This window comes from Metapseudomonas resinovorans, from assembly GCF_002003485.1.
In the GTDB taxonomy this organism is placed as follows: Bacteria; Pseudomonadota; Gammaproteobacteria; order Pseudomonadales; family Pseudomonadaceae; genus Metapseudomonas; species Metapseudomonas resinovorans_D.
Window position 1 is genome coordinate 1 of the sequence record NZ_BDMA01000074.1, and the last position, 56,429, is coordinate 56,429.

Here is a 56,429-nt window from a genome sequence, read left to right on the forward strand (position 1 = left end):
CGCATGGCCTACGGCTATCGGGACAGCGACTTCTTTTTCATGAAAATCAAAGCCGCCTTCCCCGGTAATCCGTGAAGAACCATAAAAAAGCGCCCCTCGGGGCGCTTTTTTCTATTCGTCAGGCGGGCACGCCGCTATGGAAGCGGAATTCCTCGTCGGGTGACTCGATCAGCTCCTGCTCGGCCACTCGAACCTTCTCAATGCAGTGATCCACATCCCGCGCCTCGCCGTACTGATAGGCCAGCTTGAGGTAGCCCTGATAGTGGCGAGACTCGCTTTTCAGCAATCCGCCGTAGAACTTCGCCAGCTCTTCATCCAGATGCGGCACCAGTGCCTCGAAACGCTCGCACGAGCGAGCTTCGATGTAAGCCCCCACCACCAGCGTATCCACCAGTTTCTGCGGCTCATGGGCGCGCACGATCTTGCGCAGGCCAGACGCGTAGCGCGATGCCGAAACGGGTTTCAGGTCGATCTTGCGGCGCTTCATGATGCGCAGCACCTGCTCGTGATGCACCAGCTCCTCACGAGCCAGGCGGGACATGAAGTTGATCAGGTCCAGCCGGGTCGAGTACTTGGCCATTAACGCCATGGCTGTGGACGCTGCCTTGTACTCGTTGTTCTTGTGGTCGATCAGCAGGGTTTCCTGATCGGCCAATGCCGCCGCCACCCAGGCATCGGGGGTACGACAAGCAAGGAAGTCATGGATCTCGGGCAGGTTCACAAGCGGCTCTCATCATGCTGGGGGCCACGCTGGCCGGGCTCCCGAAGGCGGAGCATTATACGAATGCAGGAAGCGACGACCAGCCTGGGCCGCTTGATATATGTCAAGAACGACAAAGCGAAATCGGGACTACATTTGTTTTGGCTATAAGCCATCGACAGGGAGATGAGGACCATGCAAGCCATTCGCAGCATTCTGGTGGTATTGGAGCCGGACCGGCCGGAGGGCCTCGCCCTGAAACGGGCAAAACTGATCGCCGGAGTGACTCAGTCGCACCTGCACCTGCTGATCTGCGACCGCAAGGGCGACCATGCCGACTATCTCAGCGACCTTGCCGAATCGCTCAAGGCTGAAGGTTATAGCGCCAGCACTCAGCAAAGCTGGCTGGAGAACCAGCACCACACCATCATCGCTGCGCAACAGGCCGAAGGTTGCGGCCTGGTCATCAAGCAGCACGTTCCCGATAACCCGCTGAAAAAGGCCCTGCTCACACCGGACGACTGGAAGCTCCTGCGCTTCTGCCCAGGGCCGGTACTGATGGTCAAGACTGACAGGCCCTGGACCGGCGGCAACATCCTCGCGGCAGTGGACGTTGGCAACAGCGACGGCGAGCACCGCACCCTGCACGCCACTATCGTCAGCCACGGCTACGACATTGCCAGCCTGGCCCACGGCACCCTGCACGTGATCAGTGCCCACCCGTCGCCCATGCTCTCGGCGGCGGACCCCACCTTCCAGCTCAAGGAAACCATCGAGGCCCGCTACCGCGACGAATGCCGCGCCTTCCAGGCTGAATACGATGTCAGCGACGAACGGCTGCATATCGAAGAAGGACCGGCTGACGTACTGATCCCCCACGTCGCCCACAAGCTCGGAGCCGCCGTCACCGTGATAGGCACCGTCGCGCGCTCCGGCCTGTCCGGTGCGCTGATCGGCAATACTGCCGAAGTGGTGCTGGATACCCTGGAAAGCGACGTCCTGGTCCTCAAACCCGATGCGATCATCGCCCACCTGGAGGAACTGGTCGCCCAGCGCTAATCCCCCGCCCCAATGAAAAAGCCGCCTGATGGCGGCTTTTTTTTGGCTTCAGACGCGACTCTCGACGCCCTCCCGCAGGAAGCGCGGAGCGATATAGCGCTCGTAGTGAGCCTCGGACAGCAGGAAAAATTCCCGATCAATGGCTTCTCGCAACTCCGGGAGTGCCCAGTCGCGGAACTCAGGGAGCAGCGACACGCCATAGGCATCGATGCGATTGATCATTCGCGAGCCCCGCGCGATCAATTGGTAGGCCCAGCAGTATGGGGACTGTTCAGGCACGAAACGCACCTGGCGCTGCTCCAGCTGGTGCCTCAGGCGTTGCGGATCGAACACCTCCAGCTTGGCCTCCATCACCTGCACCAGCAGGATTTCCAGGCGCCGCCAGACCGCACGCTTCTCCTCCTCGTTGTAGAGGTTCCAGTTCACCACCTCATGATGGAAGCGCTTGCAGCCGCGGCACACGTGATCGCCATAGACGGTTGAACAGAGGCCGACGCAAGGCGTCTTGATGCGCTGGTTGGACATGTGGAGGCGAATTCAGCAGGTAAAACAGGCCGGCCATCTTAGCCCTTTGTCTAATCAGGGTCACGCTCAGGGAAATAGGGATTCCGTCTTAACTTTGTCGAGCCTTTCCTTTAGAATCGGCCCGCCATTTTAGGCGCCGATATCCGTTGGAAGCTGTTTTCAAAGCGTCACGAGCACAGTCGATCCGGCAGGAAATAATGGCGCCGGGCATCCCGCCCGGGATGTCCGCCGCCAGCCCTCATCAGGCCTTCCTTCCGGCGTAAAACTTTGAAAACAGCTTCTCGATGGAGGCCGCCGAAACCTTGGCCAGACAGCCCAAAAAGCTGTGCGGCGCATGCGTTCGGCGGATTCCTGGATGAGCGCCCTGGACGATTCCAGGGCCACTGATGAGGGTAAAACTGTGCTTGAAGCCTATCGCAAACACGTAGAAGAGCGTGCCGCCCAAGGGGTCGTACCCCAGCCGCTGAACGCCGAACAAACTGCAGGCCTGGTCGAGCTGCTGAAGAATCCCCCGGCTGGCGAAGAGGCCGTCCTCCTCGACCTGATCACCAATCGTGTTCCGCCGGGTGTCGATGAAGCTGCCTACGTCAAAGCAGGTTTCCTCTCCGCTATCGCCAAGGGCGAAGCCAATTCCCCGCTGATCGACAAGGCTCGCGCCACCGAACTGCTGGGCACCATGCAGGGCGGCTACAACATCGCCACTCTGGTCGAGCTGCTGGACGATGCCGCACTGGCCACCGTCGCCGCCGAGCAACTGAAGCACACCCTGCTGATGTTCGACGCCTTCCACGACGTTGCCGAGCGCGCCAAGAAGGGCAACGCTTCCGCCAAGGCTGTTCTGCAGGCCTGGGCCGAAGGCGAGTGGTTCACCGCCCGTCCGGCCATCGCCGACAAGTACACCCTGACCGTGTTCAAGGTGCCCGGCGAAACCAACACCGACGACCTGTCCCCTGCCCCTGACGCCTGGTCCCGCCCTGACATCCCGCTGCACGCCCTGGCCATGCTGAAAATGGCCCGCGACGGCATCGAGCCGATCCAGCCGGGCACCGTTGGTCCGCTGACCCAGATCGAAGCCGTGAAGGCCAAGGGCTTCCCGGTTGCCTACGTCGGTGACGTTGTTGGTACCGGATCCTCCCGCAAGTCCGCCACCAACTCGGTGCTGTGGTTCTTCGGCGACGACATCCCGTACGTACCGAACAAGCGCGCTGGTGGCTTCTGCTTCGGCACCAAGATCGCCCCGATCTTCTACAACACCATGGAAGACGCCGGCGCCCTGCCGATCGAATTCGACTGCACCAACCTGGCCATGGGCGACGTCATCGACGTATACCCCTATGAAGGCAAGGTCGTTCGCCACGACAGCGGCGAAGTGATCACCACCTTCGAACTGAAGACCCCGGTACTGCTGGACGAAGTCCGCGCCGGCGGCCGTATCCCGCTGATCATCGGCCGCGGCCTGACCGAGAAGGCCCGCGCCGAGCTGGGTCTGGGTGCTTCCGACCTGTTCAAGAAGCCGGAATCCCCGGCTGACAGCGGCAAGGGCTTCACCCTGGCCCAGAAGATGGTTGGCCGTGCCTGCGGTCTGGCCGAAGGCCAAGGCGTCCGTCCGGGCACTTACTGCGAGCCGAAGATGACCACCGTCGGTTCCCAGGACACCACTGGCCCGATGACCCGCGACGAGCTGAAAGACCTCGCCTGCCTCGGCTTCTCCGCCGACCTGGTGATGCAGTCCTTCTGCCACACCGCTGCTTATCCGAAGCCCATCGACGTCAACACCCACCACACCCTGCCGGACTTCATCAAGACCCGCGGCGGCGTGTCCCTGCGTCCGGGTGACGGCATCATCCACAGCTGGCTGAACCGCATGCTGCTGCCTGACACCGTCGGCACCGGTGGCGACTCTCACACCCGCTTCCCGATCGGCATCTCCTTCCCGGCCGGTTCCGGCCTGGTAGCCTTCGCTGCCGCCACTGGCGTAATGCCGCTGGACATGCCGGAATCCGTTCTGGTGCGCTTCAAGGGCAAGATGCAGCCCGGTATCACCCTGCGTGACCTGGTGCATGCCATCCCCTACTACGCCATCCAGGCCGGCCTGCTGACCGTCGAGAAGAAAGGCAAGAAGAACATCTTCTCCGGCCGCATCCTCGAGATCGAAGGCCTGAACGACCTGACCGTCGAGCAAGCCTTCGAGCTGTCCGACGCCTCGGCCGAACGTTCCGCTGCTGGTTGCACCATCAAGCTGCCGGAAGACGCCATCGCCGAATACCTGAAGTCCAACATCACCCTGCTGCGCTGGATGATCGGTGAAGGCTACGGCGACGCCCGTACCCTGGAGCGCCGCGCCCAGGCGATGGAAGCCTGGCTGGCCAAGCCGCAACTGCTGGAAGCAGACAAGGACGCCGAATACGCCGCCGTCATCGAAATCGACCTGGCCGAAGTGAAAGAGCCTGTGCTCTGCGCACCGAACGATCCGGACGATGCCCGCCTGCTGTCCACCGTGGCCGGCGACAAGATCGACGAAGTGTTCATCGGCTCCTGCATGACCAACATCGGCCACTTCCGCGCTGCCGGTAAGCTGCTCGACAAGGTCAAGGGCGGCATCCCGACCCGTCTGTGGCTGGCTCCGCCGACCAAGATGGACCAGCACCAGCTGACCGAAGAAGGCTACTACGGCATCTACGGCAAAGCCGGCGCGCGCATGGAAATGCCGGGCTGCTCCCTGTGCATGGGCAACCAGGCCCGCGTACAGACCGGTGCCACTGTGGTGTCCACCTCCACCCGTAACTTCCCGAACCGCCTGGGCGACGCCACCAACGTCTACCTGGCCTCCGCCGAACTGGCGGCCGTTGCCTCCATCATTGGCAAACTGCCGACCGTCGAGGAGTACATGGAATACGCGAAGAACATCGACAGCATGGCTGCCGATATCTATCGCTACCTGTCCTTCGACCAGATCGCCGAGTACAAGGAAGCCGCTGCAAACGCCAAGATCCCGGTGGTCCAGGCCTAAGGCCTCATCGGTATCTCGGTAATGAGAAAGCCCCGCCTCGTGCGGGGCTTTTTCTTTTCCGGAGCCTGCCGACGCCGTTCGCCGTCAGCCCGACTTGCAGCCACCCTGCCAGCAGCTATGTTCCAAGTATCAGCCCCTACGACGTTGGACGCCGCCATGAAAACTTGGTCCCTGATCCTCATCTGCGCCCTTGGCCTGGCCGGCTGCTCCAGCGAATACCTGATCGCCACGACCGACGGCCAACTCATCGCCACCGACGAGAAGCCCGAACTGGATAAAGATACCGGCATGATCGAGTTCGAGGACCACGAAGGTCGCACCCAGCAGATTCCGCAGAGCCAGGTGAAGCAGATCATCGAACGTTGAGGTAGCTCCGACGTACGACCCTGGCCCCGCACTCGCGGGGCTATTTTTTGCGCCGCTGGCATATCGCTTGCTTCAGCTGCTTCAACGAAGCCCGCTCCAACGACGGAACGAGCTGCTGACGATGGCGTCGATTCCGGCCGGCCCCGGCTGCTCCGGATCGGCGCCATTTTGCTGATAGGTGGCCACCACAATGACGGACAAGCAAAACACCACGCGCTCGGACAACCTCGCCTGGGTCGCGGGCAGCGATGCACCGGAGAAGTGCATGCTCAGCCTGGGCTTCATGCCCCTGACCGACTCGGCATCCCTGATAGTCGCGGCCACCCAGGGATTCGCCCAGCCCTACGGCCTGACGCTCGAATTGCAGCGCCAATCGTCCTGGGCCACCCTGCGAGACAAGCTGCTGTCCGGAGAACTGGACGCAGCGCAGGCCCTCTACGGGCAGATCTATGGGATCGAACTCGGTATTGGTGGGCCCTGCGCCGAGATGGCCATCCTCATTGGGCTCTGCCAGAACGGGCAGGCAATCAACCTCTCCGAACCACTCAAGCGCATCGGCGTGACCAGTTCCGATGCACTGGCCCGTCACGTGCACCAGGGCGGCGCACGTCTGACCTTCGCCCAGACCTTTCCCACTGGCACCCACGCCATGTGGTTGAACTACTGGCTCGCCGCCCAAGGCATCCACCCCCTGCAAGACGTCGACACCGTCGTGGTACCGCCTTCGCAGATGGTCGCCCACCTCAAGGCCGCCCGGATCGACGGATTCTGCGCAGGCGGCCCCTGGGGCGCGCTGGCAGTCGACCAGGGCCAGGGGTTCACCCTCGCCACCAGCCAGATGATCTGGCCGGACCATCCGGAGAAGGTCCTCGGTGTAACCCGCGAATTCGCCGAGCAGTACCCCAACACCGCCCGCGCACTGACCATGGCGGTGCTGGAAGCCAGCCGTTTCATCGATGCCAGCCTGGAAAACCGCCGCAGCACGGCCCAGCTGATCAGCGGTAGCGACTACGTGGACGTCCCCCTCTCGGCCGTGGAGCCGCGCTTCCTCGGCCATTACCAGGACGGTATCGGCAACGCCTGGGAGGACGAGCACCCGCTGCGCTTCCATGCGGACGGCAAGGTGAACATGCCCTACCTCTCCGATGGCATCTGGTTCATGACCCAGTTCCGCCGCTGGGGTCTGCTGCGGAACGACCCGGATTACCTGGCCATCGCCCAGCGCGTGCAACGCCTGGACATCTACCGCGAGGCGGCTGAAGCCCTCGGTGTCCCGCTTCCCGGCCTGATGCGCAGCACCACCCTGATCGACGGTCGCATATGGGACGGCAGCGACCCCGCCGCCTACGCCCGCAGTTTCCCGATCCACTCCCTGGCCGGCACTGCCCGCGCCATTGCCCTGTAGCCGCTAGGGAAGACCGCCACCATGCTACGCATCCTGCTGATCAACGACACCGCGAAGAAAGTCGGCCGACTCAAGGCCGCCCTGATCGAAGCCGGCTTCGAGGTCATCGACGAATCCGGCCTGACCATCGATCTGCCGGGACGCGTCGAGGCCATCCGTCCGGACGTGGTCCTGATCGACACCGAATCCCCCGGCCGCGACGTGATGGAACAGGTGGTACTGGTCAGCCGTGACCAGCCCCGTCCCATCGTCATGTTCACGGACGAACACGACCCGAAAGTCATGCGCCAGGCCATCCAGGCCGGTGTCAGCGCGTACATCGTCGAAGGCATCCAGGTTGACCGCCTGCAGCCCATCCTCGATGTCGCCATGGCGCGCTTCGAAAGCGACCAGGCCCTGCGCGCGCAGCTCAACGCCCGCGACCTGCAACTGGCCGAACGCAAGCGGATCGAACTGGCGAAGGGATTACTGATGAAGATGAAGAACTGCAACGAGGAAGAGGCGTATACCCTGATGCGCCGTCAGGCCATGAGCCGCCAGCAGAAGCTGATCCAGGTGGCCGAACAGATCATTGCGATGCACGACATGCTCGGTCATTGAAGCCCTCGACTGGAACAACTGTATGCCGTCAGGTGTATCTGCTGGTGATCGCGCGGTGCCGTTAAGGTAGGGCGCACCCTCTCCTGCCAGCGAGACCGCCATGGACAATGAACGCCAGATTCTCGAAGACGCCGACCGCCGGGCCCTGGCCTACGTGGATGGCATACCGGATCGCCGGGTCTTCCCCTCCCCGGAAGCCGTCCAGGCGCTGGCAGCCTTCAACGGGCCATTGCCCGAGCAGGGCCGCCCGGCCGCAGAGGTGCTGCGTCAACTCGACGAACTGGGTTCCCCGGCCACGACCGCTTCCAATGGCGGACGCTATTTCGGCTTCGTTATCGGTGCGACCCTCCCAGCCGCTGCGGCTGCCGAGCGCCTGGCGCTGGCCTGGGACCAGTGCGCATCCTCCTTCGACAATTCCCCGACCGCCGACCGCATCGAAAAGGTAGCCGCACGCTGGGTCCTGGAAAGCCTTGGCCTGCCCGCCGGTAGCGCCGTCGGCTTCGGCACCAGCGCCACCGCCTGTACCCTCGCCAGCCTGTCTGCGGCTCGTCGCGCACTCCTGGCGCGCAAGGGCTGGGATTTCGACGGCGACGGTCTGATCGGTGCACCGGAGGTGCGCGTGGTGGTTTCCGCCAACGTCCACATCACCGTGAAGAAAGCCCTGCGCATACTTGGATTCGGCATGAACCGCCTGCTGGTGGCACCAACCGACGAATTCGGCCGCATCGATCCGGCGTCCCTGCCGCCACTGGATGACATGACCGTCCTTTGCCTCCAGGCCGGAGAGGTCAACACCGGCGAATTCGATCCTTTCTCCGAGCTGATCCCCCGCGCAAGGGCCGCCGGCGCCTGGGTCCATGTCGATGGTGCCTTCGGCCTATGGGTCCGCGCCTCATCCCATGCCCATCTGGCGTCCGGCGTGGAGCAGGCCGACAGCTGGACCTGCGATAGCCACAAATGGCTGAACACCCCCTACGACGGTGCCATGGCCATCTGCCGCGACGCCGAAGCACTGAGCATCGCGATGAACAGCGATGCCGCCTATGCCAGCGCCTCGCGGGATGCGCAGAAGAACCTGACCCTGGAGTTCTCCCGCCGCGCCCGGGGCATACCTGTCTGGGCCGCCCTCGCCTCCCTTGGTCGCGACGGCCTGGCCAGCATGATCGATCGCCACATGCGCCAGGCCGAGCATCTTGCCGGGCGCCTGCGCGCAGCTGGCTACCAGGTACTCAACCGCGTGGTGCTGAACCAGGTACTGGTACGCGCTGACAGCGATGAAGAAACCATCGCCATCCGCAGCGCAGCCCAGGCTTCGGGCGAAGTCTGGTTCGGCCCCACTCTTTGGCAGGGCCGTCCGGCGTTCCGCCTCAGCGTTTCATCCTGGCGCACCACCGATGCCGACATCGAACACCTGGCCACCCTGCTCGCAGGCCTTAAAGGCACTGCCTGCTGACGGCTCACCCCAGCCGCCTCCCTCCGGGTTGCGGGGGGCTGCGGTTGCCCGCGCGAAACTCCCCTCGACAAGGCCCCCGCCAAGCCCTTATCTTCGCCGCCAGGCCACCACAGTGGCCGACGTCGCTCGGACGGTTCCGGGCGCTTACGTATCCGAGGAAAGCATGGCTGACCAGCGTTCACCGCGCCGTTTTGCGCGCATCGATCGTCTCCCCCCCTACGTTTTCAACATCACCGCCGAACTCAAGATGGCTGCACGCCGTCGCGGCGAAGACATCATCGACCTCTCCATGGGCAACCCCGACGGCGCCACCCCGCCGCATATCGTGGAAAAGCTCGTGCAGGTCGCCCAGCGTGAAGACACCCACGGATACTCCACTTCCCGCGGTATTCCCCGCCTGCGCCGAGCCATTTCGCGCTGGTACAAGGACCGTTACGACGTGGAGATCGATCCTGAAACTGAAGCCATCGTCACCATCGGCTCCAAGGAAGGCCTGGCACACCTGATGCTCGCCACCCTCGACCATGGCGACACGGTACTGGTGCCCAACCCCAGCTACCCGATCCACATTTACGGCGCAGTGATCGCCGGCGCCCAGGTGCGCTCGGTTCCCCTGGTACCCGGCGTGGACTTCTTCGCCGAGTTGGAGCGGGCCATCCGCGAAAGTATTCCGAAGCCGAAGATGATGATCCTCGGCTTCCCTTCCAACCCCACCGCCCAGTGCGTGGAACTGGACTTCTTCGAGCGCGTGGTCGCCCTGGCCAAGCAATACGAAGTACTGGTGATCCATGACCTGGCCTATGCCGACATCGTCTACGACGGCTGGAAGGCGCCTTCGATCATGCAGGTGCCCGGCGCCAAGGACATTGCGGTGGAGTTCTTCACTCTGTCCAAGAGCTACAACATGGCGGGCTGGCGGATCGGCTTCATGGTCGGCAACCCGGAACTGGTCAGCGCCCTGGCACGGATCAAGAGTTACCACGACTACGGCACCTTCACGCCCCTGCAAGTGGCCGCCATCGCCGCGCTGGAAGGCGATCAGCAGTGCGTGCGGGATATCGCCGAGCAGTACCGCCAGCGCCGTAATGTGCTGGTGAAAGGGCTGCACGAAATCGGCTGGATGGTGGAGAACCCCAAGGCCTCGATGTATGTCTGGGCCAAGATTCCCGAGCCCTATGCCGCCATGGGTTCGCTGGAGTTCTCCAAGAAGCTCCTGGCTGACGCCAAGGTCTGCGTATCGCCCGGGCTGGGCTTTGGCGACTACGGCGACGACCACGTGCGCTTCGCCCTAATCGAGAACCAGGACCGGATTCGCCAGGCCGTGCGCGGCATCAAGGGCATGTTCCGCAACGACGGGCACCTTGAACCTTCGGCACCGCCCAAGCCACGGAAGGCCAGCAAGGCCTGACGTACGATAGCGTCCCCGGGTCACAGGGGACGCTCCCTCCACTGAACTTTCCCGAAAAGCCCGCCTGGCAAGGTTTCCTTGCCTTTTCAAACGCTTGGCGCACTTCGGCGAACACCACCGTTCGTCGGCTTTCAGATCACTTTTTGAACAAAATCAGGGTTCTACCACTCTGATGAAAGCCTAAGTGCATCGCGCCACTTTTGAGCCATGGTTGGTCGTCGGCGCGCGTGTCTTTTTCCCCTTGAGTCCGGAGCGATTCCAAATGCACAAGTTCACGTGCAGGAGGTTTCTCTGTCTCAAAAAAGGAGGAATGCCTATGAAGACATGAATAAAACTAGAGATGCATGAACAACCTGACCAACGACTCAAAGTCCAGAGAGACTAACGAGTAAATACACAATATATCGGTGCCCTTACTGCATCAGCACACCAACTTACTTTGTAAAACAAGAGGTCAACCATGGAGCTGTATCATCTCATTACTTCCCTGTTCAAACAGGAAGCAACCATGGAATTAATGCGCATGGGTGTTGTTTATGCCCACCTGATCGCCTGCTGCGTGGCAATCGGCCTGGTCCTGACCAGCGATTACGCCATGATCAAGCAGATGATCACCGGCGAAGACGACGCTACCCATAGCGACAAAACCCATCTTGATACTTTGAAGAAAACTGTACTGCTTGCACTTGCGGCACTCTGGGTAACAGGGATAGGTATCGTACTGCTGGACTACTCTGTCAAAGGCGCGGTGTACTTCCTCAACCCCAAACTCCAGGCCAAGATCCTGGTCGTAACCTTGTTGACCGTAAACGGCTTCCTGCTGCACAGCGCAGTCCTGCCTGCTATCAAGAAGGCTGGCACGCTGGTCAGGATGGAAACCAACGCCCGTACCCTCGCGGTGTTCTCGGGCGTCGTCTCCGGAGTCTCCTGGTTCTACGGAGCCATGCTGGGCATTGCTCGTCCGCTCAGCTGGAAGTACTCCCTTGGCGAAATCATGTTCGCTTACCCGCTGTTCATTTGCCTTGGCTTCGTCGCGATGACGCTGCTGGTGAAGTGGGCAAGCAAACGAGATGAAAATCTCGCTCCTTCCGGAGTGAAATCTGCACTCGCCTAGCTGTAAGAGATGACTGGGCAGGGATGCCCAGTTTCAAATCAAAGTTCGCCAACTTAAAACTTGCGCAACATCCCACTTCAACTTCCCCCAACCACCTCAAGAATCCCGCCTCATCTTCCGCTGCCCATCCCCAACAGGCACTAAAGTCCAAACTTCCGACTTTATCGGGCCGCTCAGGAACTTTTTCTCCTTTCACAGGTACGAACTGCTGACCCTAAGTGATCTGCAGTAAGGACGTACAGTGATCGACCTCAGCACCTGGAACCTGACGGTCCCAGCCACCACCTCCAATACCCTCATCACCACCGACCGCCTCAATAATGGCTATGAAAGCCAGTACTTCCGGCGCAACTCCGACGGCAGCATCAGTTTCTGGGTACCGGTGAACGGTTCCCGTACCGACGACGCCAGGTACCCGCGTACAGAGCTGCGTGAAACCCAGGCGGACGGCACCCTGAGCTACTGGTATCAGGCCAGCGCCGACAATTACCTGAGTGCAGTGCTTTCCGTGGACCAGGTACCGAGCCAGAACAAGGTCGTCATCGGCCAGATTCATAGCAAGGACGAGCCCGGCAGCCAGAATGATCCGCTGCTGAAAATCCAGTACCACTACCTGCGCGGTAACGGCCGGATCGAGGCACTGTTGCGCAAACGCCCCGGCGACGATGAGGTGGAAAACATCGTCCTGGCTGAAAACGTCGACCTGGGCGAACGCTTCGGATACGACCTGCGCCTCACCCCCAGCGGCAGGCTGGGTATCGTCGTCACCAGCAAGGGCGACGACGGCAACCTGTACCGCCAGCTCAGCGCCTACTGGAGCAAGCAGCAGCTCTATTTCAAGGCGGGTGCCTATATCCAGGACAACTACGGCGCGACCAACGAAGGCGGTCGCGTGACCTTCTACTGGCTGAACGGGCTGCACCGCTGACATTCAACCGGAGAATGACGGCTCATCCGTCCACACGGGCGTAGAATCGGCGCCCCGCCGCTTCTACGCCTGAGGTTCCCATGGCCCGCCTGTCCCTGCACTTTCCTGAAGACCAGTATTGCTACTCGACCCATCTGACCGTGCGCGTCACCGACATAAACGGCGCAAACCATCTGGGAAACGACTCGATGATCTCCATGATCTCCGAAGCCCGGGCACGGTTCCTGTTCGAGTTCGGCATCACCGAGACCGCTGAGGATGGCGTCGGGATCATCGTCACCGATCTGGCGACCACCTACCGGGCCGAAGCCCACGCACGCGATCAGTTGCTGTTCGAGGTCGGCGTCATGGACTTCAATCGCTACGGCGGCGATATCACCTTCCGCATCACTCGCCCGGCGGACGGCACACTGGTGGCCATGGCCAAGTCCGGCTTCGTCTTCTTCAACTACCGGGAATCCCGCGTAGTACCCATGCCGGAGAACTTCCGCATCACCTTCCCGAAGGTGAACTGGGTCGACTGATCCATTCCAGCTTCAACTCGGTGCACTCGCGATCCCATCGCCCTGTTTTGAATCAGCCCGGAAATCCGCCAGACGGCGAAATAGCCCTCTAGAGCGGTACTTTTCGAGATTGGCCCGGCTCTTGCTCTGCTACTCACAGAGGTAGCCAACGGCGGTTGCCCTACTACACGACAAAGGCGTCGCGTCACTCCGCAGCAATGCGGGCAGTGGTGCGACGCCTTTTTCGTTCCGGCCCCAGCGATGGGGCGGTGGACGGGCCGGGATCCGGACGTTCGCTTGCAGCTCACTCAATCCCGCTGCGGCCCCGGCCGCAGGACGACGCGCCACAAGCGCGACGTTTTACCGGGAGGTGCGACCGCCGTGCCCACGATCATGGCGAGCGCGCCTCCCGGCCCCTAACTGCAGATGAGGTGTTCGATGACAACGAGTTTCTGGAAAGCCGGCCACACGCCCACCCTATTCTCCGCCTTCCTCTACTTCGACCTGAGCTTCATGGTCTGGTACGTCCTTGGCCCGCTGGGCGTGCAGATCGCAGCCGACCTCCAGCTCAGCACCCAGCAGCGCGCGATGATGGTGGCCACGCCCATCCTGGCCGGTGCGGTGCTGCGATTCCTGATGGGGATGCTGGCCGACCGTACCTCGCCAAAGGCCGCGGGCCTGCTCGGCCAGGTGGTGGTCATCGTCGCGCTGTTCGTCGCCTGGCAGACTGGCATTCACAGCTATGAGCAAGCGTTGCTCCTCGGCCTCTTCCTCGGCTTCGCCGGCGCCTCCTTCGCCGTGGCACTGCCGCTGGCCTCCCAGTGGTACCCGCCGCAGCACCAGGGCAAGGCCCTTGGGATTGCCGGCGCGGGCAACTCGGGTACTGTGCTGGCCGCCCTCTTCGCCCCCGGCCTCGCGGCCCTCTATGGCTGGAACAACGTATTCGGCCTGGCGCTGATCCCGCTGGTGCTCACCCTGGCGATCTTCGCCCTGGCGGCCCGCAACGCCCCCAACCGCCCCGCTCCCAAATCGATGGGCGACTACCTCAAGGCCCTGGGTGACCGCGACAGCTGGTGGTTCATGCTGTTCTACAGCGTGACCTTCGGCGGCTTCCTCGGCCTTGCCAGCACCCTGCCCGGCTACTTCCACGACCAGTACGGCCTGGCCCCGGTTACCGCTGGCTACTACACAGCCGCCTGCGTCTTCGCCGGCAGCCTGATGCGCCCGCTCGGAGGCGCCTTTGCCGACCGCATCGGCGGCATCCGCACCCTGCTGGTCGTCTATACCGTGGCCTCGGTATGCATCGCCGCAGTGGGCTTCCACATTGAAAGTTCCGCTGCCGCCCTGTCGCTGTTCGTGGTCGCCATGCTGAGCCTGGGTGCAGGTAACGGCGCGGTGTTCCAACTGGTACCGCAGCGCTTCCACAAGGAAATCGGCGTGATGACCGGCCTGATCGGCATGGCCGGCGGAATCGGCGGCTTCTGCCTGACCGCAGGCCTTGGCGCCATCAAGCAACACACCGGCGACTACCAACTGGGCCTGTGGCTGTTCGCCAGTCTCGGCGTAGTGGCCTGGTTCGGTCTTTACGGTGTGAAGCAACGCTGGCGCACCACCTGGGGCTCCGCTGCCGTCACCGCGGCCCGTGTCTGACCTCGAACCCGATCCGGCACCCTTGGGGTGCCGGAGCAGATCCGACAAAGGAGCGCTCGCGCTCCTTTCGCCATACAGGACGGACCGCTGATGACGCTGCAACTCAGCTTTGGCGAAGCCAGCTCCACGGGGCCGCGCACGGAGAACCAGGACGCCGTTCGGGTGGTCACCCCGGCGCCCGCCCTGGCCGCCAGCAAGGGATATCTCTTCGCCCTCGCCGACGGGGTCAGTCAGTGCGCCGACGGCGGACTTGCCGCACGCGCCACGCTGCAGGCCCTGGCGCTGGATTATTACTCGACGCCGGAAACCTGGGCCGTGGCCCAGTCGCTTGACCGGCTGCTGGTGGCCCACAACCGCTGGCTCCAGGCCAATGGTGGCGGCCAGCCGCTGCTCACCACCCTGACCGCCATGGTCCTGCGCGGACGCCGCTTCACCCTGGCCCATGTCGGCGACTGTCGCGCCTACCGCTGGAACGGCCAGCAACTTTCCCGACTCAGCGAAGACCACGTCTGGGAGCAGCCCGGCATGCAGCACGTGCTCAAGCGTGCGCTCGGCCTGGACCAGCACCTGGTAGTGGACTACCTGGACGGCGAGTTGGCGGAGCGCGAGGGTTTCGTGCTGGTCAGCGATGGTGTCTGGGCCGTGCTCGGCGACCACGGTATCCAGCGCATCCTGCAGGATGAACAGGACCTCCCCGCAGCGGCGCAGGCGCTGGTCAGCGCTGCGCACCTGGCGGGCGGCCAGGACAACGCCAGCGCGCTGCTGATCCGCGTCGACAACCTGCCCCAGGCGGGCCTGGCGGATACCCTGGCGCAGCTCGACCACTGGCCGCTGCCGCCGCGCTTGCAGGAAGGCCAATCCTTCGAGGGCTGGCAGGTGGAGCGCCTGGTAGCCGAGTCGCGTCAGTCCATGGTCTATCGGGTACGCGACAGCCAGGACCGACGCTGGCTACTCAAGACGCTGCCCGCCAGCCGTCATGACGAACCCGCAGCCGGGCCGGCCCTGATGCTGGAAGAGTGGTTCCTGCGCCGGGTCGCCGGACGCCATTTTCCGGAAGCCCATCCGCTGCCCCAGCGCCAGCATCTGTATTACGTGCAGCGCGAATACGCCGGGCAGACTCTCGCCGAGCACCTGCGCCTCGGCGGTCCGATGCCGCTGCCGGAATGGCTGGATATCGCCCCACGGTTGCTCAAGGCCCTCGGCCAATTGCATCGACGCAACATCCTGCATCGCGATATCAAGCCAGAAAACCTGCTGTGGGGGGACGACGGCGAACTGCGCCTTCTGGATTTCGGTCTGGCGTACTGCCCTGGCCTGTCCCAGGACGAGGCGCACAGCCTCCCTGGGACACCCAGCTACATCGCACCGGAAGCATTCGCCGGCGCGGCGCCTTCCCCAAAGCAGGATCTCTACGCGGCAGGCGTCACCCTGTACCACCTGTTGACCGGCCACTATCCCCATGGCGAGATCGAAGCGTTCCAGCATCCTCGCTTCGGAGCGTCCACGCCGGCCAGCCGCTACCGGCCGGATCTGCCCGCCTGGCTGGATGAATGCCTGGCTCGCGCTGTATCCGCCGATCCGGCCGCACGCTACGAAACGATGGAGGAATGGCTGCTGGCCCTGGAACAAGGCGAACGCCGCGCCCTGACGGCCAAGCCCCGACCGCTGCTGGAGCGCGAGCCCCTGAAGGTCTGGCGCGGCATGGCGCTCTTGTCACTGCTGATGAACCTCTTGCTGCTGCTCCTGATCCTGCACGGGTAACGCACCAGACTGGAGCACAGCGCCCCACACGAGCGCGCAGCGACCACCGGGTCACCGCGCCGCCCCCCGGAATACGGTGCTTTCGGGGTTGGCACGAGGGCTGCAATACCTCCTTCGACAATCTACAAAAAGCGCCCGCCTCAACGACGAGACGGCACTTTCCCGATAGAACGGGACTTGGACAAAGGCGTCCTGCTGGCAACAGCGGGACGCCTTTTTTGTTTGCTCGACGTTTGTGCAGGAGTGTCCTGGCATGAAGACATCCAAGCTGGTGGTTATCGGAAACGGCATGGCCGGAGTGCGTACTCTCGAAGAACTGCTGAGGCTGGCGCCGGAGCGATACCAAATCACCGTGTTCGGCGCCGAACCCCATCCGAACTACAACCGCACCCTGCTCTCTCCGGTACTGGCCGGCGAGCAGTCCTTCGAGGACATCATCCTCAACGACCTCGCCTGGTACGCGGATAACGGCATTGAACTGCTACTGAATCGCAAGGTGGTGAAGATCGATCGCCAGCGACGCCAGGTGATTGCCGAAGATGGCAGCCGTGCCGACTACGACCGTCTTGTCATCGCCACCGGCTCCACGCCGAGTCGCCTGTCCATACCCGGCAATCGCCTGCAAGGCGTGATCGGCTACCGCGATATAGCCGGGGCGCGCGCGATGATCGAAACAACTCGTACTCATAGCCATGCTGTGGTGATCGGCGGCGGCCTGCTGGGTCTGGAAGCCGCCAATGGCCTCAAGCAACGCGGCATGGACGTTACCGTCGTGCATCTGGCGGATTGGTTGCTCGAAAAACAACTCGACCAGCCGGCTGGCGACAAGTTGCTGCGCGCCTTGCAGGCTCGCGGCATCCGTTTCCGCCTGGGCACCGCCACCGAGGAACTGATCGACAACGGCGATGGCCGGGTCTGCGCCGTGCAGCTAGCGGGCGGCGAGATCATTACTGCCGACCTTGTGGTCATGGCTGCCGGTATCACCCCCAACACCGAACTGGCCGAGCAGGCCGGCCTGCCCTGCAATCACGGCATTCTGGTCGACGACACCCTGCAGACATACGACCCACGCATCTATGCCATCGGCGAGTGCGCCAACCACCGGGGAATCTCCTACGGATTGGTGGCACCGCTGATGGAGCAGGCCAAGGTCTGCGCCAATCACCTGGCCATGCTCGGCTTCGCCCGCTATCGGGGCTCGCTGGCGGGCGCACGGCTCAAGGTAGCCGGTATCGAGATGATCAGCGCTGGCGACGTCCCACATCCCGGCGAGATCGCCGCCATGCCAGGTGCCTGTCCGCTGCACGACTGGCAGATAGAACTGGCTTCCGACGAAGTTCTGGCGTGGACCTGAATCATTTGCGGCGCGTCGAGCGCACTGGAGAATCCCTATGAATGGCAAAGTCTGGCTGGTCGGTGCGGGCCCCGGAGACCCTGAACTCCTTACCCTTAAGGCGGTGAAGGCCCTCAATCAAGCTGACGTGGTCATGATCGACGACCTGGTCAATCCAGCCGTGCTGGAGCACTGCCCCAACGCTCGTGTCGTCCGTGTCGGCAAGCGCGGCGGTTGCCGCTCGACTCCGCAGGAATTCATCCATCGCCTGATGCTGCGTTATGCGCGCCAAGGCCGATGCGTGGTACGGCTGAAAGGGGGCGACCCGTGCATTTTCGGTCGCGGCGGCGAGGAGGCCGAGTGGCTGGCCGAGCGAGGCGTGAAAAGCGAACTGGTCAATGGCATCACCGCCGGACTAGCAGGTGCCACCAACTGCGGCATATCCCTGACCCTGCGCGGTATCAGCCGCGGCGTGACCCTGGTCACCGCCCATACCCAGGACGATAGCTCCCTCAACTGGCAAGCGCTGGCGCAGTCTGGCACTACCCTCGTGGTTTACATGGGCGTGGCCAAGCTGGCGGATATTCATCAGGGGTTGCTGGAGGGCGGCATGACAGGTGCCATGCCCGTGGCAATGATCGAAAACGCTTCACTACCTCATCAGCGTGAATGCCGCAGCACCCTCGCTCGCATGCAAATGGACGCGAAAGCCTTTGAACTCAAAAGCCCGGCGATCCTGGTCATCGGAGAGGTCGCTGCAGCACAGGCGGTCCTCCCACTGGCGCAAAGCGCCTGAATCTCTCTTCGCTCCTGCGAAGTAGTGCTTGCCCGGCGATGCCGGGCTTTTTTATGCGCTTGGGTGTGGGAGCGAATCCACTACCGAGCACAACGCCGACCTCTTTAGCCCGGTCTGAACCGTAGGGTGCGCTGTGCGCACCGATTTCAAGGTCCACCTCGGCACCAGGTCAAACTGCCGGTGCGCACGGCGCACCCTACCCGATCGGCCTCATCCTGATATCCCGAGCATTCGAATCGCCACAGGCGGAGCCGGTGACTCATGACCACGTCCCCAGGACGTGGTTTCCCGAGTTCAAATGAATTCGCGCCTACACAAAGAAGGCTGTGCCGGTACCCACAGCGGCGCTCGAGATTGCCGTCTTCTTCCGGCACTTTTCTCCGGGCAAAGAAAAACCCGGCCGAGGCCGGGTTTTTCCTGCAGCTCAAACCAATTACTTGGCCTGGGCTTCTACTTCGGCTTCTACGCGGCGGTTAACAGCGCGGCCATCAGCAGTGGCGTTGTCAGCAACCGGGCGGGTTTCGCCGTAGCCAACAGCGTTGACGCGCTCGCTACCGACACCGTACTGGTCAACCAGCACTTCACGAACGGCGTTGGCACGACGCTCGGACAGCTTCTGGTTGTAGGCGTCGGTACCAACGGAGTCGGTGTGGCCTTCAACGGTGGTGGTGGTAGCCGGGTACTGGTTCATGAAGTCAGCCAGGTTCTTGATGTCGCCGTAGCTTTCTTCTTTCACCTTGGACTTGTCGAAGTCGAACTTCACGTCCAGCTCAACACGTACAACTTCGGCAACGGCCGGGCAGCCATCGGCGTCAACGGTGACGTTGGCCGGGGTGTCCGGGCACTTGTCGACGTTGTCGCAAACGCCGTCGTTGTCGCTGTCAGCGCACACTTCAGCAACCGGGGCCGGAGCCGGCTCGGCTTGCTTGGTGGAACCGCCGAAGTTCACGCCAACACCCACGCCAGCCATCCACTCGGATTCCTGGGCGTCCAGGTTGTACATGCCGTCCAGGCTCGCCTTGGCGAAGAAGTTCTCGGTGAAGTAGTACTTCAGACCGGTACCAACGTTGGCGAAGGTGCTGTTGTCACGGCCAGTGCGCGGCGGGATATTGCTGATGCTCTGATGGGCGAAGCCGGCAGAAACGTACGGACGCAGGCCAACACCCGGGGTGCCGAAGTGGTAGATGGCGTCCAGGGAGGTGAGGCTGCCTTTGATGTCCTTGTGGCCATCGGTACCGAAAGCGTCTTCGGAGGTCATGTCGTGGTATTCGCCGTACGACAGAGCCAGGGAGACGTCGTCGGTCAGGTAGTAGCCTACCGAGCCGCCGTACAGGTTGCCGTTCTCGAGATCGCGAGAACTGTCGGTGAAGTAACGCTTACCGAAAGCTTCCACCTCAACTGCGCCTTGGCCCTGAGCCAGCGCGTTCAGCGAAAAGGCGGCAACAAGAGAGCCAACGGCTACGCCTAAGGTGTTTTTCAGTTTCATCCGTAAATCCCCATCTTGGTGGTCAGTAAGTTGTCGAACAATCTCCAGACAACTTGGGCGGCAATTCTAGCAGAACATACCGGCCCATAAGAGATAATTTTTCCCGAACTAAGTTTCAGAGAGTCCGGAAAATTTTTCGCGAAGGCGATCCAGCGCACGCTTGTAGCGCATTTTTGTCGCACTCAAGCCCATGTGCATAATGTCTGCGATCTCCTGAAACTCCAGCTCTGCGACAAAACGTAGCACAAGAATCTCCCGGTCGATGGGATTGACATGTACCAGCCATCGCTCCAGCCCCCCTCTTTCCTCGACCTTGGGCGTTTTTTCATCCGAGGCTTCTTCAAGGGGATCCAGACTCAGTGCATCAAGCAAGCGTCGTTTTCGACGCTCTTTCCGATATTGGGTAATGCACTCGTTGTACGTGATGCTATATAGCCACGTCTTGAACTTCGACTTGCCTTCGAAGTTCTTCAAACCATAGAGCACCTTGAGCATGACTTCCTGACAGACATCATCCGCGTCACGGTCGTTCCCCAGATATCGGGCACAGACGTTGAACAACGTGCGTTGGTAACGCCGCATCAATTCTTCATAGGCGCGGGTGACATGGAACAGCTCGACATGCGCACGCTCCACGAGTTCTTCATCGGAGAGCTCGCGGGGGTCATAGCGCAAGGAAAGCGATTGGGGCTTGTTCAAAACGGGTCGGGCCGACAGTCAGGTCAAAAGCCGCCGGGGCGCGGGGAACCGCGCACCTTGTCTGGCGGCATACATTAGCAGGGAAAAGCCGTCGTGTTAGCGGCTGGTTACCCGTTGATCGAGCAAAGTACGGTTCGACACCGATACCAGCTCACCTTCCTCGGTGAGCAGCAGGGTCTTCACCGTGCCGATCTCTTCGATCTGCCCTTCGACATCGCCAATCTTCACTTGTTGCCCAACCTGGTAAAGCTCTCTCACGTAGATGCCGGCAAGGATCTGCCCGGCGATTTCGCGACTGCCAAGACCCAGCGCCAGCGCAGCTGCCAGGCCGATGGAGATCAGCACAATGGCGATGACGTTGTTCAGCAGTTCGGTCTTGACCTCCAGCTGGCCGATGGCCACGGAGATACTGATGATGATGACCAGACCCTGAGCGAGCCTGCCCAGGCCGTGGGCGTATTCCAGACCAACACCCTCGGCGGCACCACGCACAAGCCCGCTGACCAGCTGCGCCAGCAATACCCCGGCAAGCAGCACCAGCGCCGCACCCAGCACCTTGGGCAGGTAGAGGGCCAGCACGTCGAGGGTCGCAGAAACACGATCCAGGCCCAGGGACTCCGCGGCGGACACCAGGAAGATCAGCAGCACGAACCAGTAGACGATCTTGCCGATCAAGGTGGAAACCGGCACCTGGATGCCGGCGCGAGCCAGCATCTTGGTCAGGCCGGTGCCTGCCATCAGGCGATCCAGGCCCAGTTTGGCCAGCAGTTTGGAAAGCAAGGTATCCAGCAGCTTGGCCACCACGAAGCCCAGCAGCACCACGACCAGCGCGCCGAACAGGCGCGGGATGAAGCCCGCTACCGGTGTCCATACCGAGGTCATGGCGTTAACGAGACCTTGGGTCCAGGGGTCGAATTCCATGTTCAATCAGCCTTATCTTCAGAACGGACAGAAGCGTTGCGGCGCGACACAGGCGCCAGGTGGGGCGAACCATTGTTGAGGGCGATCATCATGGCGCCGAGCCAATGCCCCATGAGGCTGAACAGATCCCCCGCGCCCACCTGCCGATTGGCAGTCTTGAGCACACGGCCCAGAGCAGCGTCATCATCATGGTCGGGCTGCGGAGACGCCTTGAGCAGGTCCCGCAGGGATTCTTCAAACGGATCGTGCATGCGCACCTCGCGTGGATATGTCGGCTAGACGTGCCCGGATCGGATCGGGTCACATCAGAGCCAGCGCAATCGACGAAACAGCCATATCTGGAACCCTGCGATTCCGAGAATGAACACGCAGGCAATGATGAAACCGTAAGGCGTCTCGTCGCCGGGAATTCCGCTGACGTTCATTCCCAGCAGGCCGGTGATGAAGCTCAGCGGCAGGAAGAAACCGGTGGTGATGCCCAGCAGGTACATGGTCCGGCTGGTGCGTTCGCCCTGCCGGCGACTCTCGCTTTCCAGGACCAAGCCGATGCGCTCGCGAATCAGTTCCAGCTCTTCCAGGTAGCGGGTCAGCCTGTTGTTCAGCTCATTCCAGTAGTCACTGTCGTCATCCAGGAACCAAGGCGTCCGGCTGCGCGCCAGCTGACCATAGATGTCGCGCTGCGGAGCCAGGAATCGTTTGAGGCCGGCGGCGCGACGACGAATCTGCAGCATCAGGTCATGATCGGGGCGGAAGCGTTCGCTGTTGTCGAGCTGCTCTTCCTGCTCATCGATGGTTTCGGACAACTCCGCTACCAGTGAGTCGATCTTCACGGTCAGGTGCTCCGCCAGATAAAGCAGCACCTCGGACGCAGCCTTCGGGCCGGTGCCCTTCGCCCACTGCTCGATCAGCTCATCGGTGGCATGCAGCGGCCGCAGGCGGAGCGAGACGATGCGTTGCGCCGAAGCGAAAATGCGCACGGACACCATGTCCTCGGGGACAGCGCCCGGATTCAGGTTCACGCCGCGAAGGAATAGCAGCAACTCATCATCGGGCAGGGCCAGCATGCGCGGCCGGGTGCTCTCCTCGAGCAGCAGGTCGCAAGCGAATTCGGACAGCCCGCTCTGCTCCCGCAGCCAGCGTCGCGCCAGCGGATGGCTTCGATCCCAGTGCAACCAGAGGCTTTGCTCGGGCGCCAGCTGCAGGTCCGCCAGCGCTTCGCGGGAAATCGACTCGGCACCGCCCTTCCCGTCCAGCACGAAGGCATGTACCAGCCCCCACTGGGCGTTCTGCTCCTCGAACATTCAGTCTCCTTGGAAGAAAAAGCCCGGCATCGCCGGGCTCTTTTAATCAGGCCGGCATCTGCAGGGGTTCGGGCGAAACGATGATGCCGTTGTTGTCCGCGTACACGTACTCGCCCGGGCGGAAGGTCACGCCACCAAAGGTCACCACCACATTCAGGTCGCCGATGCCGCGCTTGTCGGTCTTCATCGGGTGGCTGGCCAGGGCCTGGACGCCGAGGTCGGTCTGGGCGATCACATCGACGTCACGGATGCAGCCGTAGACAACGATGCCTTCCCAACCGTTCTTCGCAGCTTTCTCGGCAAGCATGTCGCCCAGCAGGGCACGACGCAGGGAACCGCCGCCATCAACCACCAGCACCTTGCCCTTGCCGGGCAGATCGACCTGCTCCTTGACCACGGAGTTGTCCTCGAAGCACTTGATGGTGACGATTTCGCCGCCGAAGGAATCGCGCCCACCGAAGTTGCTGAACATGGGCTCGACGACCTGGACCAGCTCCGGATAGGCATCGCACAGATCAGGGGTAACGTATTGCATGGACATCTCCTTGATAGCAGTTACAGATCGAGACCGATGCGGTCGCCGTCATCGGCCAGCGGCAGGCGCTACAGCCGAGGGGCAAGGCGCACTGGCCGGACGACCGCTGGCCAACGTCGAAGGCAATGCTCACAGTCCTCCGGGGTGGCTTCGTAGAGCGGCGCGCCCTGATGTGGGCAGCGATTTTCCATGAGGATCAGCTGCTGATCAACGACGTTCAGCAACGATCACCATCCACCCACCTGCAAAGCGCCGTTCAATCACCCCACCACGACGAATGCGAAGCCTCCGCCGCTCAATGATTCCCGCCATCTTTAGCACAGCATTCCGGCACCCGAAACCAGAAACTACGGGCAGCAGGCGGACTAGAGCGCCGCGCCCTCCGCGGATGATGCTGTCGCGGGCAGACACAGGTGCTCCAGCCAGTGGGCAACCAGCGGCCAGACTTCACGTTCGGCAACCTTGCTCACCAGCATTTCGATGTGTCCGAAGTCGTCGCTGAATCCCTCGTCCTTCGCCAGCCGCAGGAAATGGCTGTACTCCCGAGGCACTTGCTCCACCAGCTTGCGGCATGCCCAGACAGGATCCTGCAGGTCACCCGCAGCCGCCACGCCCAGCACGGGGATACGCACGTCCGCCAACCCGGCCCACCAATCCCGCTCGGCATCGCCGAATCGACCGAACAGGCCGTGCCAACGCATGCTCTCCAGGACAAGACCGATGGGTTCGTCTTCCGGCCCGCGCTTGAGGCGCGAACCCGATAGGACCTGGAATCGCTTGAGCAGCATTCGCCCACCCCACGCCACCGGCGGTACTTTCAGCGGCCAGTAGACCCGACTGACCTGGCTGCCGAACAACGCGGCGGACGCCACGTCCTCTTCACCCAGATAGTGCCCGCCCAAGGCAGCCGCAAGGGTCGTGCCGCCCAGGGAATGCCCTATCCAGTGCGGTGCCTGGCCGCATTGCTCGCGAACGAAGGCCGCAATGGCGGGCAGATCGAAGCGTGCGTAGTCGGCCACACGGTTACGGCGGTAATGCTGGTTACGCGGCGACAGGCCGTGACCGCGCATCTCGGCGATCCATACATCGAAGCCGGCCCGGACCAGATAGGGCCCAAGACCCAGGCCTTTGGGCGAATACCAGAACCGGCGATTGGAAAAACTCCCGTGGAGCAGGATGACCGGCACACCCCGAGCCGCCTCGTGGCCTGGAAGGCCAAGACGCGTCAGGACCAGCTCGACACTGGGATCAGGACTATTGCCGGGCTTGAGGCGATAGACGTCTTCGGTCAGATCACCACGGAGCTCCGCGCTCATCAACGCAACGGGAAAGAGTTCGCTACTGCTTTGCATGATTGCTGCTTGCACAAAAAAAGGGCGGGTTTCAAACCCGCCCTTTTTGTTTCGACTTACGAGGATCAGGCCTGACCTTCCGCCAGGAAGAACCAGGTATCCAACACGGAGTCAGGGTTCAGGGACACACTCTCGATGCCCTGCTCCATCAGCCACTTGGCCAGATCCGGGTGGTCGGACGGGCCCTGGCCGCAGATGCCGATGTACTTGCCAGCGTTGTTGCAGGCGGAAATGGCGTTGGCCAGCAGCTTCTTGACCGCCGGGTTACGCTCGTCGAACAGGTGGGCGACGATGCCGGAGTCACGGTCCAGGCCCAGGGTCAGCTGGGTCAGGTCGTTGGAGCCGATGGAGAAGCCATCGAAGAATTCCAGGAATTCATCGGCCAGCAGCGCGTTGGACGGCAGCTCGCACATCATGATGACTTTCAGGCCATTCTCACCGCGCTTCAGGCCATTGCTGGCCAGCAGCTCGACCACCTGGCTCGCCTCGCCCAGGGTACGCACGAACGGAACCATGATCTCGACGTTGGTCAGGCCCATCTCGTTGCGCACTTTCTTCAGCGCACGGCATTCCAGTTCGAAGCAGTCACGGAAGGACTCGCTGATATAGCGGGAAGCACCGCGGAAGCCCAGCATCGGGTTCTCTTCTTCCGGCTCGTACAGCTTGCCGCCGATCAGGTTGGCGTACTCGTTGGACTTGAAGTCCGACAGGCGCACGATGACTTTCTTCGGCCAGAAGGCCGCTGCCAGGGTGCTGATGCCTTCGACCAGTTTCTCGACGTAGAAGCCAACCGGGTCGTGGTAACCGGCGATGCGCTTCTCGACGCTCTCCTTGATCTCCGCCGGCAGGCTGGCGAAGTTCAGCAGCGCTTTCGGGTGCACGCCGATCATGCGGTTGATGATGAATTCCAGGCGAGCCAGGCCCACGCCTTCGTTGGGCAGCTGGGCGAAATCGAAGGCACGATCCGGGTTGCCGACGTTCATCATGATCTTGAACGGCAGGTCGGGCATGGCATCGACGGAGTTGGTGCGGATATCGAAGCCCAGTTGGCCTTCGAAGATGAAGCCGGTGTCACCCTCGGCGCAGGAAACGGTTACGCCCTGGCCATCCTGAAGCACCTGGGTGGCGTTGCCGCAACCCACGACTGCAGGAATGCCGAGCTCACGGGCGATGATCGCCGCGTGGCAGGTGCGGCCGCCACGGTTGGTGACGATAGCGCTGGCGCGCTTCATCACGGGCTCCCAGTCCGGGTCGGTCATGTCGGAGACCAGCACGTCGCCCGGCTGGACCTTGTCCATCTCGGATACGTCGTGGATCACGCGGACCTGGCCGGCGCCGATGCGCTGGCCGATGGCACGACCTTCCACCAGGACCTTGCCCTTTTCCTTGAGCAGGTAGCGCTCCATCACGGTGGCGCTGGAACGGCTCTTCACGGTTTCCGGACGAGCCTGAACGATGTACAGCTTGCCGTCGTCACCGTCCTTGGCCCACTCGATGTCCATTGGGCGGCCGTAGTGTTTCTCGATGATCAGGGCCTGCTTGGCCAGCTCGGTCACTTCAGCGTCGGACAGGGAGAAGCGGGCGCGGTCGGCGCGGTCGACGTCCACGGTCTTCACCGACTTGCCGGCCTTGGCTTCCTCGCCATAGATCATCTTGATCGCCTTGCTGCCCAGGTTGCGGCGCAGGATGGCGGGACGACCGGTTTCCAGAGTCGCCTTGTGCACGTAGAACTCGTCAGGGTTGACGGCGCCTTGCACCACGGTCTCGCCGAGGCCGTAGGCGGAGGTGATGAACACCACATCACGGAAACCGGATTCGGTATCCAGGGTGAACATCACGCCGGCGGTACCGGTTTCCGAGCGGACCATGCGCTGTACGCCAGCGGACAGTGCGACCAGCTTGTGGTCGAAGCCCTGGTGCACGCGGTAGGCAATGGCGCGGTCGTTGAACAGGGAAGCGAAGACTTCCTTGGCAGCGCGGATAACGTTGTCCACGCCGCGGATGTTCAGGAAGGTTTCCTGCTGACCGGCAAAGGATGCGTCAGGCAGGTCTTCGGCGGTGGCGGAGGAGCGCACAGCCACGGCCATGTTGTCGTTACCGGCGGCCATCGCGGTGAAGGCGGTGCGGATTTCCGCATCCAGACGGGCCGGGAATTCGGCGTCCATCACCCACTGACGGATCTGCGCGCCAGTCTTGGCGAGGGCAATGACGTCATCTACGTCCAGGGCATCGAGGGCAGCGTGGATGCGATTATTCAGGCCGCTCTGCTCGAGGAAGTCACGGTAGGCCTGGGCAGTAGTGGCGAAACCACCGGGAACGGAAACACCGGCACCAGCCAGATTGCTGATCATCTCGCCCAGGGATGCGTTCTTGCCCCCCACATGCTCAACATCGTGAACGCCGAGCTTATCGAGGGAAACTACGTACTCTACCAAGGTGATCTCTCCACTATTTGTTGGAAAAGCTCATGCGGAACAGCTCCGCAGCGTTCTGGCGCTTGTCCAGAAAAATACGTCACAATGCCGACCGGCTGGGGCCTGGCGAAAAACGCGGCCTATCATAGCCAAGAATCGATCCTGACTTAAGGCCTTTGGCGCAAATGAAACGAACCGCTTTCTTCATTTCCGACGGTACCGGTATCACTGCGGAAACCCTTGGCCAGAGCCTCCTGGCGCAGTTCGAAACCATCACCTTCAACAAGATCACGCGGCCCTATATCGACAGCGTTGAAAAAGCGCGCGCCATGGTACAGCAAATCAACAAGGCTGCGGAGGTGGACGGGGCCCGCCCGATCATCTTCGACACCATCGTAAACCAGGAAATCCGCGACATCCTGGCCACTTCCAACGGCTTCATGATCGACATTTTCTCGACCTTCCTTTCGCCACTGGAACAAGAACTTACCTCACATTCGTCCTACTCGGTCGGCAAATCTCACTCGATTGGTCACCACACCAATTACATGGAGCGGATCGAGGCAGTGAACTTCGCCCTGGACAACGACGATGGCGCCCGCACGCACTACTACGACAAGGCCGACCTGATCCTCGTCGGCGTGTCTCGCTGCGGGAAGACTCCGACCTGCCTATATATGGCAATGCAATACGGAATTCGTGCCGCAAATTATCCGCTTACCGAAGAGGATATGGAGCGACTGCAACTCCCCGCCGCCCTGAAAAAGTACAAGAACAAGCTGTTCGGCCTGACCATCGACCCGGACCGCCTCACCGCTATCCGCAACGAGCGCAAGCCCAACAGTCGCTACGCCAGCTTCGCCCAGTGCGAGTTCGAAGTACGCGAGGTGGAAAACCTCTTCCGCCGCGAGAACATCACCTTCATCAACTCCACCCATTTCTCGGTAGAAGAGATTTCCGCCAAGATCCTGGTGGAGAAAGGCGTCGAACGCCGCCTCAAGTAAACCAACTGCCGATGAAAAAGCCCGCTTCGGCGGGCTTTTTCATGACTGCCGTTTTAGAAGGAATCGCCAGGCACGCGAACCCAACCTTCCATCAGTACCCGGGCACTGCGGCTCATGATGGCCTTGGTGACCTGCCACTGACCGTCTACCTGACGGGCCTCGGCGCCCACGCGCAGGGTGCCGGACGGATGCCCGAATCGCACGGCAGTGCGCTCGCCGCCACCGGCCGCGAGGTTCACCAGGGTGCCGGGGATGGCCGCGGCAGTGCCGATAGCCACGGCGGCGGTGCCCATCATGGCGTGATGCAGCTTGCCCATGGACAGTGCACGCACCAGCAGGTCGACGTCGCCGGCCTTCACTTCCTTGCGACTGGACGACAGGTAATCCCTGGGCGGCGCAACGAAGGCAATCTTCGGCGTGTGCTGCCGGGTGGCGGCCTCCTCCGCACTCTTGATCAGCCCCATGCGCAGGGCCCCGGCGATCCGGATTGCCTCGAACCGTGCCAGCGCTTCAGGATTGCCGTTGATGTCCTCACGCAACTCGGTGCCGCTGTAGCCGATGGCCTCGGCATTGACGAAAACCGTGGGGATACCGGCGGTGATCATGGTTGCCTTGAGCGTACCGATACCGGGCACTTCCAGGTCATCCACCAGGTTTCCGGTCGGGAACATCGAACCGCCCTCCTCGCCGTCGTCGGACGGATCGATGAACTCCAGCACGATTTCCGCCGCTGGGAAGGTCACGCCGTCGAGTTCGAAGTCGCCGGTTTCCTGGATCTGGCCATTGGTGACCGGCACATGGGCAATGATGGTTTTCTGGATATTGGCCTGCCAGATGCGCACCACGCAGGTTCCGTTGTCGGGAATCCGCGCCGGATCCACCAGCCCGGCATGCAGCGCGAAGGCGCCAGCGGCGGTAGAGAGATTGCCGCAGTTGCCACTCCAGTCGACGAAGGCCTTGTCGATGGAAATCTGACCGTAAAGGTAGTCGACGTCGTGATCCGGCTGACTGCTCTTGGACAGGATCACGCACTTGCTGGTACTGGAAGTCGCGCCGCCCATGCCGTCGATATGCGCAGAGTACGGGTCGGGACTGCCGATCACTCGCATGAACAGCTTGTCACGCGCTTCGCCGGGCACCTGGCAGCGCTCGGGCAGGTCCTGCAGGCGGAAGAACACGCCCTTGCTGGTGCCACCGCGGATGTAGGTGGCGGGGATTTTCACTTGGGGTACGTGGGCCATGAATATTGTCCTGAAAGGCTTTGAATGCCCTTCTCCCCCTGGGAGAAGGTGCCCGAAGGGCGGATGAGGGAAGACAGGTGCCATCCCTCACCCCAACCCTCTCTCTGAGGGAGAGGGGGCTGTCTCGTGCCTTAGCCGACAGCTTTTTCCGACGAGGACTCAAGAAAGTCCTGGGCGAAGCGCTGCAGCACGCCACCAGCCTCGTAGATCGACACCTCTTCGGCGGTATCCAGACGGCAGGTCACCGGCACCTTGAGGGATTCGCCATTGGTACGGCGGATGACCAGGGTCAGGTCGGCACGCGGCTTTCGCTCGCCGATCACGTCGAAGGTCTCGGTGCCGTCGATGCCGAGGGTCTTGCGGGTGGTACCCGGCTTGAACTCCAGCGGCAGCACACCCATGCCGATCAGGTTGGTGCGGTGAATGCGCTCGAAGCCTTCGGCCACGATCGACTCGACACCCGCCAGACGCACGCCCTTGGCCGCCCAGTCACGGGACGAACCCTGGCCGTAGTCGGCGCCAGCAATGATGATCAGCGGCTGCTTGCGATCCATGTAGGTCTCGATGGCTTCCCACATGCGCATGACCTTGCCTTCCGGCTCGACGCGCGCCAGGGAACCCTTCTTAACCTCGCCCTCCACGACGGCCATTTCGTTCACCAACTGAGGGTTGGCGAAAGTGGCGCGTTGAGCGGTGAGGTGATCGCCACGGTGGGTGGCGTAGGAGTTGAAGTCCTCCTCCGGCAGGCCCATTTTCGCCAGGTACTCGCCAGCCGCCGAGTTGGCCAGGATGGCGTTGGACGGCGACAGGTGGTCGGTGGTGATGTTGTCCGGCAGTACAGCCAGGGGACGCATGCCCTTGAGGGTACGCTCACCAGCCAGGGCGCCTTCCCAGTACGGCGGACGGCGGATGTAGGTGCTCATCGGACGCCAGTCGTACAGCGGGCTCTCGGCTTCCTTCACGGTGCCGAGGTCGAACATCGGGATGTAGATCTGCTTGAACTGCTCGGGCTTCACCGAAGCGGCGACGATGGCGTCGATCTCCTCGTCGCTCGGCCAAAGGTCCTTCAGGGTGACAGGATTGCCGGCCTGATCATGACCCAGTACGTCCTGCTCGATATCGAAGCGCACGGTACCGGCGATTGCGTAGGCCACCACCAGCGGCGGCGAGGCCAGGAAAGCCTGCTTGGCGTACGGGTGGATACGGCCGTCGAAGTTACGGTTACCGGACAGCACCGCCGTGGAATAAAGGTCACGGTCGATGATTTCCTGCTGGATCACCGGGTCCAGCGCACCGGACATGCCGTTGCAGGTGGTGCAGGCGTAGGCGACGATGCCGAAGCCGAGCTTCTCCAGTTCCGGCAGCAGGCCGGATTCTTCCAGGTACAGCTTGGCGACCTTCGAGCCCGGCGCGAAAGACGTCTTCACCCAGGGCTTGCTCACCAGCCCGAGGTCGTTGGCCTTCTTCGCCAGCAGACCGGCGGCCACGACGTTGCGCGGGTTGGAGGTGTTGGTGCAGCTGGTGATGGCGGCGATGATTACCGCGCCATCCGGCATCAGGCCATCGGCTTCCTCGGCCTTGCCGGCTTCCAGCTTGGCCTCGTCGGCGATACCGCGCTCGGCCAGCGCGGAAGTCGGCAGTCGACGATGGGGGTTGGAAGGACCCGCCATGTTGCGCACCACGCTGGACAGGTCGAACTGCAGCACGCGCTCGTACTCGGCGGTGACCAGCGCATCAGCCCACAGGCCGGTGGTCCGGGCGTAGTTTTCCACCAGCTCTACCTGCTCCGGCTCGCGGCCAGTCAGCTTGAGGTAGTCGATGGTTTGCTGGTCGATGTAGAACATCGCCGCGGTGGCGCCGTATTCCGGGCACATGTTGGAAATGGTGGCGCGGTCACCGATGGACAGGCTGTCAGCACCTTCGCCGAAGAACTCGACGTAAGCGCCCACCACCTTCTCCTTGCGCAGGAACTCGGTCAGGGCCAGGACGATATCGGTGGCAGTGATGCCGGGCTGGCGCTTGCCGGTCAGCTTGACGCCGACGATGTCGGGCAGGCGCATCATCGACGCGCGGCCGAGCATCACGGTTTCCGCTTCCAGGCCGCCCACGCCAATGGCGATCACGCCAAGGGCGTCAACGTGCGGGGTGTGGCTGTCGGTGCCGACGCAGGTGTCGGGGAAGGCCACGCCGCCACGCGCCTGGATCACCGGGCTCATTTTCTCCAGATTGATCTGGTGCATGATGCCGTTGCCGGCCGGGATCACATCGACGTTCTTGAACGCGGTCTTGGTCCACTCGATGAAGTGGAAGCGGTCCTCGTTGCGGCGCTCCTCGACAGCACGGTTCTTCTCGAAGGCATCCGGATCGGAGCCACCGAATTCCACCGCCAGCGAGTGGTCGACGATCAACTGGGTCGGCACCACCGGGTTGACCTTGGACGGATCACCGCCCTGATCGGCGATGGCGTCGCGCAGGCCGGCCAGGTCCACCAGGGCGGTCTGCCCGAGGATGTCATGGCAGACCACGCGGGCCGGGTACCAGGGGAAGTCCAGGTCGCGCTTGCGTTCGATCAGCTGCTTGAGCGAATCGGTCAGCATGGCCGGGTCGCAACGGCGCACCAGTTGCTCGGCCAGCACGCGGGAGGTGTACGGCAGCGTGGCGTAGGCACCCGGAGCGATGGCATCCACCGCCTCGCGGGTATCGAAGTAGTCGAGCGCCGTGCCCGGCAGGCTCTTGCGGTATTGGCTATTCATGATTAGGCACGGTCCTTCAGGGGAACGAACTTCAGGTCTTCCGGGCCGACGTAGTTGGCGCTCGGGCGGATGATCTTGCCGTCGATGCGTTGTTCGATGACGTGGGAGGACCAGCCGGAAGTACGGGCGATCACGAACAGCGGGGTGAACATGGCGGTGGGCACGCCCATCATGTGGTAGCTCACGGCGCTGAACCAATCGAGGTTGGGGAACATCTTCTTGATTTCCCACATGGTCGATTCAAGGCGCTCGGCGATGTCGAACATCTTGGTGTTCTTCTGCTCGTCGGAGAGCTCGCGAGCCACTTCCTTGATCACCTTGTTGCGCGGGTCGGACACGGTGTAGACCGGGTGGCCGAAACCGATCACCACTTCCTTCTTCTCGACGCGGGCGCGGATGTCGGCTTCCGCCTCGGCCGGATTGTCGTAGCGCTTCTGGATCTCGAAGGCCACCTCGTTGGCGCCGCCGTGCTTCGGCCCACGCAGCGCGCCGATGGCGCCAGTGATGCAGGAGAACATGTCGGAGCCGGTACCAGCGATCACGCGGGAGGTGAAGGTGGAGGCGTTGAATTCGTGCTCGGCGTAGAGGATCAGCGACGTGTGCATGGCGCGGACCCAGGAGTCGCGCGGCTTCTCGCCGTGCAGCAGGTGCAGGAAATGACCGCCGATGGAGTCGTCGTCGGTCTCGACGTCGATGCGCTTGCCGTTGTGGCTGAAGTGGTACCAGTAGAGCAGCGCGGAGCCGAGGGAAGCCATCAGCTTGTCGGCGATATCGCGAGCGCCCGGATGGTTGTGATCATCCTTCTCCGGGGACAGGCAGCCCAGCACGGAAACGGCGGTACGCATCACGTCCATCGGGTGGGCTGACGGCGGCAGTTGCTCAAGGGCAGCCTTGACGCCAGCCGGCAGGCCGCGCAGGGCCTTCAGCTTGGCTTTGTAGCCAGCCAGTTCGGCGACGTTCGGCAGCTTTCCGTGCACCAGCAGGTGAGCGATTTCCTCGAACTCACAGGCGTTGGCGAAATCGAGAATGTCGTAGCCACGGTAGTGCAGGTCATTGCCGGTGCGGCCAACGGTGCACAGAGCGGTGTTGCCAGCGGCGGTGCCACTCAGGGCCACGGACTTCTTCGGTTTGAAGGCAGTAGTGGTTTCGGAAGCGCTCATCGCGTGATTCTCCTCATTTCAATCCGGTAGTTTGAGTCTTGTTATTCCGCAGGCCGCCCCATTAATGAGGAGGCGGCCCACTTCCGGTTACTTCTTGGCGGCGAACAGCGCGTCGAGCTTCTGCTCGAAGGCGTGGTAGCCGATGCGGTCGTACAGTTCCGCGCGGGTCTGCATCAGGTCGATGACTTCCTTCTGATGGCCGTCGCGGCGAATCGCGGTGTAAACAGCCTCGGCTGCCTTGTTGGCGGCACGGAAGGCAGACAGCGGATAAAGCTGGATGGCGACGCCGACCGAAGCCAGCTCGTCGCGCGAGAACAGCGGGGTCGCGCCGAACTCGGTGATGTTGGCCAGCACCGGCACGCCCAGCGCATCGACGAAGCGCTTGTAGGTCGGCAGGTCGTAGGCGGCTTCGGCGAAGATGGCGTCGGCACCCGCTTCCACGTACTGCTGGCAGCGCTCGATGGCAGCGTCCACACCTTCAGCCTGGATGGCGTCGGTACGGGCAATCAGGAAGAAAGCCGGATCGGTCTTGGCATCGGCAGCGGCACGGACGCGATCGACCATCTCTTCGGTGGATACGATTTCCTTGCCCGGACGGTGACCGCAGCGCTTGGCGCCAACCTGGTCTTCGATGTGGGCAGCGGCCGCGCCAGCCTTGATCAGGTTCTTGACGGTGCGCTCGATGTTGAAGGCGCTCGGGCCGAAGCCGGTGTCGATGTCCACCAGCAGCGGCAGGTCGCACACGTCGGTGATGCGGCGTACGTCGGTGAGCACGTCATCGAGGGTGTTGATGCCCAGGTCCGGCAGGCCCAGCGAACCCGCGGCGACACCGCCGCCGGACAGGTAGATGGCCTTGAAGCCGGCGCGCTTGGCCAGCAGCGCATGGTTGGCGTTGATGGCGCCGATGACCTGCAGAGGATGTTCTTCGGCGATGGCGTCGCGGAAGCGCTGGCCGGCGGTTTTCTGACTCATGACTCACCTCGTGTTTTGGACGGGTTGGCGAGCGCTTCCTGGTAGTGGCGCTCGATATTGCGCTTGGAGGCACCGATGTGACGGCGCATCAGCAACTCGGCCAGTTCGCCGTCACGATCGGCGATGGCATCGAGAATTCGGTGGTGCTCGTTGAAGGCCTGGCGCGGCCGGTTCGGCACGGAAGAAAACTGTAGTCGGTACATGCGCACGAGCTGGTACAGCTCGCCACAAAGCATCTTGGTCAGGGTCTGGTTGCCGCTGCCCTGGATGATCCGGTAGTGGAAGTCGAAGTCGCCTTCCTGCTGGTAGTAGCCGCGTCCGGCCTGGAAGGCCTCGTCGCGTTCGTGGGTATCCAGCACCCGGCGCAGCTCGTCGATCTCCGACTGACTCATGCGCTCGGCGGCCAGGCGACAGGCCATGCCTTCCAGGGATTCGCGAATTTCGTACAGCTCGATCAGTTCGGCATGCCCGAGCGAGACCACCCGCGCACCAACATGCGGCACACGAACCAGCAGACGCTGGCCTTCCAGACGATGGATAGCTTCACGCAGCGGTCCGCGACTGATGCCGTAGGTCCGCGCCAGCTCTGGCTCTGAGATCTTGCTGCCCGGAGCGATCTCGCCGCGCACGATGGCCGTCTGGATGCGCCGGAATACGCTCTCGGAGAGGGTTTCCGAGTCCAACTGATCAGTAACGGTGGCTTCAGGAGCGTCAATCATGATTGTCGACACATTGCTGTTTGATGGCGCAAAACTACCCCCACCAACCCGGACATGTCAAACAATCACCGACCAATTGTCGACAATCCGTCTAATAGCTGAAAAATCGGGTACGCATCACGCTCCAGCACCTGAAGCCATAAGCGTCTGTCGCACCGGAAAATCCGCGTGTTAGAATGCGCGCCGCCAGCGCCAGTCTGGGCGCCAATGACTTGCCTGCTAGACTCCCAGACCAGGCGCCGCAGCCAAGATGGCCGTGGGCCGGGCTCCTGGACCGATGACCGCGTTACGCTCAAAGGACTTATGACACTCAAGCCCTTCGCCCCCTTTGCCTGCCTGCTTGCCCTCCCCGGACTTGGCTTCGCCACTGAGAAGACCGTCTACGGTCTCAATGAATACGCCAAGCTGAAGGATCTCGACCTGGAGGTCGCCGCCAAGCTCGACACCGGTGCCAAGACCGCATCCCTCAGTGCGCGCGATATCAAGCGCTTCAAGAAGGACGGCGAACCCTGGGTGCGCTTCTACCTGGCCATCGACGACGCCCACGAACACCCGATCGAGCGTCCTCTGGCCCGCATCAGCAAGATCAAACGCCGCGCCGGGGACTTCGACCCCGAGGAAGGCAAGACCTACACCGCACGCCCGGTCATCGAACTGGAGGTGTGCATGGGCAAGGCCCTGCGGCAGATCGAAGTGAACCTGACCGACCGTAGTGCTTTCCAATACCCGCTTCTGATCGGTTCCGAGGCGCTCAAGCGCTTCGATGCACTGGTCGACCCGAGCCTTAAATACGCTGCCGGCAAACCCGGCTGTGCCACCGACGCAAACTCTGACGAGTAACCCACATGCGCTCTCTTACCCTGCATCTGAAAGTCCTGATCACCCTGTTGGTGAGCCTGGGCGTTCTGATAACGGCCTACCAGATATTCATTCAGGGCATTCCGATCACCGAGGATGCGACCGACGATCTCTGGAACATCGACGCCAAGGTCGAGTTCCAGGCGAACCCGCGCGATCCGGTGAAGGTCCAGATGTTCGTTCCGCCGCTGAACCGGGACTACGTCAGCCTCAACGAGAGCTTCATTTCCAACAACTATGGGGTGAGCATCAATCGCGCCGACGGCAACCGTAAGGTGACCTGGTCTGCCCGTCGCGCCAGTGGCAACCAGACCCTCTACTACCGCCTGGTATTGACCAAGCGCTACAGCGGCGAGAAGCCCAAGGACAAGGGTCCGATCTTCCGTGACAGCATTCCGGTGGAAGGTCCCGAGAAAATCGCCGCCGAAGCGCTGCTGGCTCCCATCCGCCAGCACTCGGCCGACGTCGAGACCTTCATCAGCGAGACCATCAAGCGGGTCAACAACCTGAACGATGACAACGTCAAGCTGCTGCTGGCCGGCGACACCGGTACACCGAACAAGGCCAAGGCCATCGAGCTGCTGCTGTCCATCGCCCACGTGCCGATGGAGCGCGTCCACACCATTCGCCTGATGAGCGAGCAGGCCCAGAGTCCCGAACTCTGGCTGCGCAGCTTCAACGGCGAGAACTGGCTGTACTTCAATCCGGACACTGGCGAGCAGGGCCTGCCCAGCGACCGCCTGATCTGGTGGACCGGTGACGACAATCTGATCAACGTCGATGGCGGCAAAAAGGTCCAGGTGACCTTCAGCATGAACAACAGCGAGATGAACGCCATCCGCCTGGCCAAGCTGACCGACGAGAACACCGACGCCGACTTCCTCGAGTACTCGCTCTACGGCCTGCCGCTGCAGACCCAGCAGACCTACCAGATCATGATCATGATCCCGATCGGCGTGTTGGTGATCCTGATCCTGCGTAACCTCGGCGGCCTGCAGACCCTGGGTACCTTCACCCCGGTGCTGATCGCCCTCGCCTTCCGCGAAACCCAACTGGGCTTCGGCATCGTGCTGTTCACCATCATCACCGCGCTCGGCCTGTCGCTACGGTCGTACCTTGAGCACTTGAAGCTACAGATGTTGCCAAGGCTCTCGGTGGTGCTGACCTTCGTGGTGGTGCTGATCGCGGTGATCAGCCTGCTGAGCCACAAGCTCGGCCTGGAACGCGGTCTGTCCGTCGCCCTGTTCCCGATGGTGATCCTGACCATGACCATCGAACGCCTGTCCATCACCTGGGAAGAGCGCGGCGGCGGCCATGCCTTCAAGGTGGCCATCGGCACCCTGGTCGCGGCCACCCTGGCGCACCTGCTGATGACCGTGCCGGAGCTGACCTACTTCATCTTCACCTTCCCGGCCGTGCTGCTGATCATGGTGGGCTTCATGCTGGCGATGGGTCGCTACCGCGGCTACCGCCTGACCGAGCTCTTCCGCTTCAAAGCCTTCCTGAAGGACTGAGCCATGTTCGGCCTGATCAAGACGTGGAAAGCCCTCGAAGCCAAAGGCATCATGGGCATCAATCGGCGAAACGCGGACTACGTGCTGAAGTACAACAAACGGCACCTGTACCCGATCGTCGACGACAAGATCATCACCAAGCAGCGCGCCATCGAGGCGGGGATTCACGTACCCGAAATGTACGGGGTCATCTCCACCGAGAAGGAAATCGAGAAGCTCGACGAGATCATCGGTGAGCGTAACGACTTCGTGATCAAGCCGGCGCAAGGCGCCGGCGGCGACGGCATCCTGGTAATCGCCGACCGCTTCGAAGGTCGCTACAAGACGGTTTCCGGCAAGATCATCAGCCACGAGGAAATCGAGCATCAGATTTCCTCGATCCTCACCGGTCTCTACTCCCTCGGCGGGCACCGTGACCGCGCGCTGATCGAGTACCGCGTAACCCCGGACCAGATCTTCAAGAGCATCAGCTACGAAGGCGTACCGGACATCCGCATCATCGTGCTGATGGGTTATCCGGTGATGGCCATGCTGCGCCTGCCGACCCGGCAGTCCAACGGCAAGGCCAACCTCCACCAGGGCGCCATCGGCGTCGGCGTGGACTTGGCCACCGGCGTTACCCTGCGCGGCACCTGGCTGAACAACAAGATCGCCAAACACCCGGACACCACCAACGCGGTGGACGGCGTGCAGCTGCCCAACTGGGACGGCTTCATGAAGTTGGCGGCCGGTTGCTACGAGCTGTGCGGCCTGGGTTACATCGGTGTCGACATGGTGCTGGACCAGGACAAGGGCCCGTTGATCCTCGAACTCAACGCCCGCCCCGGCCTGAACATCCAGATCGCCAACGACTGCGGCCTGACCCACCGTGCCCATGCCGTCGAGGCCCGCCTCGAAGAGCTGAAGGCCAAGGGTATCCAGGAAACTCCGGAAGAACGCGTGCGCTTTTCCCAGGAGCTCTTCGGCTACGTACGGCCAACGGAGATCTGATTCGCCGCTTCAAGAAAAAGCCCGGCCAAGTGCCGGGCTTTTTCATTCTGAGTATCCAGCCAGGACCGAAGGTGGGCTGCATCCGTAGGGTGGACCACGCTTTACCGGTCCACCATTGGCGGCTTAGCTGGGCACCGCTGGTGGATGAAGAAGCGTCATCCACCCTACGAAAAGCGGAATCAAAAAAGGGGCCTTTCGGCCCCTTCTTCATTTACCCGTGCAACCTCAATCGTTGCTCGGCTTGTTCACCGCGTGCAGGACGTACTGCGGCAGGGCAAAGGCGCCGACGTGGATTTCCGGGTTGTAGTAGCGGGTCACGATACCGCTGCCGGCATAACGCTGGCGCAGGGTCTCCACCGGAAGCTTGCGCAGCTCGGCGTCGGTAGCGCCCCAGGCGAAGGTCATGGCGCCGCCGATGTAGGTCGGCACGGCGGCCTGGTAGAAGTGCCAGTCGGCGAACAGGCTGTCCATGCGGCCGGCAGTGGTCTGCACTTCGCCAAGCTGCATGAAGGGGGTGCCGTTCTGGGTGACCAGCACGCCGCCGTCGTTCAGGCAGCGGCGGCAGGCCTGGTAGAAGTTCTCGGAGAACAGCACCTCGCCCGGACCGATGGGATCGGTGGAGTCGGAGATGATGACGTCGAACTTCTCCTGGGTGGTGGCGACGAAGCGCATGCCGTCGTCGATCACCAGGTTCAGGCGCGGATCGTCATAGGCGCCCTTGGAGTGGTTCGGCAGGAACTCCTTGCACATCTCGACCACGGTCCCATCGATCTCGACCATGGTGATGCGCTCGATATCGCGATGCTTGCTCACTTCGCGCAGCATGCCGCCGTCGCCGCCGCCAATGATCAGGACGCTCTTCACCGCCCCATGGGCGAGGATCGGTACGTGGGTGAGCATCTCGTGATAGATGAACTCGTCCGCCTCGGTGGTCTGGATCACGCCGTCGAGGGCCATGACACGCCCCATGCGCGAGTTCTCGAAGATCACCAGGTGCTGGTGCTCCGTGCGCACTTCGTGCAGCAGCTTGTCCATGCGGAAGCGCTGGCCGTAACCGTCGTAGAGAGTTTCCTGATAATCGCCCATGGGTTGTCTCCCCTGCTGGCTGTAATAGCGGACGGTGCCACCGCCCCATGAAAAGGCGCGCATTCTACTGTGGCTTGGATGTCAGGTCGAACCGCGGCGGGAGAATTTGAAAGTCAGTTTTGCAGAGACGACGCGGCGCCAGGAGGATATCGTCGCACCATGACCGCTAACGCTCCCTTTCCAGATTCCCGCGAGCCCATCAAGCCCATGCGCCTTGAATACTTCGAGCCCTGGAGCTGGAAGCAGTTCCAGCAACATTTCGCCTTGCGCCGTCTACCGGGTGTCGAGCAGCTGACCTCCGACAGTTACTGCCGCAGCTTCCGACTGGGTGAGCGCAGCGGCTGGTTTCGCCTGCGACCACTGCCCGGTGCCCTGGAGCTGGAGCTGAGCCCCTCGGCCCAGGACCTTGCGCCCCGACTGGCACCGCGCGTTCGCCAGATGTTCGACCTGGACAGCGACCCGGCCGCCATCGCCCATCACCTGGGCCGCGATCCATTGCTACAGGATCTGCTGGCCCGCTTTCCGGGCCTGCGCCTACCGGTCGCCTTCGACCCATTCGAGCAAGGAGTGCGCACCATCATCGGCCAGCAGGTGACGGTAAAGGCCGCCGTGACTATCGCTGGACGCCTGGTGGAGCGCCTTGGCGAGCCACTAGTGGACGCAGAAGACCACGGACCGCAGCGACTCTTCCCTACCCCACAAGCCATCGCCGACGATCCGCTACCCGGCATCGGCATGCCCGGCAAACGTGTCGACACATTGCGCCGATTCGCCGGGGCAGTAGCCGACGGCAGCCTGGAACTGAGCCTGGCCGCCGGCGTCGAAGCCCTGGTTGAACGCCTTTGCGCCCTGCCCGGCATCGGCCGCTGGACGGCCGAGTACATCGCCCTGCGCGCCTTTGGTCAGCCGGACGCCTTCCCCACCGCCGACCTGGGCCTGCTCAAGTCGCCACTCTGGGGCCCCGGCGGGATCAGCGCGAAGGAACTGGCCGGCCGCGCCGAGCAATGGCGCCCGTGGCGCGCCTACGCCGCCGTCTATCTCTGGCAGAGCTACGCAGAGGAGCAATGAAGATGCATTTCCGCTATCACGAAAGTCCCACCGGCCCTCTGCTGCTGGCCGGCGACGAGTCCGGCTTGCAGATGCTCTATATGGACAACGAAGGACGCGGCTACCCGGACGAAAGCTGGGAGGCAGCCGGACGACGGCTGGACGAACCTTGCCGCCAGCTAGAGCGCTATTTCGAGGGCCGCCTGAAACGCTTCGACCTATCGCTGGCTCCCCGCGGCACCCCGTTCCAGCAGCGAGTCTGGCAGGCCCTCCTGCAGATTCCCTACGGTCAAACCACCAGCTATAGCGAACTGGCAGAACGACTAGGCAATCCGAAAGCGGTACGTGCGGTAGGAACCGCCAACGGCGCCAATCCCATTTCCATCATCATTCCCTGCCACCGGGTCATCGGCCGCGATGGCAGCCTGACCGGATATGCCGGCGGCCTGCCGCGCAAGGCACTGCTACTCAAGCTGGAAGGCGTGAAGCTGCAGCCGGAACAGGACCAGTTGCTGCTGATCTGACTCAAGGCTGGCGGACGCGCGCCAATACCTTCGGCGGATCAGCCAGCGGCAGCTCGATGATCAGCCCCTCCCCGCTCTTGGGCGCGACCCCGGTCAGGGCCTTGATGTTCACCTGGTGACTGACCATCACCACCGGGCGATCCTTGGGCACTTTGTCGATGGCCTTGCGCAACTCCACCGTCTGCGCCGCCTGGCTGTCGGGGTCGCTGAAGAAGGAATCCAGCGCCGACAGGGATTCGACCGCCCCTAGCCCCATCTCCTGCGCGGTGTCCTGCGCGCGACACCAGGTGCTGGTGTAGAGACGTGGCTGTTCGACCTTGCGCCGCACCAGCAACTTGCCCCAGCGCCGAGCTTCCTGGCGCCCCTTGTCGCTGAGATTGCGCTGGGTACTGCAATCGCCCAGGCGGAAGCCTTCCGGGTCGCCGGTGCCGGGGGCGGTGGTATGGCGCAGCAGGAGAAACGCCTTGCCCTCGCGCAGCGCCTGCCAGGCCGACTTCTGGTCAGCGGCCGCCGGCAATGCCAGCAGCGCCACCATCATCAGGACCAGTAGGCGGGTCATTGCCCGGCCGCCAGTTGCACCGTCCGGTCGCGGGTTGCCCTGTACAGGCCCGGGGCGGGGCTATCCGTATCGATGCAAAGGCAGGAATCCATGGGGGGACGCTCCCAGGTGGATGCAGTCACCCCAAGGATAGATCGGCCGATCGAAGCCTTCCTCGTGCTCCGTCAGACGATTTCAGGAAGAGTCAGAAACGCGCCAGATCGATCACCGCGAAGCTCGCCACCGTTTCGTGGCCCTCGAGCACGCCACCCTCGCGCGCCAGGCCGATTGTCTGCATGCCGGCCTCGCGGGCGGCATCCAGCTCCTGGACCACGTCGGAGAGGAAGAGAATCTCCTCGCCGGGTCGGCCGATGGCAGCGGCGATGCGCTGATAGGACGCAGCCTCGCGCTTGGGTCCAGAGGTCGTGTCGAAGTAGCCGGAGAAGTGCGGGGTCAGATCGCCCGCCTCGGAGCAGCCGAAAATCAGCTTCTGGGCCTGGATGGAACCAGAGGAATAAACGTAGAGCGCGTAGCCTTCCCGTTTCCACCGACCCAGCGCTTCCACCGCATCCGGGTAGACATGCCCCTTGAGCTGGCCGGCGCGATAGCCCTGCTCCCAGACCATGCCCTGCAGGGCCTTCAGCGGCGTGGCCTTGCGGTCTTCGGCAATCCAGCCGAGGAGGATCTCCACGACCCGTTCCAGACTGGCGCCGGCTTCGCCGCTTTCCTCGCGCACGGCCTCGACCTGCTGCAACACCGCCGGTTCGTCGGCATGAGTCAGGACGAACTCCGGCAAGTGGCTGGCGGCAAAGGGGAACAGCACGTCGTAAACGAAGCTCACCGCGCTGGTGGTGCCTTCGATGTCAGTGAGGATGGCCTTGATGGACATGGGAACTCCAGATGAATCGGATGTGCCGTCGTAGGAGCCTGCTTGCTGGCGAAATCACAACGCTTCGCGAGCAAGCTCGCTCCTACAGAGGCCGGGATCAGTCTTCCAGCTGCGGGAAGCGCTTGGCGATCTCGTCGCCGGTGAACTGGGCGACCCAGCCTTCCGGATTGTTGAACAGGCGGATGGCGACGAAGTGCGGATGCTCGCCCATGTCGAACCAGTGACGGGTACCCGCCGGTACGGAGATCAGGTCGTTCTTCTCGCAGAGCACGGCATAGACGTAGTCGTCGATGTGCAGGGTGAACAGGCCACGCCCGGCAACGAAGAAGCGCACCTCGTCTTCACCGTGACGGTGTTCATCGAGGAACTTGGCGCGCAGCTCCGCCTTTTGCGGGTGGTCACTGGCCAGGCTGACCACGTCGACGGTGACGTAGCCCTGCTCCTGCATCAGTCGGTCGATCTGCGGGCGATAGGCGGCGATCACCTCTTCCTGGCTGGCACCCGGCGCGATGGGGGCGGAAGCCTCCCAGCGCTCGAAGTGCACACCGACGGACGCGAGGGTCGAGGCGATGTCATCCAGGTGGGTCAGGACCTTGTTCGGTAGGTCAGGGCTGGATTCGTGGTAGACGGTCAGGCTGCTCATCTGGGTACTCCTTGCGGGCGCCCTCCCGGCTCTCTGGCGGGTCGGACGGCACCGTTGTCAGTCAGGCATCTTCGTGCGAAGGAAGCTTCAGCGCTGGGTGATCGAGAGCGTCTTCAGTTCGCACTCGAAGAGGAATTCGAAGGCTTCGACCTGGCGCAGGGCATCGCTCATGCGCGGCCCCCAAGTATAGAGGCCGTGCCCCCGAATCAGGTATCCGACGCAGTCCGGATGCTCGTCCAGCCAGGGTTGCACCTGGGTGGCCAGGCGGGCGATGTCCTGGTCGTTGTCGAAGATCGGCACCAGCACCTGCGATTCATGGGTGCTGATACCACTGAAGGCCTTCTGCAGCTCGTAGTCGGCGAACACCAGCGAATCGGCCAGGGTCAGGCGCGACAACACGGTGGCATTCACCGAGTGGGTGTGCAGCACGGCACCGATTTCCGACTTCCAGCGATAGAGCTGGGTGTGCAGCAGGGTTTCCGCCGATGGCTTCTTGCCCGGTTCCAGGCTGTTGCCATCCATGTCGGTGGCCAGCACGTCGTCCGGGCCGAGTTCACCCTTGTGCTTGCCGGAGACGGTCAGCAGCGCTTCGGTGGCGGAAAGCCTTGCCGAGTAGTTGCTGCTGGTGGCCGGCGACCAGCCGCGACCGTACAGGAAGCGGCCGGCGTCGATGATTTCCTGGGCGAGTTTCTGGCGATTCATGCCCGCTCCTCTTGCAATTGGGTGGCAATGATAACGGCTGCGGCAAGCGCCGCGAGACTGGCGATGGCGTAAGTCCAGACGGGACCCAGGCTGCTCCAGCTGTAGCCCGAGTAGAGCGCACCTAGTGCTCCGCCGGTACCGGCGAGTGCAGCGTAGAGCGCCTGGCTCTGGCCCTGTTGGCGCAGTCCGAAACGACGTTGCACGAAATGGATGGCGGCTGCGTGAAAGCTGCCGAAGGTGGCGGCATGCAACAGTTGGGCGAATAGCAGCACCGGCAACTGGTCGGCGAAGTTGCCGATCAGCAACCAGCGCAGGGCAGCGATCAGGAAGCTGGCCAGCAGTACCACTCGCACCGAGTAGCGCGCCAGGATGCGTGCCATCACGATGAACAGGAGCACCTCGGCCACAACTCCCAGCGCCCAGAGTTGGCCAATCAGGCTTCGCGAGTAGCCGAGGGATTCGAGATAGATGGTCTGGAAGCTGTAGTAAGGCCCGTGAGACAGCTGCATCAGCCCCACACATAGATAGAAGGCCAGTACACCCGGCTGGCGCAGTTGGGCCAGGAAACCGCCCTGCCCCGGCGTGTCCGGACGCGCCTGGGGAACCGCATTGGGTACCCAGAAGCTGCTGAGGACGATTCCGGCCATGATGAAGACCAGCGCCCAGGGGTAGAGATCCAGGCTGAACAGCTCGAACAGCGTGCCCAGGCCGATCACCGTGAGAATGAAGCCGATAGAGCCCCACAGCCGCACCTGGCTGTAGCGCGCTGCCTGCTCCCGCAGATGCGCCAGGGTGATCACTTCGAACTGCGGCAACACCGCATGCCAGAAGAACGCGTGCAGGGCCATGATCAATGCCAGCCATGCGTAACTGTGGCTGACGAAGATCAGCGAGAAGGTCAGCAGCGTGCAGAACGCGCCGAAGCGCACGATATCCAGGCGTCGGCCACTGCGATCACCCAGCCAGCCCCAGAGATTGGGCGCCACGCAACGCATCAGCATCGGGATGGCCAGCAGCTCGCCGATGCGCGCACTGGAAAAGCCCAGGTGCGCGAAGTACAGGCCAAGGAAGGGCGCCGTGGCGCCCAGCAGGGAAAAGTAGAAGAGGTAGAAGCTGGACAGCCGCCAATAGGGCAGCGCGTTCGCGCTGCCGGTCACAGCTGGCCGAGCACCGGGGTATCGACCCGCACGTCGGCGTTCTGCCCGCGATGGCGCAGCAGGTGGTCCATCAGCACGATGGCCATCATGGCTTCGGCGATCGGGGTTGCCCGGATGCCCACGCAGGGGTCATGACGGCCCTTGGTGACCACGTCCACCGGGTTGCCGTTGATGTCGATCGAGCGGCCGGGGGTGGTGATGCTGGAGGTGGGCTTCAGCGCCAGGTTGGCGACGATCGGCTGGCCGGAGGAAATACCGCCGAGGATGCCGCCGGCGTTGTTGCTGAGGAATCCTTCCGGGGTCAGCTCATCGCGGTGCTGGGTACCACGCTGGGCTACGCTGTCGAAGCCGGCGCCGATCTCGACGCCCTTGACGGCGTTGATGCTCATCAGTGCATGGGCCAGTTCGGCATCCAGGCGGTCGAAGATCGGCTCGCCCAGCCCCGGCGGCACGCCTTCGGCGACGACGGTGATCTTCGCGCCCACCGAATCCTGGTCGCGGCGCAGCTGGTCCATGTAGGTCTCCAGCTCGGGCACCTTGTCCGGGTCGGGGCTGAAGAAGGCGTTCTGCTCCACCGAATCCCAGGTCTTGAAGGGAATTTCGATGGGGCCGAGCTGGCTCATGTAGCCGCGCACGGTGATGCCCTGGGTAGCCAGGAATTTCTTGGCGATGGCACCGGCGGCCACGCGCATGGCGGTTTCCCGCGCGGAGGAACGGCCGCCGCCACGGTAGTCGCGGATGCCGTATTTGTGGTGGTAGGTGTAATCGGCGTGGGCCGGGCGGAACAAGTCCTTGATCGCCGAATAGTCCTTGGACTTCTGGTCGGTGTTGCGGATCAGCAGGCCGATGGCGCACCCGGTGGTCTTGCCTTCGAACACGCCGGAGAGGATTTCCACCTCGTCGGCTTCCTGGCGCTGGGTGGTATGGCGGCTGGTGCCCGGCTTGCGGCGATCGAGATCACGTTGCAGGTCCTCGAGGGACAGTTCCAGCCCCGGCGGGCAGCCGTCGACTATGGCGACCAGCGCCGGACCATGGCTTTCGCCAGCGGTGGTGACGGTGAACAGCTTGCCGTAGGTGTTGCCGGACATGCACAGTGCTCCGCAGAAATGGGCCTCGATTCGAAGGTCGAGCAGTATACCCGCGGCGCCTGGCCAGTTCACCCCTCGAACCTTGCGCCGCCAGTTGCGTCCAACCCGCCAACCGCCAACCGACTCCGCCCCGATGCTGCGATTCTTCCTTCTACTCATCCCCCTCCTCGCCAGCCTGGCCCAGGCCGCCCCCCAGAGCGTGCTGCAACGTCCCGTCGAATTGGACACCGGCAGCGGCGTACTGCGCGGCACCCTGCTTCGCCCGAAGACCGATCAACCCGTGCCGGTGGCGCTGATCATCGCCGGCTCCGGTCCCACCGACCGCGACGGCAACAACCCACTCGGCGGACGCAACGACAGCCTGAAGAAACTCGCCCAACTGCTCGCCCGCAATGGCATCGCCAGCGTGCGCTACGACAAGCGCGGCATCGCCGGTAGCCAGGACGCCGGCACCGACGAACGCCAGCTCAGCATCGAGCTCTATGCCCGCGATGCGGCGGCCTGGGGCCAACGCCTGAAACAAGACCCGCGCTTCTCGCAACTCATCCTCATCGGCCACAGCGAGGGCGCGCTGATTGCCAGCCTGGCAGCGGAAGCGGCCGGCGCGGATGCGCTGGTGAGCATCTCCGGCAGTGCCCGCCCCATCGACCAGTTGTTGCGTGACCAGTTGCAGAGCCGCCTGCCGCCGCCACTTCTGCACCAAAGCGAAGCCTTGCTGGCCAGTCTGCGCGCAGGCCAGCAAGTGCCCGAGGTGCCGCAATCGCTGGAAGTGCTGTTCCGGCCCAGCGTGCAGCCTTACTTGATTTCCCTGTTCCGCCAGGACCCGTCGGAAGCCTTCGGTCGGCTGCGTATCCCGGCGCTTATCCTGCAGGGCAGCCACGATATCCAGGTCAGCGTGAGCGACGCGGAGCAGCTGAAGGCCGCACGGCCCGATGCGGAGCTGGCGATCATCGAAGGCATGAACCACATGTTGCGCATCGTACCCATGGACATGGGGCAGCAACTGGCGTCTTACGGCAACCCGAACCTGCCCCTGGCGCGGGAACTGGGCGAACGTATCCTGGCGTTCATTCACCAGCAGTTCGACTCCAGAAACTCGAAGATCAGTCGATAAAGGCGAAAGGTTCTGTAGGAAATCTCGCCTTGCAAGGGCAATTGCATACAGAATATGCACTGACGTACCAGATCCATCGTCACCGGCCCTTACAAGGTAATTCCCGATGACCGAAAGCCCAGCCGAACAGCAGAGCGTCGAAGAAGCCGAGCCCAAGCCCCATCCGTGGTCCGAGCTGGCGGCCGAACACTTCGACCTGCTGCGCCTTGCGCCCCTCCCCATCGACCGGCACACCGGCTCACGCCCGCTGCGCTTCGTCGAACTCGGACGCGTGGAACGCCACAGCAAGGAGCAGAGCGTGCTGCGCCTGAGCGTCGGACTTCCCGGGCAGAAAGTGCGCAAGGAGCAGAACCTTCTGGAAGTCTGGGTGGACCACCGCAGCAAGGAAGTTCGCTTCGGCCCGGACAACGGGTTGAACCTGGAACCGCAAAACCGCGGCTTGGGACGTTTCCTCCTGGCTCAGGGCATCGCCTGGGCCAAGCAGAACTGGGCGCACTATCGCGTCGAAGGTGGCGCCCTGCCCGCCAAGGATGCCCTGGACAGCGAAACGCGCCTGCGCCGCGACCATGTGCTCAAGGCGCAAGGCTTCGGGATCGAATACCTGGACAACCTACAGCTCAAAGCCAGTTACGGCGCCGGCCGGGTCAGTGAGCTGCACGGTGACTGGCACCGCGAGAAGGTCCAGATGGTGGGGCTGCAGGAAGCCGCGGCAATGCTCGAACAGGCCGACCAGAACCTGCATCGGCAGGAAGTGGAGATTCGCAAACTGGAAGAACGCATCGCCGTCTACAAGCGAGAGGACAGTGGACTGCGCTTCACCATCGCATGTCTGGTGGTTTTCGCGGTCTTCCAGGCTGGCCTGCTGATCTGGATCACAACCCGCTGACCCGAAGGGTCAGGGATTCAAGCGCGAACGGAACAGCGTCTGGTGCTCCCGGCACTGCTTGGCGCTGAGCATGAACACGCCGTGGCCACCGTGCTCGAAGTCCAGCCAGAGGAAGTCCACCTCCGGGTAGATATCCTCCACATGCACCTGACTGTTGCCCACTTCCACAATGAGCAAACCTTTCTCGGTCAGGTGATCGGCCGCTTCGGCCAGCATGCGCCGCACCAGGTCCAGCCCATCATTGCCGCAAGCCAGGCCCAGTTCGGGCTCATGCTGGTATTCGGCCGGCATGTCGGCGAAGTCTTCGGCATCCACGTAAGGCGGATTGGAAACGATCAGGTCGAAACGCTGCCCCGGCAAGCCATCGAAACCATCGCCCTGCACGGTATAGACCCGATCCTCCAGGCTGTGGCGCTCGATGTTCAGGTTGGCCACTTCCAGCGCGTCGAACGATAGATCGCCCAGCACCACCTCGGCTTCGGGGAAGGTATGGGCGCAGGCAATGCCGATGCAGCCCGAGCCCGTACAGAGGTCGAGCACGCGCGCCGGCTCCTGGGGCAGCCAGGGCGCGAAATGCTGCTGGATCAGTTCAGCGATCGGGGAACGCGGCACCAGTACCCGCTCGTCGACCACGAAGGGCATTCCACAGAACCAGGCTTCGCCGAGTAGGTAGGCCACCGGCACGCGCTCTTCGATACGCCGGTGCAGCAACTCGCGCAGGCGGGCGCATTCGTCTTCTTCCAGCCGGCAATCCAGGTAGCTGTCGGAAATCTCGTAGGGCAGGTGCAGCGCGCCGAGTACCAGTTGGCGAGCCTCATCCCAGGCGTTGTCGGTGCCGTGACCGAAAAACAGGTTCTCAGCATGGAAACGGCTGACAGCCCAGCGGATGTAATCACGCAGGGTGCGCAAGCGGGATTCAGACACGGCTACTACCTCAGGAAACGGGGCGCAGATTCTATCACCCCTGCCGCCCCGGGGCAGCCCGCGACCGCCGACGAACGGAAGCGCGCATCCGCGGCTCGATCCCCGATGCACGCTGCCCGGCGGCTGGTCGCCACGCTCAGGCCGGGCAACTGGACCTTGGTCCATGGTTCACTTATTCCGCCGCAGGGCGGACAATGGTGGCCATGTCGTACCTGGAGATTCGCATGTCCGCCCCGAAATCCATGTTCCAGCTCAGTGGCCGCGGCTATCCGCCCGCCAATCTGAACAATGCCACCCTGGTGATCATCGACGCTCAGGAAGAGTACCGCAGTGGCGTCCTCGCCCTGCCCGGCCTGGATGCCGCACTCGGCGAAATCGCCAGCCTCCTCGCCACTGCCCGTACCATGGGTAGCGCCATTGTCCACGTGAAGCACCTTGGCGTACCTGGCGGCATCTTCGACCCCCGGGGCGAGCGCGGTGAGCACCTGCCCGAAGTCGCGCCCCTGCCGGGCGAGATCGTCGTCGAGAAGCGCCTGCCCAACGCTTTCGCCGGCACCGACCTGCACGATCGCCTGCAGGCAATCGGCCATCTTGACCTGATCGTCTGCGGCTTCATGACCCATTCCAGCATCAGCACCACGGTCCGCGCTGCGAAGGACTATGGTTATCGCTGCACGCTGGTGAGCGCCGCCTGCGCAACCCGCGACCTGCCGACCGTCGACGGCGGCGTCATCAGCGCGGAAGACATGCACCGTGTCGAGGTGATCGCACTCGCCGACAACTTCGCCAGCGTGGTGCCGCAGGCCAAGGCGCTTATCTAATCCAGGGAAGCGTCGTTACATCCCGCGACATCCGCGACGGGGTAGACCGGAACAACCGCCAGCTGGCGCCGGTCATACCCCGATCTAGCAAGAGGACGTCCGGATGAAGTTATCCGATGGTTTCGATGCCCGCCGCCTCCGCCCACGGGGCCCAGGTAGCTGGCGCTGGCGTTTCGCAGCGGCCCTGTCCGCGCTCTTCGCCGTGTTCGGCGTGCTGCTGGCAATGGCCGGCACTGCCACCCTCCTTGGCCGTTCCCCTGCCCTCGGCCCCCTCAACGAGAGCACTGGCGCGGCGATCGTACTGCTGCTCTTCGGCCTGCTCTTCCTCTGGATCGGCATACTCGCCTGGCGCCTCTGCCGGCGGCGTTCGCGGCGCCGCGACGGCCTCAGCATGTCCCCCCACCTGATGAAGAAACGCGACTGAGCCTCGAGCGAGTCATTTGGGTAAACTAGCCGCCCTTCGCGGAGGCCTGCATGCAAGACGATACCCAGAAAAACGACTCCTGGAACGACGACGAAAGTTCCTTGTTCGCCGACCAGATGCGCGGCGTGAAGCGCATCCAGAATGATCGCGCCGACACCGGCAAGGTACGCGCTGACAAGAAGCAGATGGCCAACCGTCGGCAGAATGCGACCCTCAGCGTGGCCAGCGTCAAGGTCGACGGCCTGTCTGATCAGTTCGTCATCGACGTCGGCGCAGAAGACGAACTGCACTGGGCCCGAGATGGCGTGCAGGAAGGTCAGATGCGCAAGCTCAAACAAGGCCAGATCGGCTTCGACGGCAGCCTCGACCTCCATGGCATGACAGTGGAAAAGGCCCGCGAAACACTCTGGGACTTCATTGCCGAAGCCACCCGCTTCGAAGTGCGCTGCGTGCGTGTGACCCATGGCAAGGCGGCACGCCTGGACGGCAAGCGGCCGCTGATCAAGAGCCACGTCAACACCTGGCTTCGCCAGCACCCGCAGGTGCTGGGCTTTACCTCCTGCCTGCCGAAGCACGGTGGCACCGGCGCTGTCTATGTGATGCTCCGTCGGACCATGCTCGACGGTCGCGACGAGTAACCACGGATCTGCTGCGCGTCGGCGATGCTGCGTTAAAAACAGCCTCGCTCTAGCTCGCGAGATCCTGCGCTTTGTTTTTTTGGGCTGACGGAAACCTCGGCGCATGCGCCTCCAGCTCCACCCGTAGCCCCTTCGCCAGGAAGGACACGGCGTGATAGAGCCCCGCCAGCATCACGCACTCCACCAGTTGTTCCTCACTGAAGTACCCGCGTAACCGCTGCCACAACCCATCATCTATATCCGCTCGCTCGTGCAGGGCATCGGCCAGCGCCAGCAAGGCCAGCTCCGAGCCCTCCCATAACTCCGCCTGCACAGGCACCTGGCAGGTATCAGCAAGCTGAGCCTGGCTGAATCCCGCCTTGGCGTTGAATGCCGCCACGTGCACACCCCATTCGTACTCCGCGCCACAACGGGCGGTGCTGCGCAGGATCAGCAGTTCCCGCTCGCGCAGACTGATGCTGCCGCGATCCAGCAGTCCGCCAGCCATCATCCGTTGCAACACCCGCGGATTGCGGGCGACGCAGCGAAACAGCGACAACGGCGGCACACCGGGCGGCATCACCCGGTCGAAGGCGGCCTGGATGGCAGCGTCATAGGGTGGTTGGGCCGGCTGGATTCGGGGTTCATTCATGGCGATGCTCCTGTTGGGCTGATACGCTATCGAAAACGTAGCACCCACATCCAAAGATCGCTACTAAATTAGAAGCAAAAGGAATGACCATGACTACACCTCTCCCCGGTCAACCTGTCCGCGGCTCTGCCAGCGGCCGTCCGATCATGGCGCTGCTCGACCTCCTGGGCCGGCGTTGGAGCCTGCGCATCCTCTGGGAACTGCACCAGGGGCCGGCGACGTTCCGCGACTTGCAGGCCCGCTGCGAAAGCCTGTCACCTTCGGTACTGAACACCCGTCTGGGCGAGTTGCGCCAGGCATTGCTGGTGGAAAATGGCGAGGCGGGCTACTGCCTGACGGCGGATGGCGAAGAGCTGGTGCGACGCTGCCTGCCCCTCGCGGATTGGGCAGAGCACTGGGCCAACCGTCTGCCCGTGCCTGAAAAATGACTCGCACTGGCGCATGGCGCCCTTGCCAGCCGCCCCTTCGCGCCCTACCCTGCGCCTTTGCGTAAATCCCCACAGGAATTTCCATGTCCCTGGAACAGCATTACACCGCGATCCTCGGCCAGCTCGGCGAGGATGTCTCCCGCGAAGGCCTGCTCGATACCCCGAAGCGCGCCGCCAAGGCGATGCAGTACCTCTGCCGCGGCTACCAGCAGACGCTGGAGGAAGTCACCAACGGCGCCCTGTTCAGCTCCGACAACAGCGAAATGGTGCTGGTGAAGAACATCGAGCTGTACTCGCTCTGCGAACACCACCTGCTGCCGTTCATCGGCAAGGCCCACGTCGCCTACATCCCCAATGGCAAGGTGCTGGGCCTGTCCAAGGTTGCGCGCATCGTCGACATGTTCGCCCGCCGCCTGCAGATCCAGGAAAACCTCAGCCGCCAGATCGCCGAAGCCGTGCAACAGGTCACCGGCGCCCTGGGCGTGGCCGTGGTCATCGAAGCCCAGCACATGTGCATGATGATGCGCGGCGTTGAGAAGCAGAACTCCTCCATGGTCACCTCGGTGATGCTCGGCGAGTTCCGCGAGAACGCCGCCACCCGCAGCGAATTCCTCAGCCTGATCAACAACTGAGTTATCGCTGTCCCCCGAAAAAGCCGGCGCAAGCCGGCTTTTTCGTTTCCGCGCAAAACTGCCGGGACTATTGGTCAGGGATTTTTCCAGGCAATTGGATATCGGGATTCTTCGGGATGTCGCGCAATCTGGCATTCCAGAGACCACCCCATCACATGCCGAATGGAAGGAGATGGACCATGTCGACCGCAACTCCCCACCCGATACTGATCCGTGCTTCGCGCCAGAACACCCGGCACCTGCTGCCTTACTTGCACAGCCTCGCCTTGGGCGGCCAATTGGAAGCGCGAGAAAGCGGCGAGTGGCTTCTGGCCGCTGAAGATGACGCCAAGGCCGAAGAAGCGCTGGGAAAGCTTTTCGACAGCGGCCTGGTGAGCTGCCTGAGCTTCTGACTAGAAGCTCTTGCCGTCCACCTTCACCACCTTGAGCTCGTCCACGGGAACATCCTCCAGACAGCGGACATTCACTGCCGCCATGGCCTTGCCCTTGGGATCGGTCGCTTCACCGAAGGGGGCGCATCCGCAGTTGGCGCAGAAATGGTGGGCGATGTGCATGCGGTTGAAGCGGTACGTTGAGAGATCCGACTCCGGCGTGGACAAGCTGAACTGTTCGCGCGGCACGAACCAGAGCAGGTAGCCGCGCCGGCTGCACAACGAGCAGTTGCACTCCATGACCTGCTCCAGGTTGCCTTCCACCTCAAAGGCGATCTTCCCGCAGTGACAACTGCCTCGGTATTTCATGGTCGACACTCTCGGAAACGCCTGTTGGCAGGCTGGAGCGTCCAACTTAGTACAAGGCCGGAAGGTCCGCCATGAATGCGGAGACCAGGCTGTGGCCTGCTCTCAACCGAAGAATCGCCTCATCGAGCGCGAAAGCCAGCCGCTGTTGCTATCGTCCCGCGTCAACTGCTGCATGTTGGCCTTGACCGCTTCGACGTAGTTGGCGTCGTCATTGCGGATGTGATTGAACAGCCAGCGACCAAGCAGATCCTTGAGCTCGTCGGCCACGTCATCACCGGCCTGATGACGCGTGCGGAAAACGTTGACCCGCCGGATGAACAGTTCGTGGACCTTCTTGTGCGCCCGGCTGAACTGGTAGCCGGCATCCTCCAGCAGGGTTTCTTCGAAGGCGAAGTGCGACAGCGTGTAGTCGACCACTTCCTCGATCACCCGTGCCACAGCCGCCTTGTCCATCCGCAATTGGGCGGCATGCAATCCATTGATCATCTCGACGATGCGCTTGTGCTGGCCATCGATGACTTCGATGCCGGTGTCCAGATCACTTTCCCACTCGAGATACACCACTTGCTCTCCTCACCGTGCCGCCCGGCGTTGTCTGAAAAATCGAAACGGCCGGTAGGCTAGTGGCTGGCAGTTGGAAAAATCTTGATTCCAATCAATAAGATGAGAACAACCTGCAGCTGAGACGTGAACAGGTTTTCGATTCACCGTGCGGGTTCGCTGATAGGGAACACCGAACAGTCCAGAGCAACGGAGGTCCGCCAGGCGCCCGCTGTCCGCCAGAAACGAAGAAGCCGGCTTGCGCCGGCTTCTTCGTGGACCAGAAAACCTCAGTCGAACATCCCCACATGCCGCGGATGGCTGGCCACGCGATCCAGCCAGGCGAGGATCGCCGGGTAGCCGGACAGGTCGAATCCACCTTCATGGGCCACATGGGTGTAGGCATAGAGGGCGATATCGGCGATGGAATAGCGATCCCCCACGAGGTACGGCGTGCGCTGCAGTTGCTTCTCCATCACCTTCAGCGCCTTGTTCCCGCGCACCTGGCAGACCTTGTACTCTTCCAGGCGATCTTCCGGCATGCCCTTGTAGAGCTGGATGAAGCGCGCCACAGCGACATAGGGCTCGTGACTGTACTGCTCGAAGAACTGCCATTGCAGCACCTGGGTGCGCAGGCGCGGCTCCGCGGGCAACAGGGCGCTGCCTTCGGCGAGGAAGTTCAGGATGGCGTTGGATTCCCAGAGCGTGGTGCCGTCTTCCAACTCCAGTACCGGGATCTTGCCGTTGGGGTTCTTCTCGAGAAATTCGGGTCGCTCGGTCTCGCCTTTGAGGATGTCCACCGGCACCCACTGATACGGCAGGCCAAGCAGGTTGAGGATCAGCTTGACCTTGTAGCAGTTGCCGGATTTGTAGTCGCCGTGAACCTTGTACATCGCTCTACTCCTCTGTGGTCAGGCAGCTTCCGCGGCCTGGGCCTGGCGGATGACGCCTGCGAGTCGCTTCAGACCTTCGCCCAGGCGCTCGGGTGCCACATGGCTGAAGTTCAGGCGCAGGTGACCCGGGTGCTTGTCCGGGTCGATGAAGAACGGCTCACCCGGCATGAAGGCAACATTCTGCTCCAGCGCCGGCTTGAGCAGCGTGCGAGTGTCCAGCGGCTGTTTCAGGGTCAGCCAGAAGAACAGCCCGCCCTGGGGAATTTCCCAGGTAGCCAGATCACCAAAATGCTCCTCCAGTGCGACTTGCATGGAATCGCGGCGCACGCGGTAGAAATCACGCAACTCAGCCAGGTGCTGGCGGTACTGCTCAGTGCCGAACCACTGCAGCGCCTGCCACTGGCCGATGCGGTTGGTGTGCAGGTCGGCGGACTGCTTCAGGCGCAGCAGGTGCGGGAAGAGGTCCGGGGTGGCAATCAGGAAGCCCACGCGCAGACCCGGCAGCAAGGTCTTGGAAACGGTACCGGTGTAGATCCAGCTGGCCTTCTTCAGGCGGCTGACGATGGGCGTGGCGCGGCCTTCGTCGAACACCAGCTCACGGTAGGGCTCGTCTTCGATCAGGGTTACGCCGAACTCGTCCAGCAGTGCAGCGACTGCGTCACGCTTGGCCTCGCTGTAGCGGGTGCCGGACGGATTCTGGAAGGTCGGAATCAGATAGGCGAAGGAAGGCTTGTGCTGTTCCAGGCGCTGGCGCAGCGCCGCGATTTCGGGGCCATCGGCTTCCTGGGGAACGGCGATGCAATCGGCGCCGAACAGCTGGAAGGCCTGGAGGGCCGCCAGGTAGGTCGGGGCTTCCAGCAGTACTTCGGTGCCCGGGTCAATGAACAGCTTGGACGCCAGGTCGAGGGTCTGCTGCGAGCCGCTGACGATCAATACCTGGCTCGCGTCGCAAGGTACGCCAAGGGCACGCGCTTCGGCGGCGATGGCCTCGCGCAGTGCCGGTTCGCCCTCGCTCATGCCGTACTGGCCCATGCTGGCCGGCATCTCGTCCCAATCCACTTTCGGCAGCATCGGCTCGGCCGGCAGGCCTCCGGCGAAGGACATCACTTCCGGACGCTGGGCGGCGGCAAGGATTTCGCGGATCAGGGAGCTTTTCAGGCGGGCGATGCGTTCGGAGAAGGCCATGGATTGTCACCGGGTGCGGAAGCGAGGAAATTAAGTCAAACTGCTTGACCGAAACTACGACGACCACGACAGATACGTCAATATGCTTGACCTGAAAAATCCCAGCATTCAGCAAGCCGCCATGGAAGCCTTCTTCTTCGGTTACCAGGCCTTCACCAGCAAGCCGGACGAAATCCTCGCCCGTCGAGGCCTCTCGCGGGTGCACCATCGCATCCTGTTCTTCATCGCCAAGTACCCCGGGCTGAGCGTCAAGGAATTGCTGGGCTACCTGGGCGTGACCAAGCAGGCGCTGAACACGCCGCTGCGACAGCTGATCGAGATGAAACTGGTGGAGAGCGTCGCTGCCGACGACGACAAACGTAAGCGCCT

The 56,429-nt window shown here is 62.7% G+C and carries 56 protein-coding genes and 1 pseudogene (1 of these 57 running past the window's edge); 29 read left to right on the forward strand and 28 right to left on the reverse strand.

The annotated features are described in order from the left end of the window. Positions 1-118: 118 nt before the first annotated feature. Positions 119-721 carry a MiaE family protein gene (locus MnOB_RS20410; RefSeq protein WP_077526045.1) on the reverse strand — a complete coding sequence of 201 codons (603 nt, stop codon included), beginning with the start codon at positions 719-721 and terminating at the stop codon, positions 119-121. 174 nt (positions 722-895) lie between these two features. On the opposite strand from MnOB_RS20410, the gene MnOB_RS20420 reads away from it, so the two are divergent. Next, a complete protein-coding gene (locus MnOB_RS20420) occupies positions 896-1,759 on the forward strand; it encodes a universal stress protein (RefSeq protein ID WP_077526047.1) in 864 nt (287 codons plus the stop codon). A 48-nt stretch (positions 1,760-1,807) separates the two neighbouring features. Here MnOB_RS20420 and MnOB_RS20425 read toward each other — a convergent pair whose 3' ends face one another. Further along, the gene (locus MnOB_RS20425) at positions 1,808-2,284 is read right to left on the reverse strand and encodes a DUF1289 domain-containing protein (protein WP_077526048.1); all 477 of its coding nucleotides are present in this window, start codon (positions 2,282-2,284) and stop codon (positions 1,808-1,810) included. 400 nt (positions 2,285-2,684) lie between these two features. Here MnOB_RS20425 and acnB point away from each other — a divergent pair, with 400 nt between their 5' ends. The 13 genes and pseudogenes from acnB (at position 2,685) to cobA (ending at position 18,611) form a co-directional block, all read left to right on the forward strand. After that, positions 2,685-5,294 carry a bifunctional aconitate hydratase 2/2-methylisocitrate dehydratase gene (gene acnB, locus MnOB_RS20430; RefSeq protein ID WP_077526128.1) on the forward strand — a complete coding sequence of 870 codons (2,610 nt, stop codon included), beginning with the start codon at positions 2,685-2,687 and terminating at the stop codon, positions 5,292-5,294. A gap of 156 nt (positions 5,295-5,450) precedes the next feature. After that, complete coding sequence (locus MnOB_RS20435) at positions 5,451-5,660, forward strand: YgdI/YgdR family lipoprotein (RefSeq protein ID WP_077526049.1); 210 nt, start codon at positions 5,451-5,453, stop codon at positions 5,658-5,660. A gap of 190 nt (positions 5,661-5,850) precedes the next feature. Next, positions 5,851-7,065, forward strand: coding sequence for a CmpA/NrtA family ABC transporter substrate-binding protein (locus MnOB_RS20440; RefSeq protein WP_077526050.1), 1,215 nt, complete (start codon positions 5,851-5,853; stop codon positions 7,063-7,065). Positions 7,066-7,086: 21 nt separating this feature from the next. Beyond that, positions 7,087-7,665, forward strand: coding sequence for an ANTAR domain-containing response regulator (locus tag MnOB_RS20445; RefSeq protein WP_077526051.1), 579 nt, complete (start codon positions 7,087-7,089; stop codon positions 7,663-7,665). Positions 7,666-7,765: 100 nt separating this feature from the next. Further along, positions 7,766-9,118, forward strand: a complete 1,353-nt coding sequence (locus tag MnOB_RS20450; RefSeq protein WP_077526052.1) for a pyridoxal phosphate-dependent decarboxylase family protein — start codon at positions 7,766-7,768, stop codon at positions 9,116-9,118. 163 nt (positions 9,119-9,281) lie between these two features. Further along, complete coding sequence (alaC, locus tag MnOB_RS20455; protein ID WP_077526053.1) at positions 9,282-10,526, forward strand: alanine transaminase; 1,245 nt, start codon at positions 9,282-9,284, stop codon at positions 10,524-10,526. 460 nt (positions 10,527-10,986) lie between these two features. Beyond that, entirely contained in the window at positions 10,987-11,640 is a 654-nt protein-coding gene (locus tag MnOB_RS20460) for a hypothetical protein (RefSeq protein ID WP_077526054.1), read from the forward strand. 241 nt (positions 11,641-11,881) lie between these two features. Then, positions 11,882-12,568, forward strand: a complete 687-nt coding sequence (locus MnOB_RS20465) for a polysaccharide lyase family 7 protein (protein WP_077526055.1) — start codon at positions 11,882-11,884, stop codon at positions 12,566-12,568. 80 nt (positions 12,569-12,648) lie between these two features. Next, entirely contained in the window at positions 12,649-13,092 is a 444-nt protein-coding gene (locus tag MnOB_RS20470; protein WP_077526056.1) for a thioesterase family protein, read from the forward strand. Positions 13,093-13,509: 417 nt separating this feature from the next. Next, positions 13,510-14,721, forward strand: coding sequence for a NarK family nitrate/nitrite MFS transporter (locus MnOB_RS20475; protein ID WP_077526057.1), 1,212 nt, complete (start codon positions 13,510-13,512; stop codon positions 14,719-14,721). Positions 14,722-14,811: 90 nt separating this feature from the next. Next, a complete protein-coding gene (locus MnOB_RS20480) occupies positions 14,812-16,482 on the forward strand; it encodes a bifunctional protein-serine/threonine kinase/phosphatase (protein WP_077526058.1) in 1,671 nt (556 codons plus the stop codon). A 253-nt stretch (positions 16,483-16,735) separates the two neighbouring features. Further along, positions 16,736-17,737 (forward strand): annotated as a pseudogene (locus MnOB_RS20485) (NAD(P)/FAD-dependent oxidoreductase); the annotation flags it as partial. A gap of 136 nt (positions 17,738-17,873) precedes the next feature. Further along, positions 17,874-18,611 carry a uroporphyrinogen-III C-methyltransferase gene (gene cobA / locus MnOB_RS20490; protein WP_077526060.1) on the forward strand — a complete coding sequence of 246 codons (738 nt, stop codon included), beginning with the start codon at positions 17,874-17,876 and terminating at the stop codon, positions 18,609-18,611. A gap of 433 nt (positions 18,612-19,044) precedes the next feature. On the opposite strand, the gene MnOB_RS20495 is transcribed toward cobA, so the two are convergent. The 8 genes from MnOB_RS20495 to ppsA all read right to left on the reverse strand — a co-directional run bounded on the left by MnOB_RS20495 (position 19,045) and on the right by ppsA (position 27,340). Next, on the reverse strand, positions 19,045-20,097 hold the full coding sequence (locus tag MnOB_RS20495; RefSeq protein WP_077526061.1) for an OmpA family protein: 1,053 nt from the start codon (positions 20,095-20,097) through the stop codon (positions 19,045-19,047). Positions 20,098-20,205: 108 nt separating this feature from the next. Beyond that, on the reverse strand, positions 20,206-20,796 hold the full coding sequence (sigX, locus tag MnOB_RS20500) for an RNA polymerase sigma factor SigX (protein ID WP_077526062.1): 591 nt from the start codon (positions 20,794-20,796) through the stop codon (positions 20,206-20,208). A gap of 96 nt (positions 20,797-20,892) precedes the next feature. Next, a complete protein-coding gene (locus tag MnOB_RS20505) occupies positions 20,893-21,717 on the reverse strand; it encodes a mechanosensitive ion channel family protein (protein WP_077526063.1) in 825 nt (274 codons plus the stop codon). Between the two features lie 2 nt (positions 21,718-21,719). After that, complete coding sequence (locus MnOB_RS20510; RefSeq protein WP_199824565.1) at positions 21,720-21,974, reverse strand: CrfX protein; 255 nt, start codon at positions 21,972-21,974, stop codon at positions 21,720-21,722. 48 nt (positions 21,975-22,022) lie between these two features. Further along, entirely contained in the window at positions 22,023-23,018 is a 996-nt protein-coding gene (locus MnOB_RS20515) for a zinc transporter ZntB (RefSeq protein ID WP_077526065.1), read from the reverse strand. A 46-nt stretch (positions 23,019-23,064) separates the two neighbouring features. Continuing rightward, complete coding sequence (rraA, locus tag MnOB_RS20520; protein WP_077526066.1) at positions 23,065-23,553, reverse strand: ribonuclease E activity regulator RraA; 489 nt, start codon at positions 23,551-23,553, stop codon at positions 23,065-23,067. 365 nt (positions 23,554-23,918) lie between these two features. Beyond that, a complete protein-coding gene (locus MnOB_RS20530) occupies positions 23,919-24,905 on the reverse strand; it encodes an alpha/beta fold hydrolase (RefSeq protein ID WP_077526067.1) in 987 nt (328 codons plus the stop codon). A 65-nt stretch (positions 24,906-24,970) separates the two neighbouring features. Beyond that, positions 24,971-27,340 (reverse strand): phosphoenolpyruvate synthase, encoded by a 2,370-nt coding sequence (gene ppsA / locus MnOB_RS20535; RefSeq protein ID WP_077526068.1) that lies wholly within the window; start codon positions 27,338-27,340, stop codon positions 24,971-24,973. Between the two features lie 164 nt (positions 27,341-27,504). On the opposite strand from ppsA, the gene ppsR reads away from it, so the two are divergent. Beyond that, positions 27,505-28,323 (forward strand): posphoenolpyruvate synthetase regulatory kinase/phosphorylase PpsR, encoded by an 819-nt coding sequence (gene ppsR, locus MnOB_RS20540; RefSeq protein ID WP_077526069.1) that lies wholly within the window; start codon positions 27,505-27,507, stop codon positions 28,321-28,323. A 53-nt stretch (positions 28,324-28,376) separates the two neighbouring features. On the opposite strand, the gene prpF is transcribed toward ppsR, so the two are convergent. The 5 genes from prpF to MnOB_RS20565 form a co-directional block, all read right to left on the reverse strand. Beyond that, complete coding sequence (gene prpF / locus MnOB_RS20545; RefSeq protein ID WP_077526070.1) at positions 28,377-29,564, reverse strand: 2-methylaconitate cis-trans isomerase PrpF; 1,188 nt, start codon at positions 29,562-29,564, stop codon at positions 28,377-28,379. Positions 29,565-29,695: 131 nt separating this feature from the next. Continuing rightward, positions 29,696-32,317 (reverse strand): Fe/S-dependent 2-methylisocitrate dehydratase AcnD, encoded by a 2,622-nt coding sequence (gene acnD / locus MnOB_RS20550; RefSeq protein ID WP_077526071.1) that lies wholly within the window; start codon positions 32,315-32,317, stop codon positions 29,696-29,698. 2 nt (positions 32,318-32,319) lie between these two features. Next, positions 32,320-33,477: a bifunctional 2-methylcitrate synthase/citrate synthase gene (prpC, locus tag MnOB_RS20555; RefSeq protein WP_077526072.1), complete on the reverse strand. Its 1,158-nt coding sequence runs from the start codon at positions 33,475-33,477 to the stop codon at positions 32,320-32,322. Between the two features lie 87 nt (positions 33,478-33,564). Then, positions 33,565-34,449, reverse strand: coding sequence for a methylisocitrate lyase (gene prpB, locus MnOB_RS20560; protein WP_077526073.1), 885 nt, complete (start codon positions 34,447-34,449; stop codon positions 33,565-33,567). Beyond that, positions 34,446-35,168 (reverse strand): GntR family transcriptional regulator, encoded by a 723-nt coding sequence (locus MnOB_RS20565; RefSeq protein WP_077526074.1) that lies wholly within the window; start codon positions 35,166-35,168, stop codon positions 34,446-34,448. The genes prpB and MnOB_RS20565 overlap by 4 nt, the downstream gene beginning before the upstream one ends. 303 nt (positions 35,169-35,471) lie before the next feature. Here MnOB_RS20565 and rloA point away from each other — a divergent pair, with 303 nt between their 5' ends. Genes rloA through MnOB_RS20580 form a run of 3 tightly spaced genes read left to right on the forward strand, consistent with a single transcriptional unit; the run spans position 35,472 to position 38,530 of the window. Beyond that, positions 35,472-36,008 (forward strand): retropepsin-like aspartic peptidase RloA, encoded by a 537-nt coding sequence (rloA, locus tag MnOB_RS20570; RefSeq protein ID WP_077526075.1) that lies wholly within the window; start codon positions 35,472-35,474, stop codon positions 36,006-36,008. Between the two features lie 5 nt (positions 36,009-36,013). Then, positions 36,014-37,540: an osmotic stress tolerance membrane protein RloB gene (rloB, locus tag MnOB_RS20575; RefSeq protein ID WP_077526076.1), complete on the forward strand. Its 1,527-nt coding sequence runs from the start codon at positions 36,014-36,016 to the stop codon at positions 37,538-37,540. Between the two features lie 3 nt (positions 37,541-37,543). After that, positions 37,544-38,530, forward strand: a complete 987-nt coding sequence (locus MnOB_RS20580; protein ID WP_077526077.1) for an alpha-L-glutamate ligase-like protein — start codon at positions 37,544-37,546, stop codon at positions 38,528-38,530. A gap of 225 nt (positions 38,531-38,755) precedes the next feature. Here the strand turns inward: MnOB_RS20580 and speE are convergent, their stop codons facing one another. Then, a complete protein-coding gene (gene speE, locus MnOB_RS20585; protein WP_077526078.1) occupies positions 38,756-39,616 on the reverse strand; it encodes a polyamine aminopropyltransferase in 861 nt (286 codons plus the stop codon). A gap of 207 nt (positions 39,617-39,823) precedes the next feature. Here speE and MnOB_RS20590 point away from each other — a divergent pair, with 207 nt between their 5' ends. Continuing rightward, complete coding sequence (locus MnOB_RS20590; RefSeq protein WP_077526129.1) at positions 39,824-40,684, forward strand: DNA-3-methyladenine glycosylase family protein; 861 nt, start codon at positions 39,824-39,826, stop codon at positions 40,682-40,684. Between the two features lie 2 nt (positions 40,685-40,686). Next, entirely contained in the window at positions 40,687-41,187 is a 501-nt protein-coding gene (locus MnOB_RS20595; protein WP_077526079.1) for a methylated-DNA--[protein]-cysteine S-methyltransferase, read from the forward strand. A 1-nt stretch (position 41,188) separates the two neighbouring features. Here the strand turns inward: MnOB_RS20595 and MnOB_RS20600 are convergent, their stop codons facing one another. The 6 genes from MnOB_RS20600 to aroC form a co-directional block, all read right to left on the reverse strand. Then, positions 41,189-41,746 carry a histidine phosphatase family protein gene (locus MnOB_RS20600; RefSeq protein ID WP_077526080.1) on the reverse strand — a complete coding sequence of 186 codons (558 nt, stop codon included), beginning with the start codon at positions 41,744-41,746 and terminating at the stop codon, positions 41,189-41,191. Between the two features lie 184 nt (positions 41,747-41,930). Further along, a complete protein-coding gene (gene mtnC / locus MnOB_RS20605; protein ID WP_077526081.1) occupies positions 41,931-42,614 on the reverse strand; it encodes an acireductone synthase in 684 nt (227 codons plus the stop codon). A gap of 97 nt (positions 42,615-42,711) precedes the next feature. Then, on the reverse strand, positions 42,712-43,257 hold the full coding sequence (locus tag MnOB_RS20610; protein WP_077526082.1) for a 1,2-dihydroxy-3-keto-5-methylthiopentene dioxygenase: 546 nt from the start codon (positions 43,255-43,257) through the stop codon (positions 42,712-42,714). 87 nt (positions 43,258-43,344) lie between these two features. Further along, positions 43,345-43,959: a methylthioribulose 1-phosphate dehydratase gene (locus tag MnOB_RS20615; protein WP_077526083.1), complete on the reverse strand. Its 615-nt coding sequence runs from the start codon at positions 43,957-43,959 to the stop codon at positions 43,345-43,347. Further along, complete coding sequence (locus tag MnOB_RS20620) at positions 43,956-45,116, reverse strand: MFS transporter (protein ID WP_077526084.1); 1,161 nt, start codon at positions 45,114-45,116, stop codon at positions 43,956-43,958. Before MnOB_RS20620 ends, MnOB_RS20615 begins: the two co-directional genes overlap by 4 nt. Continuing rightward, positions 45,113-46,204, reverse strand: coding sequence for a chorismate synthase (gene aroC / locus MnOB_RS20625; protein ID WP_077526085.1), 1,092 nt, complete (start codon positions 46,202-46,204; stop codon positions 45,113-45,115). Before aroC ends, MnOB_RS20620 begins: the two co-directional genes overlap by 4 nt. A gap of 133 nt (positions 46,205-46,337) precedes the next feature. Here aroC and MnOB_RS20630 point away from each other — a divergent pair, with 133 nt between their 5' ends. Together MnOB_RS20630 and MnOB_RS20635 are read left to right on the forward strand one after the other, a co-directional pair. Then, on the forward strand, positions 46,338-47,318 hold the full coding sequence (locus tag MnOB_RS20630; protein ID WP_077526086.1) for an alpha/beta hydrolase: 981 nt from the start codon (positions 46,338-46,340) through the stop codon (positions 47,316-47,318). Positions 47,319-47,424: 106 nt separating this feature from the next. Further along, entirely contained in the window at positions 47,425-48,204 is a 780-nt protein-coding gene (locus tag MnOB_RS20635; protein WP_077526087.1) for a hypothetical protein, read from the forward strand. A 9-nt stretch (positions 48,205-48,213) separates the two neighbouring features. Here the strand turns inward: MnOB_RS20635 and prmB are convergent, their stop codons facing one another. After that, positions 48,214-49,128 carry a 50S ribosomal protein L3 N(5)-glutamine methyltransferase gene (gene prmB, locus MnOB_RS20640; RefSeq protein WP_077526088.1) on the reverse strand — a complete coding sequence of 305 codons (915 nt, stop codon included), beginning with the start codon at positions 49,126-49,128 and terminating at the stop codon, positions 48,214-48,216. A gap of 224 nt (positions 49,129-49,352) precedes the next feature. Here prmB and MnOB_RS20645 point away from each other — a divergent pair, with 224 nt between their 5' ends. From MnOB_RS20645 to MnOB_RS20655, 3 genes are all read left to right on the forward strand, one after another. Beyond that, positions 49,353-49,949, forward strand: a complete 597-nt coding sequence (locus tag MnOB_RS20645; protein ID WP_077526089.1) for a cysteine hydrolase family protein — start codon at positions 49,353-49,355, stop codon at positions 49,947-49,949. A gap of 103 nt (positions 49,950-50,052) precedes the next feature. Further along, positions 50,053-50,373 carry a hypothetical protein gene (locus MnOB_RS20650; protein ID WP_077526090.1) on the forward strand — a complete coding sequence of 107 codons (321 nt, stop codon included), beginning with the start codon at positions 50,053-50,055 and terminating at the stop codon, positions 50,371-50,373. 50 nt (positions 50,374-50,423) lie between these two features. Next, entirely contained in the window at positions 50,424-51,011 is a 588-nt protein-coding gene (locus MnOB_RS20655; RefSeq protein WP_077526091.1) for a Smr/MutS family protein, read from the forward strand. Between the two features lie 49 nt (positions 51,012-51,060). Here MnOB_RS20655 and MnOB_RS20660 read toward each other — a convergent pair whose 3' ends face one another. Continuing rightward, positions 51,061-51,642 (reverse strand): carboxymuconolactone decarboxylase family protein, encoded by a 582-nt coding sequence (locus MnOB_RS20660; protein ID WP_077526092.1) that lies wholly within the window; start codon positions 51,640-51,642, stop codon positions 51,061-51,063. A gap of 89 nt (positions 51,643-51,731) precedes the next feature. Here MnOB_RS20660 and MnOB_RS20665 point away from each other — a divergent pair, with 89 nt between their 5' ends. The 3 genes from MnOB_RS20665 (at position 51,732) to MnOB_RS20675 (ending at position 53,094) form a co-directional block, all read left to right on the forward strand. Then, positions 51,732-52,070, forward strand: a complete 339-nt coding sequence (locus MnOB_RS20665) for a winged helix-turn-helix transcriptional regulator (protein ID WP_199824567.1) — start codon at positions 51,732-51,734, stop codon at positions 52,068-52,070. An 83-nt stretch (positions 52,071-52,153) separates the two neighbouring features. Then, complete coding sequence (folE, locus tag MnOB_RS20670; protein WP_004422399.1) at positions 52,154-52,702, forward strand: GTP cyclohydrolase I FolE; 549 nt, start codon at positions 52,154-52,156, stop codon at positions 52,700-52,702. Positions 52,703-52,881: 179 nt separating this feature from the next. Then, positions 52,882-53,094 (forward strand): dsRNA-binding motif domain-containing protein, encoded by a 213-nt coding sequence (locus tag MnOB_RS20675; protein WP_077526094.1) that lies wholly within the window; start codon positions 52,882-52,884, stop codon positions 53,092-53,094. On the opposite strand, the gene MnOB_RS20680 is transcribed toward MnOB_RS20675, so the two are convergent. From MnOB_RS20680 to MnOB_RS20695, 4 genes are all read right to left on the reverse strand, one after another. Beyond that, on the reverse strand, positions 53,095-53,442 hold the full coding sequence (locus tag MnOB_RS20680) for a GFA family protein (RefSeq protein ID WP_077526095.1): 348 nt from the start codon (positions 53,440-53,442) through the stop codon (positions 53,095-53,097). Between the two features lie 102 nt (positions 53,443-53,544). Further along, entirely contained in the window at positions 53,545-54,006 is a 462-nt protein-coding gene (locus tag MnOB_RS20685; RefSeq protein ID WP_077526096.1) for a bacteriohemerythrin, read from the reverse strand. Between the two features lie 266 nt (positions 54,007-54,272). Beyond that, a complete protein-coding gene (locus MnOB_RS20690; protein WP_077526097.1) occupies positions 54,273-54,875 on the reverse strand; it encodes a glutathione S-transferase family protein in 603 nt (200 codons plus the stop codon). A gap of 18 nt (positions 54,876-54,893) precedes the next feature. Further along, entirely contained in the window at positions 54,894-56,060 is a 1,167-nt protein-coding gene (locus MnOB_RS20695) for an aminotransferase-like domain-containing protein (RefSeq protein ID WP_077526098.1), read from the reverse strand. An 82-nt stretch (positions 56,061-56,142) separates the two neighbouring features. Between MnOB_RS20695 and MnOB_RS20700 the strand changes: the two genes are divergently transcribed. After that, positions 56,143-56,429: the 5' portion of a MarR family winged helix-turn-helix transcriptional regulator gene (locus MnOB_RS20700; RefSeq protein WP_107504110.1), read on the forward strand. 169 nt of this gene lie beyond the right edge of the window; only the first 287 of its 456 coding nucleotides appear in the window; the start codon lies at positions 56,143-56,145; the stop codon falls past the right edge of the window.

Coding starts and splice junctions, on each gene's coding strand:
- MnOB_RS20420 (WP_077526047.1), top strand. CDS start 896: ATGCAAGCCATTCGCAGCATTCTGGTGGTATTGGAGCCGGACCGGCCG.
- MnOB_RS20425 (WP_077526048.1), bottom strand. CDS start 2,284: ATGTCCAACCAGCGCATCAAGACGCCTTGCGTCGGCCTCTGTTCAACC.
- MnOB_RS20435 (WP_077526049.1), top strand. CDS start 5,451: ATGAAAACTTGGTCCCTGATCCTCATCTGCGCCCTTGGCCTGGCCGGC.
- MnOB_RS20440 (WP_077526050.1), top strand. CDS start 5,851: ATGACGGACAAGCAAAACACCACGCGCTCGGACAACCTCGCCTGGGTC.
- MnOB_RS20445 (WP_077526051.1), top strand. CDS start 7,087: ATGCTACGCATCCTGCTGATCAACGACACCGCGAAGAAAGTCGGCCGA.
- MnOB_RS20450 (WP_077526052.1), top strand. CDS start 7,766: ATGGACAATGAACGCCAGATTCTCGAAGACGCCGACCGCCGGGCCCTG.
- alaC (WP_077526053.1), top strand. CDS start 9,282: ATGGCTGACCAGCGTTCACCGCGCCGTTTTGCGCGCATCGATCGTCTC.
- MnOB_RS20460 (WP_077526054.1), top strand. CDS start 10,987: ATGGAGCTGTATCATCTCATTACTTCCCTGTTCAAACAGGAAGCAACC.
- MnOB_RS20470 (WP_077526056.1), top strand. CDS start 12,649: ATGGCCCGCCTGTCCCTGCACTTTCCTGAAGACCAGTATTGCTACTCG.
- MnOB_RS20475 (WP_077526057.1), top strand. CDS start 13,510: ATGACAACGAGTTTCTGGAAAGCCGGCCACACGCCCACCCTATTCTCC.
- MnOB_RS20480 (WP_077526058.1), top strand. CDS start 14,812: ATGACGCTGCAACTCAGCTTTGGCGAAGCCAGCTCCACGGGGCCGCGC.
- cobA (WP_077526060.1), top strand. CDS start 17,874: ATGAATGGCAAAGTCTGGCTGGTCGGTGCGGGCCCCGGAGACCCTGAA.
- MnOB_RS20495 (WP_077526061.1), bottom strand. CDS start 20,097: ATGAAACTGAAAAACACCTTAGGCGTAGCCGTTGGCTCTCTTGTTGCC.
- MnOB_RS20505 (WP_077526063.1), bottom strand. CDS start 21,717: ATGGAATTCGACCCCTGGACCCAAGGTCTCGTTAACGCCATGACCTCG.
- MnOB_RS20515 (WP_077526065.1), bottom strand. CDS start 23,018: ATGTTCGAGGAGCAGAACGCCCAGTGGGGGCTGGTACATGCCTTCGTG.
- rraA (WP_077526066.1), bottom strand. CDS start 23,553: ATGCAATACGTTACCCCTGATCTGTGCGATGCCTATCCGGAGCTGGTC.
- MnOB_RS20530 (WP_077526067.1), bottom strand. CDS start 24,905: ATGCAAAGCAGTAGCGAACTCTTTCCCGTTGCGTTGATGAGCGCGGAG.
- ppsR (WP_077526069.1), top strand. CDS start 27,505: ATGAAACGAACCGCTTTCTTCATTTCCGACGGTACCGGTATCACTGCG.
- prpF (WP_077526070.1), bottom strand. CDS start 29,564: ATGGCCCACGTACCCCAAGTGAAAATCCCCGCCACCTACATCCGCGGT.
- acnD (WP_077526071.1), bottom strand. CDS start 32,317: ATGAATAGCCAATACCGCAAGAGCCTGCCGGGCACGGCGCTCGACTAC.
- prpC (WP_077526072.1), bottom strand. CDS start 33,477: ATGAGCGCTTCCGAAACCACTACTGCCTTCAAACCGAAGAAGTCCGTG.
- prpB (WP_077526073.1), bottom strand. CDS start 34,449: ATGAGTCAGAAAACCGCCGGCCAGCGCTTCCGCGACGCCATCGCCGAA.
- MnOB_RS20565 (WP_077526074.1), bottom strand. CDS start 35,168: ATGATTGACGCTCCTGAAGCCACCGTTACTGATCAGTTGGACTCGGAA.
- rloA (WP_077526075.1), top strand. CDS start 35,472: ATGACACTCAAGCCCTTCGCCCCCTTTGCCTGCCTGCTTGCCCTCCCC.
- rloB (WP_077526076.1), top strand. CDS start 36,014: ATGCGCTCTCTTACCCTGCATCTGAAAGTCCTGATCACCCTGTTGGTG.
- MnOB_RS20580 (WP_077526077.1), top strand. CDS start 37,544: ATGTTCGGCCTGATCAAGACGTGGAAAGCCCTCGAAGCCAAAGGCATC.
- speE (WP_077526078.1), bottom strand. CDS start 39,616: ATGGGCGATTATCAGGAAACTCTCTACGACGGTTACGGCCAGCGCTTC.
- MnOB_RS20590 (WP_077526129.1), top strand. CDS start 39,824: ATGCGCCTTGAATACTTCGAGCCCTGGAGCTGGAAGCAGTTCCAGCAA.
- MnOB_RS20595 (WP_077526079.1), top strand. CDS start 40,687: ATGCATTTCCGCTATCACGAAAGTCCCACCGGCCCTCTGCTGCTGGCC.
- MnOB_RS20600 (WP_077526080.1), bottom strand. CDS start 41,746: ATGACCCGCCTACTGGTCCTGATGATGGTGGCGCTGCTGGCATTGCCG.
- mtnC (WP_077526081.1), bottom strand. CDS start 42,614: ATGTCCATCAAGGCCATCCTCACTGACATCGAAGGCACCACCAGCGCG.
- MnOB_RS20610 (WP_077526082.1), bottom strand. CDS start 43,257: ATGAGCAGCCTGACCGTCTACCACGAATCCAGCCCTGACCTACCGAAC.
- MnOB_RS20615 (WP_077526083.1), bottom strand. CDS start 43,959: ATGAATCGCCAGAAACTCGCCCAGGAAATCATCGACGCCGGCCGCTTC.
- aroC (WP_077526085.1), bottom strand. CDS start 46,204: ATGTCCGGCAACACCTACGGCAAGCTGTTCACCGTCACCACCGCTGGC.
- MnOB_RS20630 (WP_077526086.1), top strand. CDS start 46,338: ATGCTGCGATTCTTCCTTCTACTCATCCCCCTCCTCGCCAGCCTGGCC.
- MnOB_RS20635 (WP_077526087.1), top strand. CDS start 47,425: ATGACCGAAAGCCCAGCCGAACAGCAGAGCGTCGAAGAAGCCGAGCCC.
- MnOB_RS20645 (WP_077526089.1), top strand. CDS start 49,353: ATGTCCGCCCCGAAATCCATGTTCCAGCTCAGTGGCCGCGGCTATCCG.
- MnOB_RS20650 (WP_077526090.1), top strand. CDS start 50,053: ATGAAGTTATCCGATGGTTTCGATGCCCGCCGCCTCCGCCCACGGGGC.
- MnOB_RS20655 (WP_077526091.1), top strand. CDS start 50,424: ATGCAAGACGATACCCAGAAAAACGACTCCTGGAACGACGACGAAAGT.
- MnOB_RS20660 (WP_077526092.1), bottom strand. CDS start 51,642: ATGAATGAACCCCGAATCCAGCCGGCCCAACCACCCTATGACGCTGCC.
- MnOB_RS20665 (WP_199824567.1), top strand. CDS start 51,732: ATGACTACACCTCTCCCCGGTCAACCTGTCCGCGGCTCTGCCAGCGGC.
- folE (WP_004422399.1), top strand. CDS start 52,154: ATGTCCCTGGAACAGCATTACACCGCGATCCTCGGCCAGCTCGGCGAG.
- MnOB_RS20675 (WP_077526094.1), top strand. CDS start 52,882: ATGTCGACCGCAACTCCCCACCCGATACTGATCCGTGCTTCGCGCCAG.
- MnOB_RS20680 (WP_077526095.1), bottom strand. CDS start 53,442: ATGAAATACCGAGGCAGTTGTCACTGCGGGAAGATCGCCTTTGAGGTG.
- MnOB_RS20690 (WP_077526097.1), bottom strand. CDS start 54,875: ATGTACAAGGTTCACGGCGACTACAAATCCGGCAACTGCTACAAGGTC.
- MnOB_RS20695 (WP_077526098.1), bottom strand. CDS start 56,060: ATGGCCTTCTCCGAACGCATCGCCCGCCTGAAAAGCTCCCTGATCCGC.